The organism is uncultured Microbacterium sp., from assembly GCF_945952435.1.
Lineage (GTDB): Bacteria > Actinomycetota > Actinomycetes > Actinomycetales > Microbacteriaceae > Microbacterium.
Window position 1 is genome coordinate 54,011 of record NZ_CAMFHZ010000011.1, and the last position, 50,157, is coordinate 104,167.

Below are 50,157 nucleotides of genomic sequence, written 5' to 3' on the forward strand. Positions count from 1 at the left end.
CTTCCGATGAGCACGTCGATCGTTCCGGGGTGCACCTTCGCCCAGCCGCTGGAGGTGATGGCCTGACGGACCACCTTCTCCTTGGGGTTCGCGAGGACGTCGGCGACGTTCAGCCGGCCGGCCACCTGGATGTCCATTCCCGTGGAGACGTCCGACTGAGGATCGAGATCGACCACGAGAGTGCGGATGCCGCGTGCGAAAGCCGCCGAGGCGAGGCCGAGGGTCACGGTGGTCTTGCCGACACCGCCCTTGAGGGAACTGACGCTGAGTACGTGCACGGACACCACGTTACCTTCCTCTAGGCTGAGGAAACACTCAGCCCCCCGATGCGCCCAACCCGCGCCCCCGTGTTCGAGGTGTGCCCCATGTTTCAGAAGATCCTTGTCGCCAATCGCGGAGAGATCGCCATCCGCGCGTTCCGTGCCGCTTTCGAGGTGGGTGCGCGCACGGTCGCCGTGTTCCCCTGGGAGGACCGGGGCTCGCTGCACCGGCTCAAGGCCGACGAGGCCTATGAGATCGGCGAGCGGGGACATCCCGTCCGTGCGTATCTCGACGTGGACGAGATCATCCGCGTGGCCCGGGAGTGCGGCGCCGATGCCATCTACCCGGGATACGGCTTCCTCTCCGAGAACCCCGAACTCGCGGAGAAGGCCGCGGCGAACGGCATCGCCTTCATCGGGCCGCCGGCGCACGTGCTGGAGATGGCGGGGAACAAGGTCGAGGCGAAGCGGCACGCGATCGAGGCCGGAGTTCCCGTGCTGCGCTCGACCGAGGCCTCGGCCGAGGTGGAGGAGCTCGTGGCGGAGGCCGAGCGGATCGGGTTCCCCCTGTTCGCCAAGGCAGTCGCGGGGGGCGGCGGACGAGGCATGCGCCGGGTCGAGACCCGGGAGGAGCTGCGCGGCGCGCTGGCCGAGGCGATGCGCGAGGCGGACAGCGCCTTCGGGGATCCGCGGATGTTCCTCGAACAGGCCGTGCTGCGGCCACGGCACATCGAGGTGCAGATCGTCGCCGACACGACGGGCGAGACCGTGCACCTCTTCGAACGCGACTGCTCGGTGCAGCGCCGGCACCAGAAGGTCGTCGAGATCGCTCCGGCTCCCCACCTCGACGACGGCGTGCGTGGGGCGCTGCACGCCCATGCCGTCGCGTTCGCCCGCTCGATCGGCTACGTCAACGCGGGGACCGTGGAGTTCCTGCTGGAGACCGCGGGGGAGCGGGCCGGCGAGGTCGTCTTCATCGAGATGAACCCGCGCATCCAGGTCGAGCACACCGTGACGGAGGAGATCACCGACGTCGACCTCGTGCAGACCCAGATCCGGATCGCGGCAGGCGGCACCCTCGCCGGTCTCGGGCTGCGTCAGGACGAGATCCATCAGCGCGGCGCCGCCCTGCAGTGCCGGATCACCACCGAGGATCCGACCCAGGGGTTCCGCCCCGACACGGGGAAGATCACGACCTATCGCTCCCCGGGCGGCGCCGGCATCCGGCTCGACGGCGGGACCGTGCACCAGGGCGCCCAGATCAGCCCGCACTTCGACTCGATGCTCGCCAAGCTCACCTGTCGCGGACGCGACTTCCCGGCGGCCGTCGCCCGCGCTCGCCGCGCGCTCGCCGAGTTCCGGATCCGCGGCGTCTCCACGAACATCCCGTTCCTGCAGGCGCTGCTCGAGGATCCGGCGTTCCTCGCCGGCGACCTGAGCACCTCGTTCATCGACGAGCGCCCCGAGCTGCTCGTGGGCCGGGTGTCGAAGGATCGCGGGTCGAAGATCCTGAACTGGCTCGTCGACGTCACGGTGAACAGGCCGAACGGCGAGCGCCCGGGTCATGCCGACCCCCGGACGAAACTGCCCGCCGTCGATCTCGACCGGCCGCCGCGGCCCGGATCGCGCCAGCGTCTGCTCGCACTCGGCCCCGAGCGCTTCGCCGCGGACCTGCGTGGACGGAAGGATCTCGCCGTCACCGACACGACCTTCCGGGACGCGCATCAGTCGCTGCTCGCGACCCGCGTGCGCACGCGGGACCTCGTCGCCGTGGCGCCCTCCCTCGCGCGACTCACCCCCGAGCTCCTCAGTGTCGAGGCGTGGGGCGGCGCGACCTACGACGTCGCCCTCCGCTTCCTCGGCGAGGATCCCTGGGAGCGTCTCGACAAGCTCCGTGCCGCGCTTCCGAACATCGCGATCCAGATGCTCCTGCGCGGACGGAACACGGTGGGCTACACGCCGTACCCCACCGCGGTGACCGAGGCGTTCGTGCAGGAGGCGGCGACGAGCGGCATCGACATCTTCCGCATCTTCGACGCGCTCAACGACGTCGCCCAGATGCGCCCGGCGATCGACGCCGTCCGCGCGACGGGGACGGCGGTCGCCGAGGTCGCGCTCTGCTACACGGGGGACCTGCTCGATCCGGCCGAGGACCTCTACACGCTCGACTACTACCTGCGTCTCGCGGAGCAGATCGTCGACGCAGGCGCGCACGTCCTCGCGATCAAGGACATGGCAGGACTCCTCCGCCCGGCCGCGGCCGCCAGACTCGTCACCGCGCTGCGCGAACGCTTCGACCTTCCCGTGCACCTGCACACGCACGACACCCCCGGCGGCCAGCTCGCGACGCTCCTGGCCGCGAGCGCCGCCGGCGTCGACGCGGTCGATGCCGCGTCTGCGCCGCTGTCCGGCACCACCAGCCAGCCCTCGCTGTCCGCCCTCGTCGCCGCACTCGCGCACACGGAGCAGGACACGGGGCTGTCCCTCGCCGCGGTGAACGACCTCGAGCCGTACTGGGAGGCGGTGCGGAAGGTGTACGCGCCGTTCGAGTCCGGCCTTCCCGGACCGACCGGCCGGGTCTACCACCACGAGATCCCGGGCGGCCAGCTGTCGAATCTGCGTCAGCAGGCGAAGGCGCTCGGGCTCGCGGACGACTTCGAGCTCATCGAGGACATGTACGCGGCCGCGAACAGGATCCTCGGGCGAGTCCCCAAGGTCACGCCCTCGTCGAAGGTCGTCGGCGACCTCGCGCTGCACCTCGCGGCCGTCCGCGCGGATCCGGACGACTTCGCGCGGAACCCGGAGACCTACGACATCCCCGACTCGGTGATCGGCTTCATGGCGGGGGAGCTGGGCGATCTGCCCGGAGGCTGGCCGGAGCCGTTCCGCTCCCAGGTGCTGGCCGGCCGCACGGTCCGCGTCGGCGTCACGGAGATCTCCTCCGAGGACGAGCACGGGCTCGCCGGCGATGCGCCCACGCGGCGCGCGACGCTCAACCGTCTGCTGTTCCCCGGGCCGACCCGGGAGTTCGAGCAGGTCCGCGAACAGTACGGGGATCTGTCCGTGCTCGACACCGCCGACTACCTCTACGGCCTCGTGCCGGGTCAGGAGCATCTCGTCGAGATCGACAAGGGCGTCCAGCTCTACGTCGGCCTCGAGGCGATCGGCGACCCGGACGAGAAGGGCATCCGATCGGTCATGACGACGCTCAACGGGCAGCTCCGGCCCGTCGGGGTGCGCGACACGTCCGTCTCGGTCGACGTCCACGACGCGGAGAAGGCCGACGCGACCGTGCTCGGTCAGGTGGCGGCGCCGTTCTCCGGTGTGGTGACGCTGAAGACGGAGGTCGGCGCCGAGGTCGCGGCCGGTGCGCCGATCGCGTCGATCGAGGCCATGAAGATGGAGGCCGCGATCACCGCGCCCGTCGCCGGCGTCGTGGAGCGGCTCGCGATCGGCGCGACCCAGCAGGTGGACGCCGGCGACCTGCTGGTCGTGATCCGTCCCGTGCGCTGAGCGACGTCCCGCGGGAACAGGTCCCGGGGGGACAGGGTTCCCGGGAACAGGGCGCCCGGGAACAGGGGCGCCGCGCGGCCTCCGCCCCGTGGACTACCCTTGTCCGGGGCACCGCGCACTGGGGAGCGGGCCCGTGAGAGGCATCATGAACACTGACAGACGACACCCGCATCCCGAGGAGGACGAGGAGACGCTCGGCGTCCTGGACGCCCCCGCGACGATCGACGCGGCAGGGATCGGACTTCTCGGCGACGCGACCGCGCAGGTCACGGTCTCGTTGCCGCCGCGCGACGAGGACGACGATCTCGTCGACGACGACGTCGTCGAGGGGGAGGCGCATGAGCCCCTCGTGCTGGACGCGGATCCGGCCGCCTCCGTTCCGATGGACGATGGGATCGGGCGGATCCACGACGGAGGGGACATCGTCATCGAGCTCCCCGCCGATCTCGTCGTGGTCGCCGAGCTCGTCGAGGATCCGGCGGAAGAGGATCCGGCGGAGGTCGAGGATCCGGCGGAGGAGTCGGTGGAGCGCGACACGGCCGACGACGCCGAGGAGGCGTTCGTCGAGACGGTGGCGCATTCGCCCGTCGAGGCGGACGAGGTCGCATCCGAGGACGTGATCGTGGTTCCCTCTGCCCCGACGACCCGCCCGGAGGACGCGGCGAGGATGTCCGGGCTCGCAGAGGACGTGCCGGGATCCGGTGCGGTCGAGGGCGATCAGGCCGCGCCCGCCGCAGAGGCGGAGGCCGAGGCGCAGATCGTCGACGAGGACGACACGACCCCGCCCGCGCCGATGCCGGTCATCGCTCTGCGTGATCCTGCGCCCGCGGCGACCGGGACCGTGCAGCTCACCGCATCCGTTCCTATCGAGGAGGACCCCGTGACAGAAGACGCGATCCCCGCCGTCGAGAGCGCCCTCGCCTCGCGGCGCCTCGACCAGTTCGGTGACCGGGATCGGGAGAGCGCGGACCTGCTCACCGCGGACCGGCTGCTCGACCCGCATCAGCTCACCCGACCGGAGCCCGAGGGGCTGTGGAGCCATCTGCTCTACACGGTGTCGGGCCGCCGGATCAACCTCGGCGACGGCAGGAGGGCCAAGGAGCGCAAGGCGCTCGACGCCCGGATCGCGGCGCCGCTTCCCGGCAGCGCCCGGTTCGTCCCCGTGCTCAGCCGCAAGGGCGGCGTGGGCAAGACCGCGGTCACCGCGCTGCTCGGCATGGCCCTGGCCGACGCGCGGGAGGACAGGGTGATCGCGGTCGACGCGAACCCCGATCGCGGCACGCTCGCCGACCGGATCGCCCGGACCAACGGCAAGACCGTGCGCGACCTGGTCCGCATCCATGACAGGGTCACCGGCTATCACGACATCTCCGCGGTCGTCTCCCGCGACGGGACCCGACTCGACGTGCTGGCCTCCGACACGGATCCGCACGTGTCCGAGGCGTTCAACGACGAGGACTACGAGCGGGTCGCATCGGTCGCCGCGCGCTACTACTCGCTCGTGCTCACCGACACGGGGACGGGCATCGTCCACGCGGTCATGGGGGCGACGCTCGACCACGCCGACACGCTCGTGCTCGTCGCAGGGTTGAGCGTCGACGAGGCGCGACTGGCGTCCGAGACCCTCACCTGGCTCGAGGCCAACGGCTACGCGGACAAGGTGCGACGGGCGGTGGTCGTTCTGAACCAGTCGTCGCCCGGCGCGCCGATGGTGCGCCTGGACGAGTTGGAGGCGCACTTCCGCACGCGGGTCGCGCACGTGCTCCGGATCCCCTATGACGCGCAGATCGCCGCGGGAAGCGCGATCACCTACTCCGCGCTGCAGCCGGAGACACGGCACGCCGCCCGGGAGCTCGCCGCGATCGTGGTCGAGGGTCTGCGCGAGAGGGCCGCCTGATGACGGTGCGCGAGATCCGCCTCTTCGGCGACCCCGTGCTGCGCACCGTGTGCGCCGAGATCGACACGATCGACGACGGGGTGCGCGCACTGATCGCCGATCTCGTCGACAGCGTCGAGGTGCCGGGCCGCGCGGGCGTCGCGGCCCCGCAGATCGGCGTCCCGTTGCGCGCCTTCAGCTACAACGTGGACGGGCGGATCGGATACGTGATCAACCCGGTGCTGACCGAGGTGCGGGGCGAGCCCGTCCCGACCGGGGAGGGATGCCTCTCGGTGCCGGGGCTCTGGCATGACGCGATCCGCTACCCCTGGGCGCGCGTCGAAGGCATCGACCTCGATGGCGAGCCCGTCGTGATCGAGGGAGAAGGGCTTCTCGCCCAGGCGCTGCAGCACGAGACGGATCACCTCGACGGCCGCGTCTACCTCAGCCGGCTCGCGCCGGAGACCCGCAAGGTCGCGATGCGCGAGGTCAGGGAGAGCTCCTGGTTCTGACCCGATCCGCTCCGTGAACGAGCGCCGGCCTGCCCGAGACGTCGTCGGGGCAGGCCGGCGCTCGTTCCGCGGGGAGGGATCAGCCGAGAGGGACCGTCGTGGTCGCGGTCGTCTCGTTGTAGATCTCCGCGATCCGGGGGGCGAAGTCCTTCAGGATCACGTTGCGCTTGATGGAGAGCTTGGGCGTCAGATGACCGCTCGCCTCGGTCCACTCGCTCGGCAGGATGGTGAACTTGCGGATCGACTCCGCACGGGACACCCGGGTGTTCGCGGCATCGATGGCGCGCTGGACCTCGCCGCGGACGGCTTCGTTGGTCGCGGCGTCCGCGAGCGACATGTCGGCGGGCAGGCCGTTGTTGCTCAGCCACGAAGGAAGCATCTCCGGGTCGAGCGTCACGAGCGCGGAGATGAACGGCTTCTGGTCGCCGACGACGACCACCTGTCCGACGATCGGGTTCGCGCGGATCGGGTCCTCCAGCGCCGCGGGCGACACGTTCTTGCCGCCGGCGGTGACGATGATCTCCTTCTTGCGTCCGGTGATCGTGAGGAACCCGTCGTCGTCGAACGAGCCCAGATCTCCGGTGCGGAACCAGCCGTCGTCGAAGGCGGCCTGTGTCGCCTCGGGGTTGTTCCAGTACTCCTTGAACACGTTCACGCCGCGGACCTCGATCTCGCCGTCGTCGGCGAGGCGCAGACCGACGCCGGGGAGCGCAGGCCCCACGGTCCCGATCTTGGACTTGCGTGCCGTGTTCACGGTCGCCGGAGCGGTCGTCTCGGTGAGGCCGTAGCCCTCGAGGATCGTCACGCCGAGACTGTGGAAGAAGTGGCCGAGCCGGGCGCCCAGCGGCGCGGATCCGGAGATCGCGTACTGCACGTTCCCGCCCATCGCCTCGCGCAGCTTGGCGTAGACGAGCCGGTCGAAGAGCGCGAACTTGATCCGGAGGCCCAGCGGCATCTTCGCGCCCTCCTCTTTCAGCCGGGAGTGCTCGATCGCGACGGCGGCGGCCGCGCGGAAGATCTTCCCCTTGCCGCCCGCCTCGGCCTTCTGCTCGGCGGAGTTGTAGACCTTCTCGAACACGCGGGGGACGGCGAGCAGGAAGGTGGGCTTGAAGGATCCGAGCGCCGGGAGCAGCTGCTTCGTATCGGGCTGATGTCCGGTGCGCACGCCGGCGTGGATGTCGAGGATCGAGATGAAGCGGGCGAAGACGTGCGCGGTCGTGATGAACAGCACGGTGGAGGCGCCGGGGAGGGAGACGACGTCGTCGAGCGACTCCGCGGCGTTGCGCGACAGCTCGACGAAGTTGCTGTGCGTGAGGACGCAGCCCTTGGGGCGTCCCGTGGATCCCGAGGTGTAGATGAGCGTCGCGATGTCGTCGCCGTTCGCGATCACGCGGCGGCGCTCGATCTCGTCGTCGCTCACGTCGGCGCCCTGGGCGATCAGCTGGTCGATCGCACCGAGGTGCATCTGCCACACCGCGCGCACCTGCGGCAGGTCTCCGCGCACCTCGTCGAAACGGGTGAAGTGCTCGGGGGACTCCATGATGATCGCGATCGCACCGGAGTCCTCGAGGATCCACTGGATCTGCGAGGGCGAGCTCGTCTCGTAGATCGGCACCATCACGGCGCCCGCGTAGAAGAGGGCGAAGTCGACGAGCGTCCATTCGTACGTCGTCCGGGCCAGGAAGCCGACCTTCTCGCCCGGCTGGATCCCGGCGGCGACGAAGCCCTTCGCGAGCGCGATGACGGACGCGTGGAACTCCGACGCCGTGATGTCGCGCCATCCCGCCCCCTCCGGCACCGAGAAGAGCGCGAGGTTCGGGGTCTTCCGCACGCGCTGCTCGAGGAGGTCTGTGATGTTGTCCCCGGGGGCGGCGGGGACGATCGCGGGGACTTCGAACTGGACCACGGCAACTCCTTCGGTACCGGACGGGTACATGCTTCCTGCGAGTCTATGCCACGTCGTGAGCGGGATCTCAGCCGTCGGAGTGGGATTCAGTCGCAGCATTGATGAAACTGGGTCGCAGATCGGTGGGTGCCCTCGTGCCCGCGCGCGGCTCGGGATAGACTTCGGGCGATGATCTACTGGTTCCTGAAGCACATCGCCATCGGCCCCCTGGTGAAGGCGATCTTCCGACCGTGGATCGTGGGACGCTCGCACGTGCCGGTCACCGGCCCCGCGATCATGGCGAGCAACCACCTGTCCTTCTCCGACTCGATCTTCCTGCCGCTCATGCTGGACCGGAAGATGTCGTTCCTCGCCAAGAGCGACTACTTCACGGGCAAGGGCCTCAAGGGCTGGGCGACGCGCATGTTCATGACGGGTACCGGGCAGCTTCCCATCGACCGCTCCGGCGGCAAGGCCTCCGAAGCCTCGCTCAACACCGGGTTGCGGGTGCTGGGCAGGGGCGACCTGCTCGGCATCTACCCGGAAGGCACCCGCAGCCCGGACGGGAAGCTGTACCGGGGACGCACCGGCATCGCGCGCATGGCCCTCGAGGCCAAGGTCCCCGTGATCCCCGTCGTCATGGTCGACACCGACATCGCGATGCCGACCGGGCAGCGCATCCCGAAGATCATGCGGGTCGGGATGGTGATCGGGGAGCCGCTGGACTTCTCGCGCTACGCGGGCATGGAGAACGACCGCTACATCCTCCGCTCGGTCACCGACGAGATCATGGTCGCCCTGCAACGCCTGGGGGAGCAGACCTACGAGGACGTCTACGCGTCCACGGTGAAGGAGCGTCTCGCGTCCTCCGTCACACAGGCCCGCTGAGGCGATCGCACCCCTCCGCAGCGCCCTAGGATGGGGGGATGCCCCAGCCTCTGGACCTCGACTCGTGGCGCGCCCTTCCCATCAAGCAGCAGCCCCAGTGGCCCGATGCCGAGCGTGTCGCCGAGGTGTCGGCGCAGATCGCGGCACTGCCGCCCCTCGTCTTCGCCGGCGAGGTCGACAATCTGCGTGAGCGGCTCGCCCGTGCGGCCGCGGGCCAGGCCTTCCTCCTGCAGGGCGGCGACTGCGCCGAGACGTTCGCCGGCGCGACCGCGGACCAGATCCGCAATCGGATCAAGACCGTGCTGCAGATGGCGGTCGTGCTCACGTACGGCGCCTCGATGCCCGTGGTCAAGATGGGGCGCATGGCGGGCCAGTTCGCCAAGCCGCGATCGAGCGATTCGGAGACCCGCGGCGACGTGACGCTCCCGGCGTACCGGGGCGACATCGTGAACGGGTACGACTTCACCGAGGGCTCGAGGACCGCCGATCCCGGTCGGCTTCTGCAGGGCTACCACACGGCCGCCTCGACCCTGAACCTCATCCGCGCGTTCACGCAGGGAGGCTTCGCGGATCTGCGCGAGGTGCACTCGTGGAACAGGGGCTTCGCGCAGAACCCGGCGAACCAGCGCTACGAGCGGATGGCGGTCGAGATCGACCGTGCGATCAAGTTCATGGAGGCGGCGGGAGCCGACTTCGACGAGCTGCGCCGGGTCGAGTTCTTCACCGGGCATGAGGGCCTGCTGATGGACTACGAGCGGCCGATGACGCGCATCGACTCGCGCACGCTGCTGCCCTACAACACCTCGGCGCACTTCCTGTGGATCGGCGAGCGCACCCGTGAACTCGACGGCGCGCACGTCGACTACTTCGCCAAGATCCGCAACCCCATCGGGGTCAAGCTCGGCCCGACGACGTCGCCGGAGACCGCGCTCGCCCTCATCGACAAGCTCGACCCGAACCGCGAACCGGGACGCCTCACGTTCATCACGCGCATGGGCGCGGGCAAGATCCGCGACGCGCTGCCGCCGCTGCTGGAGGCCGTCAAGGACTCCGGCGCGCAGCCGCTCTGGGTCACGGATCCCATGCACGGCAACGGGATCACGACGCCGACCGGCTACAAGACCCGTCGATTCGACGACGTGGTCGACGAGGTGCGCGGATTCTTCGAGGCGCACCGTGCCGTCGGCACGTTCCCCGGCGGAATCCACGTCGAGCTCACCGGCGACGACGTCACGGAGTGCCTGGGCGGATCCGAGCACATCGACGAGGCGGCTCTCGCGACCCGCTACGAGTCGCTGTGCGACCCTCGCCTGAACCACATGCAGTCGCTCGAACTGGCCTTCCTCGTCGCCGAGGAGCTCGAGAAGCGCTGAGTCCCCCCCGGGCGCCGGTCGGGAAGGATCGGTCCGGGACGGATCGGGTCGTCTGACGGATCGGTCCCGGGGAAGGGCGGTCTGAGACGGATCGGGGCGTGCGGTCAGCCCGTGACGCGGACCCGCACGTCGGCGCCCTTGTCCACGCTCTGACCGGCCTTCGGATCGGTTCCCGTGGCCTGGAACAGGCTCCACAGCCCCTGCGGCACGCTCGTGGTCGGGTTCAGTCCTGCGTCGGAGAGCTGCTTCATCGCGTCGGCGAGGTTCTTGCCGGTGACGTCGGGGATCGTGACGGGCTCGGGACCCTTCGACACGTTGAGCGTGATCGTGTCGCCCGGGCGCCAGTTGCCTCCGCCCTCCCGGTCGCCGTAGTCGATCACCCGTCCCTTGGGGACGCTGTCGCTGTAGGAGGAGTTCGAGTCCGGGTTGACGGCGAGCTTGACGGCGGTGAGCTTGCTCGTGGCGTCGTCGACGGTGAGACCGGACACGTCGGGCACGGATCCCAGCGAGACGAGCAGGCGGATCTGATCGCCCTGGTGCGCGCTGCACCCCTCGCCGCACTCGACCGTCGCACCGCCGGCGGGGGTGAGCTCCGCATTGATGACGATGCCGTTGGCGGCGCGGGAGAACAGTCCCACCGAGTCCTGCAGTTTCAGCTTGAGGGCGGTGAGGGCCTTCTTCGCCTCGTCCTCCGTCATCTCGTCGACCTTGGGGATCGCGACCTCGGCCGGACCGGCGGAGACGACGACGGTGACCTTCGCATTCTTCTCGACCCGTGTGCCGGACCCGGGCGTGCTGCGGATCGCGAGTCCCGCCGCCACGTCGAGCGAGTTCTCCGACGCCTGTTCCGGGCGCAGGCCCTCCTTGGAGATCAGCGTCGAGGCCTGCTCCCACGTCTTCCCGGCGACGTCGGGTACGGACAGCAGGGAACCGGGCCCGGATCCGAACCACCACCCCGCCCCGCCGGCGACCACGGCGAGCAGCAGGACGAGCACGAGCAGGAACGCCCCGCGGGAACGGCGCTGTGCGGTGCGACGGCGCAGCAGGGTCGCGTTGTCTCTCGCCGCGTCCGGCGCGGCGGGCGCGACGAGCGGCAGCGTGCCGCTGGGCAGCACCTTCGTCTGATCGCCCGTGTCCCGCAGCGGGATCGCCGTGGTCTTGGCGGTGGTGGGACTCGGCGTCACGCCCAGCTCGCGCTCGATCTCGCGCAGCCGGTCCAGCATCTCTTGGGCGTCGTTCGGACGTTCGTCCGGGCTCTTCTCGGTGGCCCAGAGCACGAGCTCGTCGAGCTGCTCCGGCACTCCGGGGTTGCGCACGCTCGGTCGTGGTACGGAGTCGGTGGCGTGCTGGAAGGCGATCTGCATGGGCTGCTCGCCCTTGTACGGCTGCTCGCCGACGAGCATCTCGTAGAGCATGATGCCGAGCGCGTAGATGTCGCTGCGGGCGTCGGCGGTGCCGCGGGTGACGAGCTCCGGCGCGAGGTAGGCGATCGTGCCCATCAGCTGTGCGCCGGACGCCGTGTTCGCCGTCGTGGCACGGGCGAGCCCGAAGTCGCCGATCTTGATCCGGCCGTCCTCGGCGAGCAGCACGTTCTCCGGCTTGACGTCGCGATGCACGATCCCGGCGCGATGGGCCGCCGCGAGCCCGGAGAGCACCGCGTCCATGATCGTGACGGTCTGCGGGATCGTGAGCCGGCGCTGCTCGCGCATGAGCTCGCGCAGCGTGATGCCGGGCAGGTACTCCATGACGAGGTAGGCCAGCTCGCCGTCCTGCCCCTGGTCGAAGACGTTGACCACGTGCGGATCCGCGAGCCGGGCGGCGGCGCGAGCCTCCTGGATGAATCGGCTCTGGAACACGGAGTCGTCGCTGAGGTGCCCGTGCATGACCTTGAGCGCGATCCGACGTTCGAGGCGCAGATCGGTGGCGACGTACACGGTGGCCATGCCGCCGCGTGCGATGCGGGCGCGGACCCGGTAACGGCCGTCGACGAGCCGCCCGATGAGGGGGTCGGCTTGTTGGCTGGTCGTCACGGCAAGAGTCTATGAAGAACTCTCTGTGAGAGCGGGCAACGGCTCGCGTGCGGCCGCCATTCGACAAGGATCACGATGCGGTCTCGGCCCGGGATCCCTTCTCGGGCGGGCGTCAGCCGAGTTGGGAGACCCAGGCGGTCGCCTGGGTCTCCCACAGCGCATAGCGCCCGGGGAAGTCGGAGATCTGCACCTCCTGCGCCGCCTCGCCGAAGCCGAGGGTCTGCCAGTCGGGGATGTCGAGCAGGCCGTTCGTGTGCGGGGCGCCGACGAAGAACGCCCGCGCGGCGTAGCCCGTGTCGGAGAGCTGCTCCCTGGTGCCCCAGCCGGTGCTCGGACGCTGCTGGAACAGGCCGACCGAGTCCCTGTCGCCCGACGGTGCATTCGTGAGGTTCGACTCGACCATGGCCGTGGCGAGCGCGATCGCGAGGCCGCGCGGGGGCACGCCGAGTGCGCGGCCCGCGTCGAGGATGGTCCGCGCGTTCGCCGTCTGCTCGGGGGTCAGCACGACCTCCGGTGCGGTGTAGGGGTCGGCGGGAGCGGGCGGCGCCGGAGAGGGCGTGGCCGCCACGGCGGGCTCGGCCGTGAAGGGCGCGAGGAGCAGGTCCTGACCGGGGTAGATGATCGAGCCGGGACCGATCCCGTTCGCGGCGTACAGATCGGAGACGCTCAGACCGTGCGCGTCCGCGATGGACCAGAGGGTGTCGCCGGCGACGACGGTGTAGGCGGGCGACGTCGCGGCGGGTGCGGGGGAGTCCGCGGGCAGAGGCGCGGCGGGGGCCGGGGCCGGCGCCTGTCCGGCGGTTCGCAGGGTCTGACCCGGGTAGATGATCGCGTTCGCGTCGAGTCCGTTCGCGGCGTTCAGCGCGGCGACGGTCGTACCGTGGGCCTGCGCGATCGACCAGAGGGTGTCGCCGGCCACGACGGTGTAGTCGCCGGCGGCGGGCGGCGCGACCGGGTCGGCTGCCGGAGCGGGTTCCGCGCCGAACCGCAGCACCTGGCCGGGCTGGAGCACGCTGTCGCGGGAGAGGCCGTTCGTGGCGATGAGGGCCCCGACCGTCGTCCTGAACCGTTCGGCGATGTCCCAGAGCGTGTCGCCGGCGACGACCGTGTAGGTGCCGGATCCCGGCACGGCGGTCGGCGACGCGGCCGTCGGGCGGGGGAGCGTGAGTGGAGCACGGTCGGCGGACGGGCGTGGAGAGGTCGTGGCCTGCGCCGGCAGGGCGCCCAGCGCGGTGACGATGCCGGTCAGGACCGCGGTGGGAACCGTCAGCGCGAGCGTGCGCTGCCTCGTGGAAGCGGTCGTCATGATGATCCCCCCGGTGCGGGCGTCGTCTCGTGGTCGCGTCGATGCGGACCGTCCCTCGACGGTGTCACGGAAGTAAAGCAGAGTCAATCGACGTGACGAAAGGGACGAACGAGGCGGGAGTGGGGTACAGGGGGAACGAGGAGCCCGCACGGGAGCGGGGATGAGATCATGTCCTGGTGTCTGAAACGGAAATCACGGCGTCCACGCCCGACTGGCTGACCCTTCCCGACCTCGTCGAGCTCCTCTCCGAGCCGCTCGGGCGCGTGCATCGCCTCTTCGACGAGCAGCATCTCGTCGGGTCCCGCCGGAACGGCCCGCTGTCCGTGCCGGCCGTGTTCCTGCAGGACGGACGCCCGCTGCCCTCGCTCCGCGGCACCATCATCGTCCTCAAGGACGCGGGCTTCAGCGACGACGAGGTCATCGACTGGCTGCTCGAGGAGGAGGAGTCGATGGGACGCTCTCCCATCGCCGCGCTCCGCGACGGTCACAAGAGCGAGGTGCGCCGGGTCGCGCGCGCCCTCGCCTGACGCGTCGGCCAGGATCCGTCCGATCAGGCGGTGCGCTGCGTCGCGTCCCGGGCGAGCGCCCGCAACAGCCCCAGTGCTCCCGCGTCGAGCGGGGCGTCCACGAGGGCTTTCTCGCCCTCGGCCGCATAGTCGGCGATGAGCAGTTCGGCCCGGGCGAGCGCTCCCGACTCGACGATCGCGGCCTGCAGGCTCGCGATCTGGTCGGCGGTGAGGTGCGGATCGCCGAGGAGCTCGTCCACGAGGCGGCGCCCGGGAGCGGCGAGCGCCTCCCTGGTCCAGGCGATGAGCAGGGTGCGCTTGCCCTCGCGGAGATCGTCCCCGGTCGGCTTGCCCGTGACGCGCTCGTCACCGAACACCCCGAGCACGTCGTCGCGCAGCTGGAACGCCATGCCGAGGGGGTGGCCGAACCCGCGCAGCGCCGCACGTTGACGCTCATCGGCACCGGCGAGCGCCGCGCCGATCAGCAGGGGCTGTTCGACGCTGTACCGTGCGGCCTTGAGGGAGACCACGCGCAGCGCCCGTTCGGCGTGCTCCGCATCGTCGCTCACGCTCCAGGCCGACTCCTCGGCGATGTCGAGGTACTGCCCGATCGTGACGTCGCGGCGCATCCTGGCGTACTCGGCGCGCACGGCCTCGGCGTGCGCAGCTCCCGAGAGCCCGGATTCGAGCAGATCGTCGCTCCACGCCACGAGCAGGTCGCCGAGCAGGATCGCCGCCGATCGACCGAAGCCGACCGCGTCTCCGGTCCACGCCGCCTCGACGTGCCGCGCCTCGAGCGCGCGATGCGTCGCGGGCCGGCCGCGACGGGTGTCGGAGTTGTCGATCAGGTCGTCGTGGACGAGGGCGGCCGACTGGAAGACCTCCAGGGCGGCGCAGGCGTCCCACAGGCCGTCCGGTTCGCTCCCGACGCCCGCGGGACCGGCCACGGCGGCCCACCCGGCGTGACAGAACCGGGCACGCAGCCGCTTGCCTCCGCGCAGCGTGTCCGCCGCCGCGAGGACGAAGGCACGGGCCTCCGCTCCGTAGTCCGCCGTCTCCGCGCGCATGCGCTCGACGAAGGCGTCGAGGCGCGTCGAGATCCGGTCGAGGACGGGGGAGGGATCGGCCACGTGCACAGCCTACTCAGAGGCGTGCGGGGGCGGTCGGGGCCGGGGGCGGGATGCGCGCGAAGTGCACGGTGAATCCCTAGCCTGGTGAGCCCGTGCGCGCGTAGACTGGGTGAAAGACCACCCGAGGGGGACGATATGCCACTCTCCGAGCAGGAGCAGCGGATGCTCGACGAGATGGAGCGCCATCTCATGCAGAACGACGCCGACGTCGTCTCCGCACACGGCGACCGCGCGCTCAGCTATCGCAATCTCATCTACGGCGCCGTGCTGCTGCTCGCAGGCATCGGGGGCCTCGTCGTCGGCGTCGTCATCGGCAACGTGGGCGGCATCGTCGTCGGCGTCGTCGCCTTCGCCGCGATGCTCGGCGGTCTCATGCTGGCGTTCACGCCCGTCCGCACCGCGGCGCGCGGTGCCACGCCGCGTGCGAAGGCCAAGGAGCCCTCCCCGTCGTTCATGGATCGGATGAACGACCGCTGGGATCGTCGTCACGACGACCACTGACTCCGCGTCCCTCCGGTAATCCGGAGGACGTGACGCACGAAGGCCCGGACGGCCTGCCGTCCGGGCCTTAGTCGTCTCTTCCTCTCCTTTTCCCTCCCTGAGCCCTCCACTTCGCTCCACCGGCCCCTCTCCGCGGAATACCGCGGGGGAGGGGCCTTTGTCGTGCCCGTGGAACGGCTGATTCGGACAAGAACGTGTATCGAAATGGAGGGAAGTGGAGTAAAGTGGAGGAAACGTCGTGGAGCGGGGTGGGGAAGGGGCGAGGCGCATGTTGCTCGGCACGCATTCCCCCAAGCTCGACGACAAGGGCCGCGTGATCCTGCCCGCCAAGTTCCGCGAGGATCTGGCAGGCGGCGTCGTGATCACCCGGGGGCAGGACCGCTGCCTCTACGTGTTCAGCACGACGGAGTTCGAGAGCGTGCACGAGCGGATCCGCCAGGCGCCGTTGAGCAACAAGGAGGCACGGGCGTTCCTGCGCATGTTCCTCTCCGGCGCGAGCGCCGAGATGCCGGACAGCCAGAACAGGATCACGCTTCCCGGGCACCTGCGTGCGTACGCGGGTCTGGCCAAGGAGCTCGTGGTGACGGGCGTCGGCGCCCATGCCGAGATCTGGGACGCCGCGGCGTGGAGCGCGTACGCCGAAGGACACGAAGACGCATTCGCCGAGTTGGAGGAGGAGGTGATCCCCGGACTGTTCTGACCCCTGGCTGTGACTCCCAGCCGCTCCCACCCCGGCGCACCTTCCCCGGTGCCGGGTCGAGCGGATGGGGATCAGGGTCAGGGGACACGGAACGGAGAGGGACGGTCCCATGGACATCCGACAGATCCATACTCCCGTGATGCTGGACCGTTGCGTCGAGCTCCTCGCCCCCGCACTCCAGCACGAGGGCGCGATCCTCGTCGACGCGACGCTCGGCATGGGCGGGCACTCCGAGGCGTTCCTCGAGCGGATGCCGGGGATCCGTCTCGTCGGCCTCGACCGCGACACCGACGCGCTGCGGATCGCGGGGCAGCGCCTCGCCCGGTTCGGCGATCGCGTCACACTGGTGCACACCGTGTACGACGCGATCGGCGAGCACGCCCGGGGCGCCAGCGGCATCCTCTTCGACCTCGGGGTCTCGTCCCTCCAGCTCGACGAGGCCGAGCGGGGCTTCGCCTACGCGAAGGACGCCCCGCTGGACATGCGGATGGACCAGACCACGGGGACGACCGCGGCGGAGGTCCTGGCGACCTATGGCGAGGGGCGCCTTCGCGGCATCTTCGAGCGTTTCGGCGAGGAGAAGCTCGCGGGGCGCTACGCCAGGGCGATCGTGCAGGCCCGGCAGATCGCGCCGATCGAGCGATCCGGTCAGCTCGTCGACATCCTGCAGACGGCGACGCCCGCCGCGGTGCAGCGGGCGGGTCATCCCGCCAAGCGCGTGTTCCAGGCGCTGCGGATCGAGGTCAACCACGAGCTCAACGTGCTCGCCGACGCGATCCCCGCCGCCATGGACGCGCTCACCGTCGGCGGCCGCATCGTCGTCATGTCGTATCAGTCCCTCGAGGACAGGCTCGTCAAGCAGGCCTTCGCTGCGGCGTCCGCATCGACGGCACCCGCGGGGCTGCCCGTCGAGCTTCCCGAGCACGCTCCCCGGTTCCGCACCCTGACCAAGGGCGCGGAACAGGCGGACGAGGCCGAGCGCGCGGCGAACCCGCGCGCGATCCCGGTGCGCCTGCGCGCCGCCGAACGTGTGAGAGACGAACGAAGGAGCACGGCGCGATGAGCATGGCGGAGAGCACGCTGCGGCGGCCGGTCCTCGACGAGCAGGCGTTCGACCGTCCGGCGTCGACGCGGCATCTGCAGGCCGTCGAGAGCCCGGACCGCCGCCGGCGCCCGCGGCTCGCCTACGCGATCGTGGCCCTGGCCGGCGCTGCGCTCATCGGCGCGACCCAGATCGGCCTGTCGATCGCGACGACACAGGACTCCTTCGTCGTCTCGAAGCTCACCCAGCAGAACAAGGAGCTCACCTGGCAGGCGCAGGCCGCCGCACAGGATCTCGACGGCGTGAGCTCGCCGCAGGCGCTCGCGACGCAGGCCGCCAAGATGGGGCTCGTCGTCGGAGGGAGCGCGAACTACCTGCGTCTCAGCGACGGCAGCGTCACCGGGGACGGCGCCCCGGCCGCCTGGGCGTCCAGCGTCGATCCGAGCAAGGGGGGCGTCCCGAACGCCCTGGTCCGCGACACGCCGGTCAACCCGTCCTCCGCCGCGGCGGGTGCGGGCGTACAACCGAAGAAGCAGAGCACGCCCGCGACGCAGGCGCCTCCCGCCGCCGAAGGCATCCCGACGCCCACGACCCGCTGACCCCCACGATCCCCGCTCACAGACCGGGCACCGCCCCGATCAGACCGCGCTCACGGACGGAGACCCCATGACACCCCGAGCGATCCGGATCCGGCGACGTCGCACCGTCGTCGCCCTCGCCGTGATCCTCGCCGTCGTCGTCGGATTCTTCGTGCGCCTCGTGGACATCCAAGTGGTCAGCGCCGCGGCGAACGTCAAAGACTCCCGGGAGATCGCCTTCGGGGCGACGACGCCGCTCGACGGCACGCGGGGCTCCATCGTCGACGCGAACGGCACCGTGCTCGCGCAGAGCCAGACCGTCTACGACCTGCAGATGGATCCGAAGGTCATGAACGGGATCGAGACGGGCAAGACGCCGCCGAAACTCTCCTGGGCGCAGGCCGCGGACAAGATCGCCGCGATCACCGGGCAGACCGGCGACGAGGTGCGCACGATCGCCGCGGACGCCCTCGCCGCGGATCCGGACTCGCAGTACGCGCAGATCAAGAAAGGACTGAGCACGGACCAGTTCCTGAAGATCCGTGCTCTCGGGCTCTCGTACCTGCACTCGGAGCCCCGGAGCATCCGCGTCTATCCGAACGGCGCCGTGGCGGGAAACCTGCTCGGCTTCATCGCCGGCAACGGCGACCGCGAGGGCATCGAGGAGGCGCAGAACGCGTGCCTCAGCCCCACCAAGGGCTCGGAGAGCTACCTCACCGGCAACGACGGCGTGGTCATCCCCGGCAGCATGACCACGAAGCCCGCGGTCGACGGCGGCACGGTCAAGCTCACCATCGACACCGAGCTGCAGTGGTACCTCCAGCAGATGATGATGGAGGAGGTCAAGACGCAGGGAGCCAAGGCGGGCACGGCGACCGTGATCGAGGTGGGCACGGGCAAGATCCGCGCCGCCGCGGAGTATCCCACCGTCGACCCCAACGATCCGGGCGCCTCCGCCGCGGCGGATCGCGGCTCGCGCGTCTTCAGCACGAGCTTCGAGCCCGGTTCGACGGGCAAGGCGATCACGGCGGCCACCGTGATGCAGGACGCCGGCGCCACCGCCGCCACGTCGGTGACCGCGTCGAGCCATGAGGAGTTCCCCAACGGGGCCGTCATCAACGACGCTTTCGAGCACCCCGCCTACGACTACACGCTCGCGGGAGCGCTCATCGACTCCTCGAACGTCGCCCTGTCGAAGTTCGGCGATCTCGTGACCGACCAGCAGCGCTACGACGAACTCGTGAAGTTCGGGGTCGGGAAGAAGACCGCGATCGACTTCCCCGGCGAGGCCGACGGCGAGATCCACCCCGTCAAGGACTGGGACTACCAGTCGCACTACACGACGACGTTCGGTCAGTACTACACCGTCACCGCCCCGCAGATCGGCAGCGTCTATCAGACGATCGCCAACGGGGGTGTGAAGATCCCGCTCTCGCTCGTCGAGTCGTGCACCGCGCAGGACGGCACGGTCACGGAGAAGGCCGCGCCGAAGCCCGAGCGGATCCTGGACGCGGGTCTCGACGCGCAGCTGAGCCGCATGATCGAGAACGTCGCGGTGCAGGGCAGTGTCTCGGACTCGATCAAGATCCCCGGCTACCGCGTGGCCGCCAAGACCGGAACGGCGCAGAAGCCGGACCCGACGACGGGCGCCTACAAGGAGGGGATCTACTTCACCAGCATGGTCGGCTACGCCCCCGCCGACCACCCGCAGTACGTGGTCGTGGTGACGCTCGACGAGCCCACTAGGGTAACCTCGTCTGCGGCCACCGCACCGGCATGGCAGAAGGCCATGACCCAGGTGCTGAAGACCTACCGCGTGCAGCCGTCCACCGTCCCCATGGAACCGCTGCTCCCCAAGTTCAAGTGATGACTGACGTCATCTGACCGGGCGGGCACCGCCCCCGGAGGATCCCCGCATCATGATCGCTCTGTCTCTCGGGGAGGTCGCCGAACTCGTCGGCGGCACCCTGCATCCCGTCGGGGATCACGATCCGGCCACGATCGTGTCCGGCGTCGTCGACACCGACTCCCGCCAGATGTCGCCCGGCGGCATCTTCGTCGCCAAGCCCGGCGAGCACACCGACGGACACCGCTTCGTCGGGGCCGCGATCGAACGAGGCGCGGTGCTCGCTCTCGTCGAGCACCTCGTCGACGAGGAGATCAGCCAGATCGTCGTCGCGGACGTCGTCGAGGCGATCGCCGCTCTCGCCCGCGGTGTCGTGGCGCGGGTCCGCGCGCACGGCGCCCTGCGGATCGTCGGCGTGACCGGATCCAACGGCAAGACCACGACGAAGAACTTCCTCGCGCGGATCCTGCAGGACGAGGGGGAGACCGTCGCCCCGATCGCCTCCTACAACAACGAGGTCGGCGCGCCGCTCACGATGCTGCGGATCACCGACGACACGCGCTTCCTCGTCTGCGAGTTCGGAGCGAGCGCGCCGGGCGAGATCGCCCGCCTCGCCGGGCTCGTCCATCCGGACGTCGTCATCGAGCTCATGGTCGGACTCGCCCACGCGGGTGGCTTCGGGGGGATCGAGGAGACCGCCCGTGCCAAGGCCGAGCTCATCGCGGCTGCGGCGGTCCCGGGGACCGCGATCCTCAACGTCGACGACTTCCGGGTGGCGGCCATGCGCGAGGGCGCGGAGGCGCGAGGCCTGGACGTGATCGGCTTCGGCCAGGGCGACGCCGCGGACGTGCGCGCCTCCGACGTGGACGTCTCGGCCTCTGGCACGACGTGCACCGTGCACGTCGCGGGGGAGGCGCTGCCGCTGCGCCTCCAGGTGCTCGGCGCGCACCACGTGGGCAACGCCCTCGCCGCGATCGCTGCGACCGGAGCGCTCGGGGTCGCGCCGGCCGATGCGATCTCCCGCCTGGAGACCGTGGAGATCGCCGAACGCTGGCGGATGCAGCCGATGGGCGGCGAGTCCGTGCGCATCATCAACGATGCCTACAACGCCAGCCCCGATTCGATGGCGGCGGCTCTGCGCACGCTCGCGCAGATCACGGGGCCGGGGGAGCGCACCGTCGCCGTGCTGGGCGCGATGAGCGAACTGGGCGAGTCGGCGGGCGACGAGCACGACCGGATCGGACTGCTCGCCGTGCGCTTGAACATCCAGCGCATCGTGGTCGTGGGCGCCGATGCCCGGCGTCTCTACCTCGCCGCCGTGGGCGAGGGATCCTGGGACGGCGAGGCAGTGCACCTGCCCGACGCGGACGCCGCCTTCGCGTACCTCCAGGGAGAGTTGCGCGCGGGAGACCGGGTGCTCGTGAAGTCCTCCAACTCGGCCGGGCTCCGATTCCTCGGCGATCGTCTGGGAGAATCGTTCTCGTGAGGTCCCTGCTTACCGCCGCCGCGATCTCCCTCGCCTTCACACTCCTGCTGACGCCGGTCTTCCTCCGGTTGTTCCGCCGGTGGGGCTGGGGACAGGTCATCCGCACCCCGGAGAACATCAGCAACCCGAGTCACCAAGCCAAGCGCGGCACGCCCACGATGGGCGGCGTCATCTTCATCGTCGGGACGATCGTCGGCTACGGCATCGGCACGTTCACCGGCGGGAGCTACCCGACCACGTCCGGTCTCCTCGTGATCTGGCTCATGGTCGGCTTCGGCGCCGTGGGCTTCATCGACGACTACATGAAGCTTCGCCAGCAGCGCAGCCTCGGCCTCTCCGGCTGGCGCAAGATCGTCGGCCAGGTGCTGGTCATGATCCCGTTCGGCATCGTCGGCCTCACCGTCCGCAGCCCCGCCGGCGTGAGCCCGGCGAGCGGTTTCGTCTCCCTCTTCCGCGACATCCCGGTGCTCTACCTGTTCGCGTTCGGCTTCATCGTGGGCTGGTTGCTGTACCTCGCCTGGATCTCGGTCATCGGGGTGGCGGTCTCCAACGCGGTGAACCTCACGGACGGCCTGGACGGCCTCGCGGCGGGATGCGCGGTCTTCGTGATCGGCGCCTACAGCCTCATCTCGTTCTGGCAGTTCAAGCAGTCCTGCTCCGCCGCGGCGCTCGCGCAGGACGCCTCCGCCGGCTGCTACGACGTCGCGCACCCCTTCGACCTCGCGGTCATCTCCGCGTCGTTCGTCGGTGCGCTCATCGGCTTCCTGTGGTGGAACGCGCCCAAGGCCAAGGTCTTCATGGGCGATGTCGGATCGATGTCCATCGGCGGTGTGATCGCGGCGCTCGCGATCCTCACCCGCACGGAACTGCTGCTCCTGCTGCTCGCCGGCGTCTTCATCATCGCGCCGGGCTCCGTGATCGTGCAGCTGACCTACTTCAAGCTCACCCGCGGCAAGCGTCTGTTCCTGCAGAGCCCCTTCCACCACCACCTGGAGATGCGCGGCTGGCTGGAGTCGACCATCGTCGTGCGGATGTGGATCATCGCCGGTCTGCTCGCCGTGTCGGCCTTCGGCCTGTTCTACGTCGAGTGGCTGGGGCTGACGAACTCATGACGCGCGATCTCGATGCCCTCACCAGCTGGAGATCCGACTGGCGGGGTCTGAAGGTGGCCGTGCTGGGCCTCTCCGTGACCGGTTTCTCCGTCGCCGACACGCTCACGGAGCTCGGCGCGGAGGTGCTCGTGCTGTCCGAGAGCGCGAGCGAGGAGTACGAGCGCCTGCTGCCGGTGATCGGGGCGGGGCTGCGCATCGGCGACCTCTCCGAGGTGCCGGAGGAGCTCATCGCCTTCGCGCCGGACGTGGTCGTCGCCTCGCCCGGGTTCTCCCCGACGCATCCCGTCATCGTGTGGATCCGCGAGACCGGCATCGCGCTCTGGGGCGACGTCGAGCTCGCATGGCGCGTGCGGGACAAGGTGGTCCGAGCCGACGGCACGCCCGCCGACTGGATCCTGATCACGGGGACCAACGGCAAGACCACGACGACCCAGCTCACGGCGACCATGCTGCTCGCCGGAGGGCTGCGTGCGGCGCCCTGCGGCAACATCGGCGTGCCCGTGCTCGACGCGGTCCGCGACCCGGAAGGCTTCGACGCGCTCGTCGTCGAGCTCTCCAGCCACCAGCTCTGGTACCTCGGCCTGGCGGATCCCGAGGGACAGCCCGTGCCGTCGTCGACCGTGTGCCTGAACCTCGCCGACGACCACCTGGTGTGGCATGGCAGTGCGCGCGCGTATCGCGATGCGAAGGCCCTCGTCTATCGCAACACCCGCGTCGCCTGCGTCTACAACAGGGCGGACGACGAGACCATGCGCATGGTCGAGGAGGCCGAGGTCGTCGAGGGTGCCAGAGCGATCGGATTCGGGCTCGGCATCCCCGGCCCGAGCGATCTCGGCGTGGTCGAGGGGATCCTCGCCGATCGCGCCTTCCTCGACGACCGGCGCAACACGGCACTGGAGCTCACGACCATGCACGCGCTGGCCGAACACGGCCTGAACGCTCCGCACATCGTGCAGAACATCCTCGCGGCGTCCGCGCTGGCCCGCTCGCTCGGCGTCGAGCCCGCCGCGATCCGCGATGCGCTGGACGGCTTCCACCTCGACGCGCACCGGATCGAGGTCGTCGCCCGCGCCGGTGGCATCACCTGGGTCGACGACTCCAAGGCCACCAACCCTCACGCCGCCCAGTCCTCGCTGCAGGCGTTCCCGGGGGCGGTCTGGATCGTCGGCGGCGACCTGAAGGGCGTGGACGTGTCGGATCTCGTCGCGGGGGCCGGCGCCACGGCGCGCGCCGCGCTGGTGATCGGCGAGGATCGTTCCGCCGTGGTCGAGGCGTTCGCACGACACGCGCCCGGGGTGCCGGTGATCGAGGTCGTCCCCGGCGACACTGAGGAGGTCATGACCCGCGTGGTCGAACTGGCGGCGGGCATCGCCCGGGACGGGGACACGGTGCTCCTCGCTCCGGCCGCGGCCTCGTTCGACCAGTTCCGCAGCTACGCGGATCGCGGACACCGCTTCGCCGAGGCGGTGCGGCGATGGATCGATCAGGGCCCGACGCACGAATAGAGGATTCCGGTGACGCAGGTGGCAGCACGCCCGACCGACGGCGCTGAGCCCCGCGTCGACGGCCTCGCGGCCCGCGTGCGGCTGGGGCGGATCTTCACGCCCGTGTCGACCGAGTTCGTGCTCATCGCGTCCACCGCGCTGCTGCTCACGATCTTCGGACTCGTGATGATCCTGTCGGCCTCGAGTGCCAACTCGCTCAGCGCCGGCAAGGGGCCGTACTCGATCGTGCTGACCCAGGCTCTGGTCGCGCTGATCGGCGTCCCCCTCATGTTCCTGATGAGCCGGCTGCCGGTGCGGTTCTACAAGCGCACGGCCTGGATCGCGCTCATCCTCTCGATCGCGCTGCAGATGCTCGTCTTCACCCCGCTCGGCTTCGCGAACGACGGAAACCGCAACTGGCTGCGCATCGCGGGGCAGGTCGTGCAGCCGTCGGAGTTCATCAAGCTCGCCCTCGCCGTCTGGACCGGGTTCATCCTGTGGCGCAAGCAGGATCTGCTGGGCCGACGCCGTCACGTCTACATCCCGCTGATCCCCGTCGCCTTCCTCGCGATCGGCACCGTCTACGCGGGCGACGACCTCGGCACGTCCATGATCCTGTTCCTCATCCTGCTCGGCGCGCTGTTCTTCTCCGGGGTGAAGCTGCGGATCTTCCTGCTGCCGGTCATGGTGATCGTCGGGGCGGTGCTCGCCTTCGCCCTCACGGACGACCGCCGTCGCGCCCTCATCCTCAGCATGTTCAGCGCGCAGAACGACACCAGCTGCTACCACGACCAGTGCTTCCAGCAGGTGCATGCGATCTGGGGCATGGCGAACGGCGGCATCTTCGGGCTCGGGCTCGGCAACTCGCACGAGAAGTACGCGTGGCTCCCCGCCGCGTCGAGCGACTTCATCTTCGCGATCGTGGGGGAGGAGCTCGGCCTCATCGGCTGCGTGCTCGTGCTAAGCCTCTTCGTGCTCTTCGCGGTGGCGGTGTTCCGGATGATCCGCAAGTCGGACGATCTCTTCGTCCGTGTCACCTCCGGGGCGATCGTCGTGTGGATCCTCTCGCAGGCGCTCATCAACATCGGCGTCGTGCTGCGGCTCATCCCCGTGCTCGGCGTCCCACTGCCGTTCATGTCGCAGGGTGGTACCTCGTTGCTCTCCGCCCTGCTCGCGTGCGGTGTGCTGCTCTCCTTCGCGCGGACGCTCCCGGCTGCGGCCGCGCGACCGTCCGCACCCGTCCTGGGCGCGCCGCGGGACGCCCGCGCGCCCCGTGGACGTGCAGGCCGGTCGGGTACAGTCGCCCGGTGACCACGTACCTCCTGGCCGGCGGCGGCACCGCCGGCCACGTCAATCCGCTGCTCGCCGTCGCCGACGCCCTCCGGGCCCGTGATCCCGAGGCGCAGGTGCTCGTGCTGGGCACCAGGGAGGGGCTCGAAGCACGCCTCGTCCCTCAGCGCGGCTACGAGCTCCTCACGATCGACAAGGTGCCGTTCCCGCGGCGTCCCGACGCGGCGGCCCTCGCCTTCCCGGTGCGCTTCCCGCGGGCCGTGCGGACCGTGCGCGAATACCTTCGCGAGCACCACGTCGATGTGGTCATCGGCTTCGGCGGCTATGCGGCCGCCCCGGCCTACGTCGCGGCGCGGCGCGAGCGGATCCCGTTCGTCGTGCACGAGGCCAACGCGCGGCCCGGCATGGCGAACGTCCTCGGCGCGCGCGGCGCGGCCGCGGTGGGCGTCACATTCCCCGGCACGCCGCTGCGCGAGGCGCGGGTCGTCGGCATGCCGTTGCGCCGGGAGATCGTCGATCTCGATCGTGCGGCCCTCCGAGCGGAGGCGGCTGCGGAGTTCGGTCTCGACCCCGCCCGTCCCGTTCTGCTCGTGTTCGGCGGATCGCTCGGTGCCCGCCGCCTGAACGAGGCGATCGCGGGATCCTGGCAGGATCTCCTCGACGCGGGCTGGCAGATCCTGCACGCCACCGGCGATCGCTCGGACATGGCGGATCCGCACGCACAGGGCTACGCCGTGCGGCGGTACCTGGACCGGATGGACCTCGCTTTCGCCCTGGCCGACGTCGTGCTCGCCCGTTCGGGGGCCGCCACGGTCAGCGAGATCAGCGCCCTCGGCATCCCCGCGATCTACGTCCCCTACGCGGTAGGCAACGGCGAGCAGCGTCTGAACGCGGCCGCGGCGGTCGAGGGCGGTGCCGCCCGCCTGATCCCCGACGGGGACCTGGATCCCGACCGCATCCGCGACGAGGTCGTCCCGCTGCTGCAGGATGCGGCCGCCCTCGAGGCGATGACGCGCGCCGCCGCGCGGGTCGGATCCCGCACCGGTGCGGAGGACCTCATCGCGCTCGCCGACGAGGCGCTCGCGCGCTGATCCGGGGTCGGCCCCGGCGAGCCAGGCCCGAGGGCCCACGGGGCCGACTTAGGATTGTCACGCCCGTCAAGGACGAAAGAACACGATGATCAGACCCGACCTCTCGCTGCCCCTTCCCGAGGACATCTCGGCCGCGCACTTCATCGGCATCGGTGGATCCGGCATGTCGGGACTCGCGCAGATGTTCCTCGACGCGGGCATCCGCGTCTCCGGCAGCGACCGCGCGGACAGCGCGAACCTGCAGGCGCTCGCCGCCCGCGGCGCGGACGTGCACGTCGGCCACGACGCAGCGAACCTCGGCGATGCGGACACCGTCGTGCACACCGGTGCGATCTGGCCGGAGAACCCCGAGTTCGTGCTCGCGAGGGAACGCGGGCTGTCCGTGATCCACCGCTCGCAGGCGCTGCACTGGCTCATCGGCGGGCGCCCGCTCGTCTCGGTCGCCGGCGCGCACGGCAAGACGACCTCGACCGGCATGATCGTCACGGCGCTGCTCGAACTCGGAGCGCATCCGAACTTCGTCAACGGCGGCGTCATCGAACAGCTCGGCGTCTCGAGCTCCTCGGGAACCGACGACCTGTTCGTCATCGAGGCCGACGAGTCCGACGGCACCTTCCTGCTCTACGACACCGCGGTGGCGCTCATCACGAACGTCGACCCCGATCATCTCGATCACTACGGCTCGGACGAGGCCTTCCACGATGCCTTCGTGAGGTTCGCGAACGAGGCGAGGGACGCCGTCGTGATCTCGAGCGACGATCCCGGGGCGCTGCGTGTGCGCGCCGGTATCACCCACCCCCACGTGCTCTCCTTCGGCGTCGCCGAGGACGCGGACCTCCGGGTGACGGACGTCGTCACCGACGGGCCGGTTGCGGCGACGCTCGCCTTCGGCGGCGAGACCGCACGCATGCGCCTGGCCGTGCCCGGCGTGCACAACGCGATCAATGCGGCGGGCGCCGTCGCGGTGCTGCTCACGCTCGGCTACACGCTCGGCGACGCCGCGCGTGCGGTCGAGGGCTTCGCGGGGACGGTGCGCCGGCTCGAACTGCACGGCACCGAGCGCGGCGTGCGCGTCTTCGACGACTACTCGCATCATCCGACCGAGGTGCGCGCGGCGCTCGAGGCGATGCGCACGCTCTCCGGATCCGGGCGCATCATCGCGATCCAGCAGCCGCACACCTATTCGCGCACCCAGCACATGTACCGCGAGTTCGCGGAGGTGCTGGAGACTTTCGCCGACCACACGGTCATGCTCGACGTGTACGGAGCGCGGGAGGACCCCGTGCCCGGAGTGACCGGCGAGCTCGTGAGCGGCGCGTTCACGGACGCCGCCCACGTGCACTACGTGCCGGACTGGCAGGAGGCCGCGGAATACACGGCCGGCGTGGCGAGGGAGGGCGACGTCGTCGTGACGCTCGGCTGCGGCAACGTCTACCAGATCATCCCGCAGGTGCTCGAGGCGCTGCGCACGACCACCGAGGGCTGAGCGTGCGCCGGCCGTCTCCGATCCCGATCTCGGCGCCGCCCGCCCCGGACGTCGAGCCGACGCGGACCACGGCGTCGATCGGCGGATCGCGCGACGACGGAACCGACCTGAACGGACTCTCGGCGACGGATCCGCGGGAGGACCGCACTGCTCGGACGTCTCCGGAATCCGGCGACGGCCCTCGCGCGGACGCACCGGGCGAGGGGCCTCTCACGCCCCGGGATCTGTGGCGGGCGGCCAAGGCCCGTCGGCGGGCGCTGCGCTCCGAGATCCGCCGGTTCACCCAGCGCTCGCGGCGTCGACGCATCGGCTGGATCGTCGCCATCGCGGTCGCTCTCCTCGTGGTCGGGGGGAGCACGGGGGCCGCCTACAGCCCGTTGTTCGCCGTCGAGAAGATCACGGTCGAGGGGGCGAGCCCCGTCACGCAGAACAACGTGCGGACGGCCCTGGCCGGCCAGATCGGGCGTCCGCTGGCGCTGGTCGACTCCAGCGCCGTGAAGGCCGCCCTGGTCAACTTCCCTCTCATCGAGACGTATCGGCTGGAGGCGCACCCGCCGCACGAGCTCGTCGTGCGGATCGTCGAGCGCACACCGGTCGGGGTCGTCGCGTCGCAGCGCGGCTACACCGTGGTCGACGCGGCGGGAGTCCCGCTCTCGACCACCGCAGAGCGGCCCGCGGGGTACGCGCTCATCGATCTCAAGGGCGGCACGGACGCCTCGTCGTTCCGCAGCGTCGGCGTGGTCCTGCGCGCTCTGCCCGCCGATCTCCGCGCCCAGGTGGACACCGTCACCGCGGCGACGGCCGACGCCATCGAGATGCAGCTGACGAGCGGACCGAGGATCGTGTGGGGGAGCGCGGACCAGTCGGCGCTCAAGGTCGTCGCGCTGCAGAAGCTCATGGCGGCGAAGCCGGGGCAGGGCATGTACGACATCTCCTCGCCGGACGTCGGCATCGTCGGCTGACGCCCCGTCCGCCGGCACAGGACGCCCTCGGGCGCCTTCCGGACGCGCGGCGGCGTCGAATCTCCGGATCGATCGCGATGACGCGCGTGTCGTGGGGCCTCGCGGGGCACTCTGCCGCTTACCGTCGATTCCAGAGAAAGCAATACCGGGAAATACTTTAACCTTCTGGCTGAGGTTTAAGGTTTACCCCGGCTCGGGGCTCGAAACACATCGGAGGACGGGATGAGCCAGAACCAGAACTACCTCGCCGTGATCAAGGTCGTCGGTGTCGGCGGTGGTGGCGTCAACGCTGTCAACCGCATGATCGAGCTCGGCCTGCGAGGCGTCGAGTTCATCGCCATCAACACCGATGCGCAGGCGCTGCTCATGAGCGACGCGGACGTCAAGCTCGACGTCGGCCGCGACCTGACCAGGGGCCTCGGCGCCGGCGCCGACCCGGAGGTCGGCCGTCGTGCCGCCGAGGACCACGCGGAGGAGATCGAACAGGCGCTCACGGGCGCCGACATGGTCTTCGTCACCGCGGGGGAGGGCGGAGGCACGGGAACGGGCGGCGCGCCGATCGTCGCCAGGATCGCGAAGTCGATCGGCGCCCTCACCATCGGCGTCGTCACCAAGCCCTTCTCCTTCGAGGGGCGCCGTCGGCAGAGCCAGGCCGACGCGGGCGTCGCGAAGCTGAAGGAAGAGGTCGACACCCTCATCGTCGTCCCCAACGACCGCCTCCTCGAGATCAGCGATCGCGGCATCTCCATGATCGAGGCCTTCGCCACGGCCGACCAGGTGCTGCTGGCCGGTGTGCAGGGCATCACCGACCTCATCACCACGCCGGGTCTGATCAACCTCGACTTCAACGACGTCAAGTCGGTCATGCAGGGGGCGGGCTCCGCGCTCATGGGCATCGGCTCCGCACGCGGCGCCGACCGGGCGATCAAGGCGGCCGAGCTGGCTGTCGAGTCGCCGCTGCTCGAGGCCTCGATCGAGGGCGCGCACGGGGTGCTGCTCTCGATCCAGGGCGGATCGAACCTCGGCATCTTCGAGATCCACGATGCGGCCGACCTCGTCAAGGAGGCCGCGCACCCCGAGGCCAACATCATCTTCGGAACAGTCATCGACGACACGCTCGGCGACGAGGTGCGCGTGACCGTGATCGCGGCCGGCTTCGACAGCGGCGAGCCCACGCTGCGGCTGGACCCGCAGATCTTCTCGCGCACCACCACCGCGCCCGCCGCGGTCGCCGAGAAGACCGAGGCCGCAGACGAGGAGTCCTCGACCGACGACAAGCCCGCCGAGGAGGCACGCCCGTCGACGCCCGCGTCGAACCCCGTGCTCGCACCGGTGCACACCAGCATCGAGCCGGCCTTCGACGAGAGCGACCTCGACATCCCCGAGTTCCTGAAGTGACGACGCTCGCCGAGCGGCTGTCCGCGATCGACGACGGCATCGCGGACGCCGCCCGGCGTGCGGGGCGCGCGCGGGAGGAGATCACCCTCATCGCGGTGACCAAGTTCCATCCCGCGTCGCTCGTGCAGGATCTCTACGACCTGGGGGTGCGCCACGTCGGCGAGAACCGTCAGCAGGAGCTCTCGGCGAAGTCCGCGGCGCTCTCCGCCCTTCCCGACCTCCGCTGGCACTTCATCGGCCAGGCGCAGACCAAGAAGGCCTCCGCGATCCGGCGATCGGCCGAGGTGGTCCACTCGGTGGATCGAGCGCGTCTCGCCGACGCGCTCGATCGCGTGGCCGTGGACGACACGCTGCTCGACGTGCTGCTGCAGGTCAATCTCACTGAGGATCCGGAACGCGGGGGAGTCCCCCCGGCAGAGCTGGAGCGGCTCGCCGAGCACGTGCTCTCCCTGCCCACGCTGCGGCTGAGGGGCGTCATGGCGGTCGCGCCGCTCGACGAGGATCCGGCGCAGGCCTTCGCCCGCGTGTACGAGTACGCCGTGCGGTTGCGCGCGCTGGCACCGGACGCCACCTGGATCTCGGCCGGCATGACGGCCGACTACGCGGAGGCCGTCGCCGCCGGTGCGACACACCTTCGGATCGGGTCCGCAATCACGGGACCCCGCCCTGCTCAGGGCTAGCCTCGACATCAGAAACACCCCGCACATTACGGAGGACGCGATGGGGAACCCGCTCAAGAAGACCATGGTGTACCTCGGCCTCGCCGATGAGGAAGAGGTCTACGACGAGGCCCCGGCCGCGGCTCCCGCCGCGCGGCACGAGAGCACCCGTCGCGAGGAGGTGCGTCGCGAGGAGTCGAGGCCGGCTCCCGTGACCCCGTTGCGCCGCCCCGTCGCCGTGCGGCAGCCGGCTGCCGGTGCGGTCAACGAGATCCTCACCGTGCATCCGAAGCAGTACCGCGACGCCCAGGTCATCGCCGAGAGCTTCCGCGAAGGCATCCCGGTCATCATCAACCTGTCCCAGATGAGCGATGCCGACGCGCGTCGCCTCATCGACTTCGCGAGCGGCCTGTCCCTCGGGCTCTACGGTCGCATCGAGCGTGTGACGAGCAAGGTCTTCCTGCTCTCGCCCGAGAGCATCGCGGTGTCGGGGCAGGGTGGCATCGCCGGGGGCGACGAGCCCGCGCTCGCGCACTCCTGAGGCGTGTCGGCGCTGGCCGCGGTCTCCCTGATCGCCGCGATCCTCAACATCCTTCTGCTGCTGTACCTCCTGACGCTGTTCGCACGGTTGATCCTGGAATACATCCCCCTGTTCAACCGCGGATGGCGCCCGAGGGGTGCGCTGCTCATCGCCGCGGAGATCATCTACACGATCACCGATCCGCCGATCAAGCTGTTCCGACGCTTCATCCCTCCGTTGAGGCTCGGACCGGTCGCGCTGGATCTCGGATTCACCCTGACCATCATCGTCGTGCTCATCCTCATGGCGATCACGCGATCCTTCATCTGATCGAGCCGCGCCCGGCCGGTGTCGTCTTCGCGGCGTTCCGGTCGGGCGGCTATGCTTCTGAAGCAGGTGCACGCCGTCGGGCACGCGCCGCATGTCCACCCGGCCACCGAGAACTCATCGAAAGAGGAGCCACCCATGGCACTGACCCCGGATGACGTCGTCACCAAGCAGTTCCAGCACGTCCGATTCAAGGACGGCTTCGACCCGGACGAGGTCGACGACTTCCTCGACGAGGTCGTGCTCGAGTGGCGCAAGGCCCTCGACGAGAACGCCGAGCTGAAGGCCAAGCTCGCCGCGTACGAGTCGGGTGAGAAGGCCGCTCCGGCCGCCGGGCCGGCCCCCGTCGCCGCCGCTGCCCCGGTCGCCGCGCCCGCCGCGGGAGAGGGTGCGCCCGCCGCGGCCACCGCCGGAATCATCGAGCTCGCCCAGCGCCTGCACGACGAGCACGTCGCCGAGGGCAAGGCGCAGCGCGACCAGCTCATCGCCGAGGCCAAGTCCCAGGCCGCGAAGATCCTCGCAGACGCGGAGCAGCGTCAGCGCGAGGAGACCGCACGTCTGGACCGCGAGCGCAACGTGCTCGAGAGCAAGATCAGCGAGCTGCACACGTTCGAGCGCGACTACCGCGCTCAGTTGCGCAGCTACATCGAGGGCCAGCTCCGCGACCTCGACGAGGGCGGCCCCTCCGCGGACTCCGCCTCCGCGCAGTAACGCAGTAAGGAGCCCTGTTGGCCCGGCGTCAACCGCTTCACGGTGCGGCGGCCGGCACGATCATCGCGATCCTCGCGATGATCGTGCTGGCCGCCGACCAGTTTGTGAAGTACCTCACCATCACGCACCTGCCGGAGCAGAAGGCCGTCCCGGTACTCGGGTCCTTCCTCCAGCTGTACTACATCCGCAATGCCGGAGCCGCCTTCTCGATCGGTGAGGGCGCCACGTGGATCTTCACCATCGCGTTGACGGCCGTCGCCGCGGTGATCGTGTGGAAGTCGTTCTCGACCCGCTCCCGCCTCTGGGCCGTGGTGCTCGGAGCCCTGCTCGGCGGTGTGCTCGGCAATCTCGGCGATCGGCTGTTCCGCGCGCCGGGATTCCCCATGGGGCATGTCGTCGACATGATCTCGATGCCGTGGATGATCCCCGCCATCTTCAACGTGGCCGACGTCTTCATCGTCACGGGCATGATCTCGATCGCGCTGCTCATCATCACCGGGCTCCGGCTCGACGGCACGAGGGAGCGCACCGCCCCCACGCGGGACACGCCGGCCGACGAGGATCCCGCTGCCTCCGACGCCGCCGCGCGTCCGGGCGACGGAGCCTGATCGTGGAGTCGCGCTCGCTGCCCGTCCCGGACGGGCTCGACGGCGTCCGCGTCGACGCCGCCCTGGCCAAGATGCTCGGCTTCTCCCGCACCTTCGCCGCGGACGTCGCGGAGGCGGGCGGCGTCACGCTCGACGGCGCGGTTCTCGGCAAGTCGGACAAGCTGCGCGCGGGCGGCTGGCTCGAGGTCGAATGGCGTGCGAAGGAGGAGCCCAGGATCGAGGCGATCCCGGTGCCCGACCTCGGCATCGTCTACGACGACGACGACATCGTCGTGGTCGACAAGCCCTCGGGCGTGGCCGCCCATCCCTCGGTGGGGTGGGAGGGGCCGACGGTCGTCGGCGCCCTCGCGGCCGCCGGATTCCGGATCGCGACCAGCGGCGCCCCCGAGCGCGCCGGTGTCGTCCATCGTCTGGACGTGGGCACGAGCGGTCTCATGGTCGTGGCCAAGACCGAGCACGCGTATCGCGTGCTGAAACGCGCATTCAAGGAACGCACGGTCGAGAAGGTCTATCACGCCGTCGTGCAGGGACACCCCGATCCGCTCGCGGGCACGATCGACGCACCGATCGGGCGCCACCCGAGCCACTCCTGGAAGTTCGCCGTGACGCCCGACGGCAAGCCGTCGGTCACGCACTACGAGACGCTCGAGGCGTTCCCCGGTGCGTCTCTGCTCGAGATCCACCTGGAGACCGGTCGCACGCATCAGATCCGCGTCCACATGGCGGCGCACCGCCACCCCTGCGTGGGCGATCCGCTCTACGGCGCGGACCCCACGCTGTCGGCGCGGCTCGGACTGACCCGGCAGTGGCTGCATGCGCACCGGCTGGGGTTCGCGCATCCGACGACGGGGGAGTGGGTGCAGACCGAGTCGCCCTATCCGGCCGACTTCCAGCACGCGTTGGACGTGCTGCGGGGCGACGCCACGGCCGGATAGCGTCGCGCGCACTCCGGGGCGGGGCTCAGACGGCCCGCGACGTCACAGGTGCAGCTCGTCCGTGGCGGCGACCACCCCGTCGAGGGTCGCCTCGAGGAAGCGGACGGCTTCGGCCGGATCCGTCCCGCGCTCGATCACGAGACTGATCAGGGTCTCCTCGGTGAACGACACCCAGGCGCGCATCGCGATCCGCAGGGCGGCGGTGTCCGTTGTGCCCAGCTCCGTGAAGGCCTGGATCAGTCGCTCTGCGTTCTGCTCGCGCGATTCGTCGACCACGCGGCGCACGGCCGGATCGCCGCTCGCGACGCCCCGGACCAGGGAGTGGAAGGTGCTCTGATGCTGCTGGACGAACTCCGCGACGCGCAGCAGCGTGTCGTGGATCCGCTCTCGCGGCGGCAGCTCGCTGCGAGGCTCGGAGGCGAGCAGCAGACTGTCGCGCGCCATCGTCACGACCGCCTTGTGCATGCCCTGACGGGTGTCGAAATAGTGGAACAGCAACGGGCGCGACACGCCGGCGCGGCGCGCGAGCTCGTCCATCGTCAGCTCGTCGAGGGTGTGCTCGGCGAGGAAGTTCACGCCTGTCGCGACGAGCTGGGCGCGGCGCTCCTCCGGGCTGAGGCGCGCACGGCGTGGATCGGGCATGGCCCGAGCCTACCGGCGCGTCGGCTCCGTGATCGCGTGTTGACTCTGAGTCAACGGTTTGTATACTCGAAAGTCGAGTGCCGTCGCAGTGGCCGGCACGCATGAGGAGGATCGATGAAGTTCCGGAAGTCCGACCGCGTCCGCAAGCTCGCCTCATCCCACGCCGGGCGCATCGCGCTCGTCGCGGTTCCCGCCGGCGTCGCCGCAGCGATGCTGCTGGGCGGTGTCGCGCAGGGATCCGTGCCCGTCTCCTTCGCCGTCTCCGGCAGCGAGTTCCAGATCAGCGCGTCCCAGCTCGACGGAACCGGTTTCTCGCAGTACGCCGGCGTCGCGAAGGACACCGAGGGCAAGGACCACACGGTCGCCATCGCGAACATCAAGAGCGCCACACTGTCCGACCTCTGCCAGGCCGTCGTGACGGACACGCCGCTCGGCAAGGTGGGCGTCCTGATCAAGGCCGGCGGCAACGGCACCCCGGCCTCCGCCAGCGACCTGCAGCTCGGGATGACGGGCCTCAAGGGCGACGCCTCGTTCGGTCAGATCCGCATCGGCGTCGACGCGTCGACCGTCAACACGGACGCGAAGGGCACGGCGGGCGACTTCGCGCAGGACGCCGACACCGTCACGATCAAGAACCTGCAGCAGACGGCCTGGAGCACACAGGCCTCGGTGTTCACCCTCACGGGGATGACGCTGGAGCTGACGGACGGATCGCAGGGATGCTTCTGAGGGACGCTCCGATGACCACGCCCGGCCCGGCGGGGATGACGCCCGTCGGCGACGACGACCCGGTGCGGACGCGCCGCGCACGCTGGCGTGCCTGGCGTCGCCGCCGCCCCTTCGTCGGTGGACTCCTCGTCGCGCTCGGCGGCGTCGAGATGTTCTTCTCCGGACAGCTCGACGTCGGGCACCTGCACGTGCAGCTCGGGATCGAAGGGCTCCAGGCCACGATCATCCCGATCGCTCTGCTGCTGCTGGGAATCCTCGCGATCGCGATGCCCGCGCACCATGTCTTCTACGGGATCCTGGCGCTCTGCGTCGCGATCTACTCCCTGATCGGCGTGAACCTCGGCGGATTCCTCGTCGGTATGCTGCTCGCCGGCACGGGCGCCGTGCTCGTCGTGGCGTGGATGGGCGGCCGCCCGCGGACGGAGCAGGCCGGGACCGATGTGGAGGCGGAGACCGAGGAGACGGCCGCGTGACGGGCCGTCGCCGCATCGGTGCCGTGGTCCTGGCAGGGCTGGCGCTCGTCGCGCCGATGACGCTCGGCGCTGCCGCGGCCCGCCCGGCGGCGGTGTGCATCCCGTTCATCTGGTGCCCGTCGCCCTCGCCGAGCCCGTCTCCCTCCGACGCGCCGGGAACGCCCGACGCGCCAGGAACTCCCGTCGTACCGGGGGCGCCCGCGATTCCCGGCACGGCGCAGACGCCCTCGCCCGGATCTCCCGCGGCCGCCCCGACGCCCGCCCCCACGCCGGTGGCGGCGACGCGCGACGACGGTGCGCCGATCTTCACGAAGACGCCCGCGTCGATGGGCTCCCAGGGGCTGTCGTTCACCGGCCTCAGCGGCCTCGCGATCGTCGACGTCCCTACGGCGGACGGCAGCACCGTCCGGACGCTGAAGATCTCCGCCGACACGATCACGATCAGCGGCTTCTCGCTCACGGTGCGCCCTCCCGACAACGCGGGGCTGGTGACGAACGCGGACACGATGACGCTGAGCGGACACGTGAGCGTCTACCTCGGCTCGATCACGGCGACCACGCAGGACGGGCGCGCCCTGACGCTCGGCACCGACACGCCGCCCTCGCTGGACGACGTGAAGCCGGGGCTCCTGCGGGTCACGATGGGGCTCGTCGGGTCGACCGCCGATTCGATCGCCTACAGCAACACGGATCAGCGCATCGTCGAACCGTGATGTCGGCGGCCGGGTGCAGACTGGGCGCATGGACATCGACGTGCGGCCGGCCACCGTCTTCGACGACGTCGCGACGCTCGTCGGGCCCAAGAAGCCGACCTCGAACGTGTGCTTCTGCCTCAGCTATCGCATCGGCAGCGCCGAGAACAACGCGCTGAAGGGGCCCGCGCGGGCAGACCGCGTCCGAGAGCTGTGCAAGGAGGATCCGGCGCCCGGGGTGATCGCCTACCTGGACGGCGAGCCGATCGGCTGGGCCGCCGTCCATCCGCGACGCGACACCGGCTTCGCCCGCAACCGCTTGATCCCGCACCTGGACGACGAGGATGTGTGGTCGCTGTGGTGCTTCCGCGTGCGACCGGGGCATCGTCGGCAGGGCGTCATGCACGCACTGATCGAGGGGGCCGTCGCCTTCGCGCAGGAGAACGGAGCTCCGGCGGTCGAGGGCTACCCGCTCGACAATGCGGGCGCCCGGGTGAACCAGACGATGATGTATCCCGGTACGCGGTCCCTGTTCGAGGCCGCCGGATTCGTGAAAGCCGCCGACACGGGTTCCGTGCTCGACGGATTCCCGCGGGTGCTCATGCGCCGCGAGCTCGGGTGAGGGCAGCCGCACCGTGCGTTCAGGTCCGCGGCGGGCGGCCCCCGCGGAAGTGCGCGGGATCGTCCTCGGCCACGGCCAGGGCGATCTTGCGCACGTGGGCGTCGTCCACATCGCCCATCGCGGCGAGGTCGTAGAAGCCGACCTCCGTGAGCTCCCCGTCGGCGGGGTGCGGATCGCCGGAGACCCAGGACGCGCGGAACACCAGATCCAGATAGTCGACCTGGTCGCCGTTCGCGTAGGTGATCCGGGGAAGCTGCTGCGCGAGGGCGAGTCGCTCGACAGTGACGACCACGCCGGCCCCCTCGAGGCACTCGCGCACGGCGGTGTCGGCCGGTTCCTCGCCCGGCTCCACGATGCCCGAGACCGCCTGCCAGGTGCCGTTGTCCGCGCGCTTGCCGAGCAGCACCTTCTCGTCGCGGAACACGATCACGGTCACGCCGACCAGGTTGAGCGGGGCATGGCCGATGTGTTCGCGCAGCGCGAGGACGAAGTCCGGAGTGGTCATGTCTCCAGGGTATCCAGGCGCCGAGCCCGCCCCTCGACGTCGGAGGTCGAACTTAGACTCGGAGCATGGCATCAGACTCCTTCGTCCACCTGCACGTGCACAGCGAGTACTCGATGCTGGACGGGGCCGCGCGCATCCAGCCGCTCGTGCAGGAGGCGGTCGCGCAGGGCATGCCCGCCGTCGCCGTGACCGATCACGGCAACACGTTCGCTGCCTTCGAGTTCTACAAGGCGGCGCAGGCCGCGGGCGTCAAGCCGATCATCGGGATCGAGGCCTATGTGACGCCTGGCACGCACCGCAGCGACAAGTCCCGGGTGCAGTGGGGAACGCCGGATCAGCGCAGCGACGACGTCTCCGGATCCGGTGCGTACACCCACATGACGCTGCTCTCCGAGACGACGGAGGGCATGCACAACCTGTTCCGGCTCTCGTCGATCTCGAGCCTCGAGGGCTACTACTTCAAGCCCCGCATGGACCGCGAGATCCTGCAGAAGTACTCGAAGGGCCTCATCGCCACGACGGGCTGCCCGTCCGGCGAGATCCAGACGCGGCTGCGCCTGGGCCAGTACGACGCGGCACGGGCGGCGGCCGCCGAGTTCCAGGACATCTTCGGCAAGGAGAACTACTTCGCCGAGATCATGGATCACGGCCTCGAGATCGAGCGGCGCGTCACCGGCGACCTGCTCCGCATCGCGAAGGATCTGGGGATCCCGCTGGTCGGCACCAACGACCTGCACTACACGCACCAGCACGACGCGAAGAGCCACGAGGCGCTGCTGTGCGTGCAGTCGGGATCGACCCTGGCCGACCCGAACCGGTTCAAGTTCGACGGCGACGGCTACTACGTGAAGTCGGCTGCCGAGATGCGCCAGATCTTCCGCGACAACCCGGAGGCGTGCGACAACACGCTGCTCATCGCCGAGCGGTGCGACGTGTCGTTCAACACGAGCGCGAACTTCATGCCGCGCTTCCCGGTCCCCGACGGGGAGACCGAGGAGAGCTGGTTCATCAAGGAGGTCGAGAAGGGCCTGCACATCCGCTACCCCGGGGGCATCCCGGACGCGGTGCGCAAGCAGGCCAACTACGAGGTCGAGGTCATCAGCTCGATGGGCTTCCCCGGCTACTTCCTGGTGGTCGCCGACTTCATCAACTGGGCCAAGGACAACGGCGTGCGCGTCGGACCGGGCCGTGGCTCCGGTGCCGGATCCATGGCCGCCTATGCCATGCGGATCACCGACCTCGACCCGCTCGAGCACGGCCTCATCTTCGAGCGCTTCCTCAACCCCGACCGCGTCTCGATGCCCGACTTCGACGTCGACTTCGACGACCGCCGTCGTGGCGAGGTGATCCAGTACGTCACCGAGAAGTACGGTGACGAGCGCGTCGCGCAGATCGTCACCTACGGCACGATCAAGGCGAAGCAGGCCCTGAAGGACGCCGGCCGCGTGCTCGGCTTCCCCTTCAGCATGGGGGAGAAGCTGACCAAGGCGATGCCGCCGGCGGTCATGGGCAAGGACATGCCGCTGGACGGGATGTTCAATCCCGAGCACCCCCGGTACAAGGAGGCCAGCGAGTTCCGCGTCGTGATCGAGACGGATCCCGAGGCGAAGACGGTGTTCGACACGGCGCTGGGCCTGGAGAACCTGAAGCGCCAGTGGGGCGTGCACGCGGCCGGCGTCATCATGTCGTCGCACCCTCTGATCGACATCATCCCGATCATGAAGCGCGAGCAGGACGGGCAGATCGTCACCCAGTTCGACTACCCGTCGTGCGAGTCCCTGGGCCTGATCAAGATGGACTTCCTGGGTCTGCGCAATCTCACGATCATCTCGGACGCCCTCGCGAACATCCGGATGAACCGCGGGGAGGAGCTCGTCCTCGAGGATCTCGCGCTCGACGACCGCCCCTCCTACGACCTGCTCACCCGCGGTGACTCGCTCGGCGTGTTCCAGCTCGACGGCGGGCCGATGCGTGCGCTCATGCGCCTCATGAAGCCGGACAACTTCGGCGACATCTCGGCCCTCATCGCGCTGTACCGGCCGGGCCCGATGGGCGCCAACTCGCACACCAACTACGCGCTCCGCAAGAACGGGCTCCAGGAGATCACGCCCATCCACCCGGAGTTCGCGGAATCGCTCAAGGACATCCTGGAGGAGAGCTACGGCCTCATCATCTACCAGGAGCAGGTGATGGCGATCGCCCAGCGCGTGGCCGGGTTCTCGCTCGGTCAGGCGGACATCCTCCGCCGCGCGATGGGCAAGAAGAAGAAGTCCGAGCTGGACAAGCAGTTCGAGGGCTTCCAGGCGGGGATGCACGCCAACGGCTACTCCGACGGCGCCGTCAACGCCCTGTGGGAGATCCTGCTCCCGTTCTCCGACTACGCATTCAACAAAGCCCACTCCGCGGCGTACGGCGTCATCTCGTACTGGACGGCATACCTCAAGGCCCACTATCCGGCCGAGTACATGGCGGCGCTGCTCACGAGCGTCGGGGACTCGAAGGACAAGATGGCGCTGTACCTCAACGAATGCCGGCGCATGGGCATCAAGGTGCTTCCGCCGGACGTCCGCGAGTCGATCAACTTCTTCGCCGCCGTCGGGGAGGACATCCGCTTCGGTCTGGGCGCGGTGCGCAACGTGGGATCGAACGTCGTCGACGGGATCGTGCAGGCGCGCGAGAAGGAGAACTTCACGTCGTTCCACGACTTCCTGAAGAAGGTGCCGCTGCACGTCGCGAACAAGCGCACGGTGGAGTCCCTCATCAAGGCCGGAGCCTTCGACTCGATGGGGGACACCCGTCGCGCGCTCGTGGAGATTCACGAGGACGCGGTGGAGGCCTCCGTCGACCAGAAGCGCAATGAGGCGCAGGGTGCGATCGGCTTCGACTTCGACAGCCTCTACGACGGGCTGGAGGAGGCCGCGCCGCCCAAGGTGCCGAATCGTCCGGAATGGACGAAGAAGGACAAGCTCGCCTTCGAGCGGGAGATGCTGGGTCTCTACGTCTCGGATCATCCGCTCGCCGGTCTCGAGGTGCCGCTCGCCAAGCACGCGTCCATCGCGATCAACACCCTGCTCGAGTCGGACGACCTGCAGGACGGCGATCAGGTCACGGTCGCGGGCCTGGTGACGAGCGTGCAGCACCGCGTCGCGAAGGCGAGCGGGAACCCCTACGGCATGATCACGGTCGAGGACTTCCACGGCGAGATCACCATCATGTTCATGGGCAAGACGTATCTGGAGTTCCAGAGCACGCTGCAGCAGGATTCGATCCTCGCCGTGCGCGGACGGATCTCCCGCCGCGACGACGGGATGAACCTGCACGCCCAGTCGGCCTTCACCCCGGACGTCGGCTCGTTCGACGCCGCCGGACCGCTGTCGCTGCTCGTCCCCGAACAGCGCGCCACCGAGCGCGTCATCGAAGATCTCGCGGAGGTCCTCCGGCGCCATGCCGGCGAGACCGAGGTGATGCTGACCATGCATCGGGGAGGTCGCGCCAAGGTCTTCGAGGTCCCGATGCCGGTGGCGGTGACGGCCGACCTGTTCGGCGATCTGAAGTCGCTGCTCGGTCCGCAGTGCCTGGGCTGATCGGCCTGCACCCCGCGCGGGCCGCCGGGCACGGCGAGGGGATCCCTGCTCAGGCCCCCTCCATCCCGGGAAGGTAGTATCGGCGCGTCCCGCGGCCGCCCTCAGCGACCGCACGACGAAAGGATCCATGGATGACCGGCGACGTCCCCTTCGCTGAGATCGAGCGCGAGCACTCCCCGCGCGGAGACGACTCCGCTCCCACCGAGAGCAGGGCGCTCGCGCCCGAGAGCACCGACACGGCACAGGACGACGCCCCCCTGCCGACGGTGGCACCGCAGCGCGGCCATTTCGGCTTCACCCTGCGCGAGCTCATCATCGTGGGCGCCTGGGTGCTCGCTTTCGTCCTGTCCTTCGTCCCCGGTGCGGGCAGCATGCTCGACCTCGGATCGACCGTCTGGACCATGAACGGCGCCTGGGTGCTCACGATCGGTGTGCCGACCGCCGCCGTCTTCCTCCTCGTGCTGCGTCGACTGTCCCCGGAGGGCATCCGCCGGGTCGGCTCGCTCGGGATCGATCAGTTCGCGTCCGTCGCCTTCTCGGTCGCCGCCGTGAGCTGGGCGGTGCTGCTCTGGCAGCAGATCGAACTCGTCGCCGCGACGCGGCAGCCGTTCCTGGTGACCTGGTCGGCCTGGGTCGAGCTCGTGCTGATGCTGCTCCTCGTCGCCGTGACCGTCTTCGCCGCGCTGATCCCCGGGGTCAGGGAGGACTTCGAGGGGCGCATGGAGACCATCGCCCACCGCAACGCCGACCCGGTGCGCCCGGTCTTCTCGACCCCGCGCCCTGTGAAGGCGCGCGGCAGCGTCTCCGATCCGCTGAACGAGGACGACGTGGATCCGGGTCTGCGCCACGACGACGAGGTCGGTGCATCCGGTCACCTCACCGCCGGGATCGCGGTCGCGCCCGAGTTGCGCGGCGCCGGCTACGTCCCGGAACAGCATCGTGAGTCCTTCGTCGGCACGGACGAGGAGTCCGTGACGGAGGCGTCCACGGAGCCCTCGGCCCCCCTGGGTACCCCGATCGCCGAGGAGGCTCCGACCACCGCGCTCCCCGTGGTCGGAGAGGCGGCGTCCGCGCAGCCCGGCTCCGACGACGTCACGGAGGCGCTTCCCGACCTCGTGGTCGAATCGGCGGCCCCCGTCGAGACCGCCCCGGCCGATCGGAACGTTCCGGCGAGCGGGCGCCCCGACGACGATGCGGAGGACGAGGAGGCGCCCGCGCACTCGGACACGATGACCCACGTCCTCGGCGAGCTGCTCGATCCGCCGGCCGCCGAGGAGGACGTGGCGACCCACGCGGTCGACGTCGCGCCGTCGCCCGAGGACGATCCTGCTCCCTCGCGATCCGAGAAGCCCTCTCCGGCGCGGACGGGCGCCGAGCCGCCTCAGCCGTTCTGGGCGCTCGCGCCCGACGTGCGCCCCATTCACGACGCACGGGGTGACGAGATTTTCCGGATCGGGCCTGATGCCTGGATCCTGGTACTGGAGGATCGCGGCGGTGCGTTCGTCGTCCGCCACGACGACGGCCGCGTCGGCTACCTCCACGACACCGAGAACATGACCCGAGGCTGAGGACGCATGCAGACGATCGATCTGAGGGGCCGCACCCTCTCCACCGCCGAGATGCTGGCGGTCGTCCCTCGTGCGACGGCCGCGCGTGCCGAAGCACTGGCGACCGCGACGGCGATCGTCGAGGACGTCCGCGTCCGGGGCGAGGAGGCGCTGCGCGAGCAGGCGGAACGCTTCGACCGGGTCTCCGGACACGCGATCCGGGTGCCGCAGGAGCACCTCGACGAAGCCCTCGCCGGGGTGGATCCACAGGTGCGCGCGGCCCTCGACGCCGCGATCGAGCGGGTGCGTCAGGGGTCGGCCGCCCAGGTGCCCGCCCCGCGCGTGACCGAGATCGGTCCGGGGGCGCGGATCGAGCAGCGCTGGCAGCCCGTCGGCCGCGTCGGCGTCTACATCCCCGGCGGCAAGGCTCCGCTCGCCTCGAGCGTGGTCATGAACGTCGTGCCCGCGCAGGTCGCCGGGGTCGGCAGCATCGCCCTCGCCTCGCCGCCGCAGTCCGCGGAGGGCTGCCGGATCCATCCCACGATCCTGGCGGCGGCGGCGCTCCTCGGCATCGACGAGGTCTATGCGATCGGCGGCGCCGGTGCGATCGGTGCCCTCGCCCACGGTGTGGCGGGGATCGGTCTCGACCCGGTCGACGTCATCTCCGGCCCCGGGAACAACTACGTCGCGTCCGCGAAGCGCGCGGTCGCCGGGGTCGTCGGCACCGATTCGGAGGCGGGGGCCACGGAGATCCTGATCGTCGCGGACGAGGAGGCGGATCCGCGTCTCATCGCCGCGGATCTGATCAGTCAGGCCGAGCACGACGAGCAGGCCTCCGCCGTGCTCGTGACGGACTCCGCCGCCCTCGCCGACCGCGTCGCCGACGAGGTCGCGAGCGCCGCCGCGCGCACCCGCCACCGCGTGCGGGTGCAGGCCGCGCTGGATGGACCGCAGTCCGCCATCGTCCTCGTCGAGGACCGTGCCGCGGCGGTCGCGTTCAGCAACGCCTACGCACCGGAGCACCTCGAGCTGCACCTGACCGACGCGGAGGAGGCCGCGGCCTCGTTCACGAGCGCCGGGGCCGTCTTCGTCGGCGATCAGACGCCCGTCAGTCTCGGCGACTACATGGCCGGCAGCAACCACGTGCTGCCCACAGGAGGGCAGGCGCGGTACGCGTCGGGCCTCGGCGCCTACACATTCCTGCGGCCCCAGCAGGTCATCTCGTACGACCGCGCGGCGCTGGCTCTCGCCCGGGAGGGCGTCGTCGCCCTCGCCGAGGCAGAGGTGCTCCCTGCGCACGGAGAGGCCGTGGAGGCGCGCTTCGCCGATGTGCCGGAGCCCGTGGCTGCGGCTCAGGCGTAGGCTCTCTGGAATGCACTGTCCGTTCTGCCGTCATCCGGACTCCCGCGTCATCGACTCCCGCACGAGCGACGACGGCCTGTCGATCCGTCGGCGTCGTCAGTGCCCCGAATGCGGGGGCCGTTTCTCGACGACCGAGACCGCGAGCCTCAACGTCATCAAACGCTCCGGCGTGATGGAGCCGTTCAGTCGGGAGAAGGTCATGTCGGGCGTGCGCAAGGCATGCCAGGGGCGCCCTGTGACGGAGGCCGACCTCGCGGTCCTCGCTCAGCGCGTTGAGGAGACGGTGCGGCAGACCGGCGTCTCGCAGCTCGACACGAACGAGATCGGGCTGGCGATCCTGGGGCCCCTCCGCGAGCTCGACGAGGTGGCGTATCTGCGCTTCGCGAGCGTCTATCAGGCGTTCGATTCGCTCGAGGACTTCGAGTCCTCGATCGCCGAGCTCCGCGCCGACCACCGGTCAGAGGCGGCCGCGTCGGGGATGGCGTCGGCCGAGCGGTAGCCTGGCAGGGATGTATGCCCTGTTCTTCCGCCTCGTCCTCGCGCGTCTCGATCCGGAGTTCGCCCACCACGCCGGCATGGCGGTGGTGCGGGTCCTCGGGGTGCCTCCGTTCTCCTGGGCGACGCGTGCGCTGACCCGCCCGACGGCCGGGCAGGAGGTGGAGGCCCTCGGTCTGAGGTTCCCGAGTCCGTTCGGCGTGGCCGCGGGATTCGACAAGAACGCCGTGGGCGTGCGCGGTCTCTCCGCGCTCGGTTTCGGACATGTCGAGGTGGGCACGATCACGGCGGTCCCGCAGCCCGGCAACCCGAAGCCGCGCCTCTTCCGGCTGATCCCGGACAGGGCGGTCGTCAATCGGATGGGCTTCAACAACGCCGGAGCCGAGGCCGCGGAGAAGCGTCTGTGGAAACTGCGCCGGCGGCGTCCGTCTGCCGTGATCGGAGTCAACATCGGCAAGAGCCGCGTGGTCGCCGTCGACGATGCGGTGGCCGACTACGTGGCATCGGCGGTCCGTCTCGCCCCGCTCGCCGACTATCTCGCGATCAACGTCTCCTCGCCGAACACCCCCGGCCTGCGCGGCCTGCAGGCGGTCGACACGCTCGCGCCCCTGCTGCGGGCGGTCAAGGCGGCCGCGGGACCGACCCCGCTGCTCGTGAAGATCGCCCCGGATCTCCCGGACGAGGAGGTCGTCGCGATCGCGCGACTGGCCGTGGCGGAGGGCCTGGACGGGCTCATCGCCACCAACACCACGATCTCGCGCGACGGACTGGTCACGGATCTCGAGAAGGTGCGCGCCGCCGGCGAGGGCGGGCTCTCGGGCGCGCCGCTCAAAGAGCGCTCGCTCGCGGTGCTCCGTCTCGTGCGCGACGCGGTGCCCGCGGACTTCTGCGTGATCTCGGTCGGCGGCGTGGAGACCGGTGCCGAGGTGCGCGAACGCCTCGATGCCGGGGCGACCCTCGTCCAGGGTTACACCGCGTTCCTCTACCGCGGACCCTTCTGGGCGCGGCAGATCCGCGCCGGCCTACGGGGCCACCAGGGCCGCTGAGCGCACGCGGCCGGGGTGGATTCGCGCGATCCCCGCGGTCGCGCGAAAAGAGAAGGCCGCGGGCGCCTCAGCGCACCGCGACCTTCGCTCGGTCGGAGAACCGGATCACTCCGGGTACTGGCCGCGCTTGGTCTGCGGCTTGGGAAGGCGCATGAACCTCATCTGCAGGGAGCGCATCGCCGCGTACCAGGCGAGGCCCCGCTCGCGCTTGTCCCTGCCGAACTTCGCGTCGATCCGCCGCTTGACGCGCACGCCGAGCAGCACCATGTCGAGCACAGACACGGCGAGGTACGCCCACAGCGCGATGAAGGCCCAGTAGGCCACGAGCGTGTTCGGGATGAGCGAGACGATGATCACCACGACCATGAGGGCCATGACCCACTCGCTGAGGTGCCAGCCGGCGTCGACGTAGTCGCGCACGTAGCGGCGCTGGGGGCCGCGGTCCCGCACCGGGAGGTACTTCTCCTCGCCGTTCGCCATGCCGACGCGCTGACGCTCCTGACGCGCGCGCAGATCGGCGCGGGCCTGCGCCTTCGCCTCCTTCGTGTCGGGCACGAGCGGGCGGCGCCGGGCCGCTTCCTGCTCGGCACGCGTCGGCGTGCGGTGCCCCTTGCCGGACGCGGCCTCGGCGGAGGAGTCGTTGGTCGACGGGGGAGGAGTGCTGGGCACGGAGGCTCCTGGATTCGGGAGGGAGGAACGGGTGTTTCTCTAAGATTACTCGCATGACTTCTCCTTCCTCCTCGGTCACCGCCTCCGCCGATCGCGAAGCGGCCGTCGCCGACGCCGTCGCGCAGGGCATCCCCTCCGCGCTGAGCGATCTCGGCCACCTCGTGCGCATCCCCGGGATCGCCTGGCCCGCGTTCGACCAGAGCCAGCTCGAACGCAGCGCCGAGGCGGTCGCCGCCCTCGCCGAGGGCACCGGTGTGTTCGACAGCGTGCGCGTCCTGCGGGCAGACATCCCCGGCACGGAGGAGAAGGGACAACCCGCGGTCCTCGCGACGAGGGCGGCGCGCCACGGCCGTCCGACGATCCTGCTCTACGCGCACCACGACGTGCAGCCCCCCGGCTCGGACGAGCTGTGGGACACGCCGCCGTTCGAGCCGACGGTGCGTGACGGCCGGCTCTACGGGCGTGGCGCGGCGGACGACAAGGCGGGGATCATGGCGCACATCGGCGCCGTCCGTGCGGTCGCGGAGGCGATCGGCGACGACCTCGACCTCGGCATCGCGATGTTCATCGAGGGGGAGGAGGAGTACGGATCGCGCTCCTTCGGTCAGTTCCTGAAGGACAACGAGGAAGCCCTCCGCGCGGACGCGATCGTCGTCGCGGACTCGGGCAACTGGGACGCGCAGACTCCAGGACTCACGGTCTCCCTCCGCGGAGCGGTGCGGTTCACGCTCACCGTGCGCACGCTCGCGCACGCCTCGCACTCCGGAATGTTCGGCGGCGCGGTCCCCGACGCGATGCTCGCCACGATCCGCCTGCTGGACTCGCTCTGGGACGAGAACGGCTCCGTCGCCGTCGAGGGCCTGCACGTGCGCGACGCAGCGACTCCCGAGTACACCGAGGAGACGCTGCGCGACGAAGCAGGACTCCTGCCGGGGGTGACCCCGATCGGGGACGGGACGATCCTCAGCCGGATCTGGAACAAGCCGACAGTCACCGTGATCGGCATCGATGCGACCTCGGTCGCCGAGGCGTCCAACACCCTGGCGCCGGAGACCACCGTGGTCCTCAGCTGCCGGATCGCTCCCGGTCAGAGCGCTCAGGACGCCTACGACGCGCTCGAGGCGCACCTGCGCGCCCATGCGCCGTTCGGCGCGGAGCTCACGTTCTCCGACCTCGACCTCGGCAACCCCTTCCTGGTCGACACGTCCGGTTGGGCGGTCGGCATGGTCCGCGGCGCGATGGCGGACGGCTACGGCAAGGACCCGGTGGACCTCGGGATCGGCGGATCGATCCCGTTCATCGCGGATCTGGTCGAGACCTTCCCCGCCGCGCAGATCCTCGTGACCGGCGTCGAGGATCCGCACGCCAGGGCGCACAGCCCGAACGAGTCCCTGCACCTGGACACGTTCCGTCACGCGATCGCCACCGAGGCGCTCCTGCTCGCGCGCATGAACGAGGTCGCGCGATAACGATGTGATGCCACCCCCCGGCGCGGGACGCCGGGGGAGTGCGCGGCGGTAGACTCGGAAGGACGGAACCCGCGCCAGCGCGGCCGATCCAAGGAGCGATATGAGCGACATCACCCTCACCCCCGAGACCGCCGCCGCGCACGGCGTGAAGCTCACCGACGCCGCAGCGGCGAAAGTGAAGAGCCTGCTGGAGCAGGAGGGCCGTGACGACCTGCGTCTGCGCGTCGCCGTGCAGCCCGGCGGCTGCTCCGGCCTGATCTACCAGCTCTACTTCGACGAGCGCTACCTCGAGGGCGACGAGACGGTCGATTTCGACGGCGTCGAGGTCATCGTCGACAACATGAGCGTGCCCTACCTGGACGGCGCGTCGATCGACTTCAAGGACACCATCTCCGAGCAGGGATTCACGATCGACAACCCCAACGCGTCGGGCTCCTGCGCGTGCGGCGACAGCTTCCACTGACCTCCGCCGAACGCTGGAAATACCCGTCTCCGAACCCTCTCGCCCGCACGCCGAACCTGCGTGCCTGGCGTGAATCGGGTGTGAGGTTGCCCTAGACTGGGGTTGCCCATGTCCGTGATCTGAAAGGTGCATCGTGCCCTCGAAACGCCGCCTTCGTTGGGCCGCACTCCCTCTGGGAGTCGCGGCAGCCGTGGCCCTCGCAGGATGCTCTCCCACAGAGCTCCACGGCTTCCTCCCGGGCTTCGTCGCGGACGGCACGCCGGCCACCAACCAGACGGATCGCGTCGCCGCACTGTGGGTCAACTCCTGGATCGTGCTCCTCGTCGTCGGCATCATCACCTGGGGTCTGATGGGCTGGGCGGCCATCGCCTACCGGCGCCGCAAGGGTCAGACCGGTCTGCCCGTGCAGCTGCGGTACAACATGCCGATCGAGATCTTCTACACGATCGTGCCGCTGATCCTCATCTTCGGGATGTTCGCCTTCACGGCGCGCGATCAGAACATCATCGAGACGCAGTACGACAAGCCCGACGTGTCGATCACGGCCATCGGCAAGCAGTGGGCCTGGGACTTCCAGTACGACGGCACGCAGAAGGACAACTCCGACGCGGTCTGGACCATGGGCGTGCAGGCGCAGCCCGACAAGGCCGGCAACATCGACCAGAGCGCGCTCCCGACGCTCTACCTGCCCGTGAACAAGAAGGTGCACATCACGCTGCAGTCGCGTGACGTCATCCACTCCTTCTGGATCATCGACTTCCTCTACAAGAAGGACATGTACATCGGGAAGGACAACTCCTGGTCCTTCACGCCGACCCGCGAGGGCACCTATCAGGGCAAGTGCGCGGAGCTCTGCGGCGAGTACCACTCGATGATGCTCTTCAACGTGAAGGTCGTCAGCGACGCGGAGTACCAGACGTACCTCACGAAGCTGCACGACGAGGGCAACACGGGCGACATCACGAACGCCTACGACCGCCTCAACAACCTTCCCGGCACCACCGGGAAGAACGAGACCGAACCGGAAGCGAAGTAATCAGAATGACGAGCACTCTTCCCGGGACCTCGGAGGCCGGAGCCCGCCCCACGACGATCCCGCCGCGGCAGGCGGCGCTGCTCAGCTCGACCCGCGTCGAGCAGAAGGGCAACATCGTCGTCAAGTGGATCACCTCCACCGACCACAAGACGATCGGGTACATGTACCTCATCGCCTCGGTGATGTTCTTCCTCCTCGGCGGCGTGATGGCGCTCATCATCCGCGCAGAGCTGTTCTCTCCGGGCATGCAGATCGTGCCGACCAAGGAGCAGTACAACCAGCTCTTCACGATGCACGGCACGATCATGCTGCTCATGTTCGCGACGCCGTTGTTCGCGGGTTTCGCGAACGCGATCCTGCCGCTGCAGATCGGCGCGCCCGACGTCGCGTTCCCGCGTCTGAACGCCTTCGCGTTCTGGCTGTTCCTCTTCGGCTCGACGATCGCGGTCGCCGGATTCCTCACCCCGCAGGGCGCCGCCTCCTTCGGCTGGTTCGCGTACCAGCCGCTCGCGAGCGCCTCGTTCACGCCGGGCGCCGGTGGGAACCTCTGGATGATGGGTCTGGGCATCTCCGGCTTCGGAACGATCCTCGGCGCGGTGAACTTCATCACCACGATCATCACGATGCGTGCTCCGGGCATGACCATGTGGCGCATGCCGATCTTCTCCTGGAACACCCTCATCACGAGCCTGCTCGTCCTGATGGCGTTCCCGGTGCTGGCCGCCGCGATGCTGGCCGCCGCCGCCGACCGTATCCTCGGCGCGCACATCTACGACCCCGCCAATGGCGGCGTCCTGCTCTGGCAGCA

46 protein-coding genes (1 of these 46 running past the window's edge) are annotated in these 50,157 nt (G+C 70.0%); 38 read left to right on the forward strand and 8 right to left on the reverse strand.

Going from position 1 to position 50,157, the window contains the following annotated elements:
- Positions 1–278 carry the 5' end (the start) of a ParA family protein gene (locus tag Q0P88_RS07755; protein ID WP_295012873.1) on the reverse strand. Its footprint begins 532 nt before the window's first position, so the window shows 278 of its 810 coding nt (coding positions 1–278); the start codon lies at positions 276–278; its stop codon lies beyond the left edge, outside the window.
- An 87-nt stretch (positions 279–365) separates the two neighbouring features.
- On the opposite strand from Q0P88_RS07755, the gene Q0P88_RS07760 reads away from it, so the two are divergent.
- The 3 genes from Q0P88_RS07760 (at position 366) to Q0P88_RS07770 (ending at position 6,161) form a co-directional block, all read left to right on the forward strand.
- Entirely contained in the window at positions 366–3,773 is a 3,408-nt protein-coding gene (locus tag Q0P88_RS07760) for a pyruvate carboxylase (protein ID WP_295012797.1), read from the forward strand.
- A gap of 145 nt (positions 3,774–3,918) precedes the next feature.
- Positions 3,919–5,670 carry a MinD/ParA family protein gene (locus Q0P88_RS07765; protein WP_295012799.1) on the forward strand — a complete coding sequence of 584 codons (1,752 nt, stop codon included), beginning with the start codon at positions 3,919–3,921 and terminating at the stop codon, positions 5,668–5,670.
- On the forward strand, positions 5,670–6,161 hold the full coding sequence (locus Q0P88_RS07770; protein ID WP_295012801.1) for a peptide deformylase: 492 nt from the start codon (positions 5,670–5,672) through the stop codon (positions 6,159–6,161). The genes Q0P88_RS07765 and Q0P88_RS07770 overlap by 1 nt, the downstream gene beginning before the upstream one ends.
- Positions 6,162–6,240: 79 nt before the next feature.
- Here the strand turns inward: Q0P88_RS07770 and Q0P88_RS07775 are convergent, their stop codons facing one another.
- Positions 6,241–8,067, reverse strand: a complete 1,827-nt coding sequence (locus Q0P88_RS07775) for a long-chain fatty acid--CoA ligase (RefSeq protein WP_295012803.1) — start codon at positions 8,065–8,067, stop codon at positions 6,241–6,243.
- Positions 8,068–8,235: 168 nt separating this feature from the next.
- Between Q0P88_RS07775 and Q0P88_RS07780 the strand changes: the two genes are divergently transcribed.
- Entirely contained in the window at positions 8,236–8,934 is a 699-nt protein-coding gene (locus Q0P88_RS07780) for a 1-acyl-sn-glycerol-3-phosphate acyltransferase (RefSeq protein ID WP_295012805.1), read from the forward strand.
- A gap of 38 nt (positions 8,935–8,972) precedes the next feature.
- The gene (locus Q0P88_RS07785) at positions 8,973–10,307 is read left to right on the forward strand and encodes a class II 3-deoxy-7-phosphoheptulonate synthase (protein ID WP_295012807.1); all 1,335 of its coding nucleotides are present in this window, start codon (positions 8,973–8,975) and stop codon (positions 10,305–10,307) included.
- 104 nt (positions 10,308–10,411) lie between these two features.
- Here Q0P88_RS07785 and pknB read toward each other — a convergent pair whose 3' ends face one another.
- Positions 10,412–12,337 (reverse strand): Stk1 family PASTA domain-containing Ser/Thr kinase, encoded by a 1,926-nt coding sequence (pknB, locus tag Q0P88_RS07790; RefSeq protein WP_295012809.1) that lies wholly within the window; start codon positions 12,335–12,337, stop codon positions 10,412–10,414.
- 112 nt (positions 12,338–12,449) lie between these two features.
- A complete protein-coding gene (locus Q0P88_RS07795) occupies positions 12,450–13,643 on the reverse strand; it encodes a LysM peptidoglycan-binding domain-containing protein (RefSeq protein ID WP_295012811.1) in 1,194 nt (397 codons plus the stop codon).
- 176 nt (positions 13,644–13,819) lie between these two features.
- On the opposite strand from Q0P88_RS07795, the gene Q0P88_RS07800 reads away from it, so the two are divergent.
- A complete protein-coding gene (locus Q0P88_RS07800) occupies positions 13,820–14,170 on the forward strand; it encodes an Rv2175c family DNA-binding protein (protein WP_295012813.1) in 351 nt (116 codons plus the stop codon).
- Between the two features lie 23 nt (positions 14,171–14,193).
- On the opposite strand, the gene Q0P88_RS07805 is transcribed toward Q0P88_RS07800, so the two are convergent.
- Positions 14,194–15,279 carry a polyprenyl synthetase family protein gene (locus tag Q0P88_RS07805; RefSeq protein WP_363316502.1) on the reverse strand — a complete coding sequence of 362 codons (1,086 nt, stop codon included), beginning with the start codon at positions 15,277–15,279 and terminating at the stop codon, positions 14,194–14,196.
- Positions 15,280–15,414: 135 nt separating this feature from the next.
- On the opposite strand from Q0P88_RS07805, the gene Q0P88_RS07810 reads away from it, so the two are divergent.
- From Q0P88_RS07810 to Q0P88_RS07900, 19 genes are all read left to right on the forward strand, one after another.
- Positions 15,415–15,780 carry a DUF3040 domain-containing protein gene (locus Q0P88_RS07810; RefSeq protein WP_295012817.1) on the forward strand — a complete coding sequence of 122 codons (366 nt, stop codon included), beginning with the start codon at positions 15,415–15,417 and terminating at the stop codon, positions 15,778–15,780.
- Positions 15,781–16,048: 268 nt separating this feature from the next.
- Positions 16,049–16,480, forward strand: a complete 432-nt coding sequence (gene mraZ, locus Q0P88_RS07815) for a division/cell wall cluster transcriptional repressor MraZ (RefSeq protein WP_295012819.1) — start codon at positions 16,049–16,051, stop codon at positions 16,478–16,480.
- A 109-nt stretch (positions 16,481–16,589) separates the two neighbouring features.
- Positions 16,590–17,543, forward strand: coding sequence for a 16S rRNA (cytosine(1402)-N(4))-methyltransferase RsmH (rsmH, locus tag Q0P88_RS07820; RefSeq protein ID WP_295012821.1), 954 nt, complete (start codon positions 16,590–16,592; stop codon positions 17,541–17,543).
- On the forward strand, positions 17,540–18,121 hold the full coding sequence (locus tag Q0P88_RS07825; RefSeq protein ID WP_295012823.1) for a hypothetical protein: 582 nt from the start codon (positions 17,540–17,542) through the stop codon (positions 18,119–18,121). The genes rsmH and Q0P88_RS07825 overlap by 4 nt, the downstream gene beginning before the upstream one ends.
- Positions 18,122–18,188: 67 nt before the next feature.
- The gene (locus Q0P88_RS07830) at positions 18,189–19,967 is read left to right on the forward strand and encodes a penicillin-binding protein 2 (protein ID WP_295012825.1); all 1,779 of its coding nucleotides are present in this window, start codon (positions 18,189–18,191) and stop codon (positions 19,965–19,967) included.
- Between the two features lie 52 nt (positions 19,968–20,019).
- Entirely contained in the window at positions 20,020–21,432 is a 1,413-nt protein-coding gene (murF, locus tag Q0P88_RS07835) for a UDP-N-acetylmuramoyl-tripeptide--D-alanyl-D-alanine ligase (RefSeq protein WP_295012827.1), read from the forward strand.
- On the forward strand, positions 21,429–22,544 hold the full coding sequence (gene mraY / locus Q0P88_RS07840; protein ID WP_295012829.1) for a phospho-N-acetylmuramoyl-pentapeptide-transferase: 1,116 nt from the start codon (positions 21,429–21,431) through the stop codon (positions 22,542–22,544). Before murF ends, mraY begins: the two co-directional genes overlap by 4 nt.
- On the forward strand, positions 22,541–24,049 hold the full coding sequence (gene murD / locus Q0P88_RS07845; protein WP_295012831.1) for a UDP-N-acetylmuramoyl-L-alanine--D-glutamate ligase: 1,509 nt from the start codon (positions 22,541–22,543) through the stop codon (positions 24,047–24,049). The genes mraY and murD overlap by 4 nt, the downstream gene beginning before the upstream one ends.
- 9 nt (positions 24,050–24,058) lie before the next feature.
- Positions 24,059–25,339 (forward strand): putative peptidoglycan glycosyltransferase FtsW, encoded by a 1,281-nt coding sequence (locus Q0P88_RS07850; protein WP_295012833.1) that lies wholly within the window; start codon positions 24,059–24,061, stop codon positions 25,337–25,339.
- Positions 25,336–26,409, forward strand: coding sequence for an undecaprenyldiphospho-muramoylpentapeptide beta-N-acetylglucosaminyltransferase (murG, locus tag Q0P88_RS07855; RefSeq protein WP_295012835.1), 1,074 nt, complete (start codon positions 25,336–25,338; stop codon positions 26,407–26,409). Before Q0P88_RS07850 ends, murG begins: the two co-directional genes overlap by 4 nt.
- 85 nt (positions 26,410–26,494) lie before the next feature.
- Positions 26,495–27,895: a UDP-N-acetylmuramate--L-alanine ligase gene (gene murC / locus Q0P88_RS07860; RefSeq protein ID WP_295012837.1), complete on the forward strand. Its 1,401-nt coding sequence runs from the start codon at positions 26,495–26,497 to the stop codon at positions 27,893–27,895.
- Positions 27,896–27,897: 2 nt separating this feature from the next.
- Positions 27,898–28,857: an FtsQ-type POTRA domain-containing protein gene (locus Q0P88_RS07865; RefSeq protein ID WP_295012839.1), complete on the forward strand. Its 960-nt coding sequence runs from the start codon at positions 27,898–27,900 to the stop codon at positions 28,855–28,857.
- 222 nt (positions 28,858–29,079) lie between these two features.
- Positions 29,080–30,255, forward strand: a complete 1,176-nt coding sequence (ftsZ, locus tag Q0P88_RS07870) for a cell division protein FtsZ (protein ID WP_295012841.1) — start codon at positions 29,080–29,082, stop codon at positions 30,253–30,255.
- Entirely contained in the window at positions 30,252–30,935 is a 684-nt protein-coding gene (locus Q0P88_RS07875; RefSeq protein ID WP_295012843.1) for a YggS family pyridoxal phosphate-dependent enzyme, read from the forward strand. Before ftsZ ends, Q0P88_RS07875 begins: the two co-directional genes overlap by 4 nt.
- Positions 30,936–30,975: 40 nt before the next feature.
- Entirely contained in the window at positions 30,976–31,455 is a 480-nt protein-coding gene (gene sepF, locus Q0P88_RS07880; protein WP_295012844.1) for a cell division protein SepF, read from the forward strand.
- Positions 31,456–31,467: 12 nt separating this feature from the next.
- Complete coding sequence (locus Q0P88_RS07885; protein WP_295012874.1) at positions 31,468–31,764, forward strand: YggT family protein; 297 nt, start codon at positions 31,468–31,470, stop codon at positions 31,762–31,764.
- Between the two features lie 135 nt (positions 31,765–31,899).
- Positions 31,900–32,472, forward strand: a complete 573-nt coding sequence (locus Q0P88_RS07890) for a DivIVA domain-containing protein (protein WP_295012846.1) — start codon at positions 31,900–31,902, stop codon at positions 32,470–32,472.
- Positions 32,473–32,549: 77 nt separating this feature from the next.
- Positions 32,550–33,080 (forward strand): signal peptidase II, encoded by a 531-nt coding sequence (gene lspA, locus Q0P88_RS07895; RefSeq protein WP_295012875.1) that lies wholly within the window; start codon positions 32,550–32,552, stop codon positions 33,078–33,080.
- A 2-nt stretch (positions 33,081–33,082) separates the two neighbouring features.
- A complete protein-coding gene (locus tag Q0P88_RS07900) occupies positions 33,083–34,015 on the forward strand; it encodes an RluA family pseudouridine synthase (RefSeq protein WP_295012848.1) in 933 nt (310 codons plus the stop codon).
- 42 nt (positions 34,016–34,057) lie between these two features.
- On the opposite strand, the gene Q0P88_RS07905 is transcribed toward Q0P88_RS07900, so the two are convergent.
- Entirely contained in the window at positions 34,058–34,657 is a 600-nt protein-coding gene (locus tag Q0P88_RS07905) for a TetR/AcrR family transcriptional regulator (protein WP_295012850.1), read from the reverse strand.
- A 114-nt stretch (positions 34,658–34,771) separates the two neighbouring features.
- On the opposite strand from Q0P88_RS07905, the gene Q0P88_RS07910 reads away from it, so the two are divergent.
- Genes Q0P88_RS07910 through Q0P88_RS07925 form a run of 4 tightly spaced genes read left to right on the forward strand, consistent with a single transcriptional unit; the run spans position 34,772 to position 37,173 of the window.
- Entirely contained in the window at positions 34,772–35,386 is a 615-nt protein-coding gene (locus Q0P88_RS07910) for a DUF6230 family protein (protein ID WP_295012852.1), read from the forward strand.
- A gap of 11 nt (positions 35,387–35,397) precedes the next feature.
- A complete protein-coding gene (locus tag Q0P88_RS07915; protein ID WP_295012854.1) occupies positions 35,398–35,859 on the forward strand; it encodes a DUF6114 domain-containing protein in 462 nt (153 codons plus the stop codon).
- Positions 35,856–36,572 carry a hypothetical protein gene (locus Q0P88_RS07920; protein WP_295012856.1) on the forward strand — a complete coding sequence of 239 codons (717 nt, stop codon included), beginning with the start codon at positions 35,856–35,858 and terminating at the stop codon, positions 36,570–36,572. Before Q0P88_RS07915 ends, Q0P88_RS07920 begins: the two co-directional genes overlap by 4 nt.
- Before the next feature lie 28 nt (positions 36,573–36,600).
- Positions 36,601–37,173 carry a GNAT family N-acetyltransferase gene (locus tag Q0P88_RS07925; protein ID WP_295012858.1) on the forward strand — a complete coding sequence of 191 codons (573 nt, stop codon included), beginning with the start codon at positions 36,601–36,603 and terminating at the stop codon, positions 37,171–37,173.
- Positions 37,174–37,192: 19 nt separating this feature from the next.
- Here Q0P88_RS07925 and Q0P88_RS07930 read toward each other — a convergent pair whose 3' ends face one another.
- Positions 37,193–37,678 carry an NUDIX domain-containing protein gene (locus tag Q0P88_RS07930; protein WP_295012859.1) on the reverse strand — a complete coding sequence of 162 codons (486 nt, stop codon included), beginning with the start codon at positions 37,676–37,678 and terminating at the stop codon, positions 37,193–37,195.
- Positions 37,679–37,743: 65 nt separating this feature from the next.
- Between Q0P88_RS07930 and dnaE the strand changes: the two genes are divergently transcribed.
- The 5 genes from dnaE to Q0P88_RS07955 all read left to right on the forward strand — a co-directional run bounded on the left by dnaE (position 37,744) and on the right by Q0P88_RS07955 (position 45,712).
- Positions 37,744–41,262: a DNA polymerase III subunit alpha gene (dnaE, locus tag Q0P88_RS07935; RefSeq protein ID WP_295012860.1), complete on the forward strand. Its 3,519-nt coding sequence runs from the start codon at positions 37,744–37,746 to the stop codon at positions 41,260–41,262.
- Between the two features lie 131 nt (positions 41,263–41,393).
- Entirely contained in the window at positions 41,394–42,830 is a 1,437-nt protein-coding gene (locus Q0P88_RS07940; protein WP_295012861.1) for a hypothetical protein, read from the forward strand.
- A 6-nt stretch (positions 42,831–42,836) separates the two neighbouring features.
- On the forward strand, positions 42,837–44,171 hold the full coding sequence (gene hisD, locus Q0P88_RS07945; RefSeq protein ID WP_295012862.1) for a histidinol dehydrogenase: 1,335 nt from the start codon (positions 42,837–42,839) through the stop codon (positions 44,169–44,171).
- A 10-nt stretch (positions 44,172–44,181) separates the two neighbouring features.
- Positions 44,182–44,670, forward strand: coding sequence for a transcriptional regulator NrdR (gene nrdR, locus Q0P88_RS07950; protein ID WP_295012863.1), 489 nt, complete (start codon positions 44,182–44,184; stop codon positions 44,668–44,670).
- Between the two features lie 10 nt (positions 44,671–44,680).
- Positions 44,681–45,712 (forward strand): quinone-dependent dihydroorotate dehydrogenase, encoded by a 1,032-nt coding sequence (locus Q0P88_RS07955; protein ID WP_295012864.1) that lies wholly within the window; start codon positions 44,681–44,683, stop codon positions 45,710–45,712.
- Positions 45,713–45,817: 105 nt separating this feature from the next.
- Here Q0P88_RS07955 and Q0P88_RS07960 read toward each other — a convergent pair whose 3' ends face one another.
- Positions 45,818–46,381 (reverse strand): DUF3043 domain-containing protein, encoded by a 564-nt coding sequence (locus Q0P88_RS07960; RefSeq protein ID WP_295012865.1) that lies wholly within the window; start codon positions 46,379–46,381, stop codon positions 45,818–45,820.
- 53 nt (positions 46,382–46,434) lie between these two features.
- On the opposite strand from Q0P88_RS07960, the gene Q0P88_RS07965 reads away from it, so the two are divergent.
- From Q0P88_RS07965 to Q0P88_RS07980, 4 genes are all read left to right on the forward strand, one after another.
- Complete coding sequence (locus tag Q0P88_RS07965) at positions 46,435–47,850, forward strand: dipeptidase (protein ID WP_295012866.1); 1,416 nt, start codon at positions 46,435–46,437, stop codon at positions 47,848–47,850.
- A gap of 100 nt (positions 47,851–47,950) precedes the next feature.
- On the forward strand, positions 47,951–48,313 hold the full coding sequence (gene erpA, locus Q0P88_RS07970) for an iron-sulfur cluster insertion protein ErpA (protein WP_295012867.1): 363 nt from the start codon (positions 47,951–47,953) through the stop codon (positions 48,311–48,313).
- 133 nt (positions 48,314–48,446) lie between these two features.
- Positions 48,447–49,349 carry a cytochrome c oxidase subunit II gene (gene coxB / locus Q0P88_RS07975; protein WP_295012868.1) on the forward strand — a complete coding sequence of 301 codons (903 nt, stop codon included), beginning with the start codon at positions 48,447–48,449 and terminating at the stop codon, positions 49,347–49,349.
- A gap of 5 nt (positions 49,350–49,354) precedes the next feature.
- Positions 49,355–50,157: cbb3-type cytochrome c oxidase subunit I (locus Q0P88_RS07980; RefSeq protein WP_295012869.1), on the forward strand; the 803-nt coding region annotated here is incomplete at its 3' end.

Coding starts and splice junctions, on each gene's coding strand:
- Q0P88_RS07760 (WP_295012797.1), top strand. CDS start 366: ATGTTTCAGAAGATCCTTGTCGCCAATCGCGGAGAGATCGCCATCCGC.
- Q0P88_RS07765 (WP_295012799.1), top strand. CDS start 3,919: ATGAACACTGACAGACGACACCCGCATCCCGAGGAGGACGAGGAGACG.
- Q0P88_RS07770 (WP_295012801.1), top strand. CDS start 5,670: ATGACGGTGCGCGAGATCCGCCTCTTCGGCGACCCCGTGCTGCGCACC.
- Q0P88_RS07780 (WP_295012805.1), top strand. CDS start 8,236: ATGATCTACTGGTTCCTGAAGCACATCGCCATCGGCCCCCTGGTGAAG.
- Q0P88_RS07785 (WP_295012807.1), top strand. CDS start 8,973: ATGCCCCAGCCTCTGGACCTCGACTCGTGGCGCGCCCTTCCCATCAAG.
- Q0P88_RS07795 (WP_295012811.1), bottom strand. CDS start 13,643: ATGACGACCGCTTCCACGAGGCAGCGCACGCTCGCGCTGACGGTTCCC.
- Q0P88_RS07810 (WP_295012817.1), top strand. CDS start 15,415: ATGCCACTCTCCGAGCAGGAGCAGCGGATGCTCGACGAGATGGAGCGC.
- mraZ (WP_295012819.1), top strand. CDS start 16,049: ATGTTGCTCGGCACGCATTCCCCCAAGCTCGACGACAAGGGCCGCGTG.
- rsmH (WP_295012821.1), top strand. CDS start 16,590: ATGGACATCCGACAGATCCATACTCCCGTGATGCTGGACCGTTGCGTC.
- Q0P88_RS07825 (WP_295012823.1), top strand. CDS start 17,540: ATGAGCATGGCGGAGAGCACGCTGCGGCGGCCGGTCCTCGACGAGCAG.
- Q0P88_RS07830 (WP_295012825.1), top strand. CDS start 18,189: ATGACACCCCGAGCGATCCGGATCCGGCGACGTCGCACCGTCGTCGCC.
- murF (WP_295012827.1), top strand. CDS start 20,020: ATGATCGCTCTGTCTCTCGGGGAGGTCGCCGAACTCGTCGGCGGCACC.
- murD (WP_295012831.1), top strand. CDS start 22,541: ATGACGCGCGATCTCGATGCCCTCACCAGCTGGAGATCCGACTGGCGG.
- murC (WP_295012837.1), top strand. CDS start 26,495: ATGATCAGACCCGACCTCTCGCTGCCCCTTCCCGAGGACATCTCGGCC.
- ftsZ (WP_295012841.1), top strand. CDS start 29,080: ATGAGCCAGAACCAGAACTACCTCGCCGTGATCAAGGTCGTCGGTGTC.
- sepF (WP_295012844.1), top strand. CDS start 30,976: ATGGGGAACCCGCTCAAGAAGACCATGGTGTACCTCGGCCTCGCCGAT.
- Q0P88_RS07890 (WP_295012846.1), top strand. CDS start 31,900: ATGGCACTGACCCCGGATGACGTCGTCACCAAGCAGTTCCAGCACGTC.
- lspA (WP_295012875.1), top strand. CDS start 32,550: ATGATCGTGCTGGCCGCCGACCAGTTTGTGAAGTACCTCACCATCACG.
- Q0P88_RS07905 (WP_295012850.1), bottom strand. CDS start 34,657: ATGCCCGATCCACGCCGTGCGCGCCTCAGCCCGGAGGAGCGCCGCGCC.
- Q0P88_RS07910 (WP_295012852.1), top strand. CDS start 34,772: ATGAAGTTCCGGAAGTCCGACCGCGTCCGCAAGCTCGCCTCATCCCAC.
- Q0P88_RS07915 (WP_295012854.1), top strand. CDS start 35,398: ATGACCACGCCCGGCCCGGCGGGGATGACGCCCGTCGGCGACGACGAC.
- Q0P88_RS07925 (WP_295012858.1), top strand. CDS start 36,601: ATGGACATCGACGTGCGGCCGGCCACCGTCTTCGACGACGTCGCGACG.
- Q0P88_RS07930 (WP_295012859.1), bottom strand. CDS start 37,678: ATGACCACTCCGGACTTCGTCCTCGCGCTGCGCGAACACATCGGCCAT.
- dnaE (WP_295012860.1), top strand. CDS start 37,744: ATGGCATCAGACTCCTTCGTCCACCTGCACGTGCACAGCGAGTACTCG.
- Q0P88_RS07940 (WP_295012861.1), top strand. CDS start 41,394: ATGACCGGCGACGTCCCCTTCGCTGAGATCGAGCGCGAGCACTCCCCG.
- hisD (WP_295012862.1), top strand. CDS start 42,837: ATGCAGACGATCGATCTGAGGGGCCGCACCCTCTCCACCGCCGAGATG.
- nrdR (WP_295012863.1), top strand. CDS start 44,182: ATGCACTGTCCGTTCTGCCGTCATCCGGACTCCCGCGTCATCGACTCC.
- Q0P88_RS07955 (WP_295012864.1), top strand. CDS start 44,681: ATGTATGCCCTGTTCTTCCGCCTCGTCCTCGCGCGTCTCGATCCGGAG.
- Q0P88_RS07965 (WP_295012866.1), top strand. CDS start 46,435: ATGACTTCTCCTTCCTCCTCGGTCACCGCCTCCGCCGATCGCGAAGCG.
- erpA (WP_295012867.1), top strand. CDS start 47,951: ATGAGCGACATCACCCTCACCCCCGAGACCGCCGCCGCGCACGGCGTG.